General features: G+C 72.1%; 60 protein-coding genes, 1 tRNA gene and 1 riboswitch (2 of these 62 cut by a window edge). Of the genes, 8 read left to right on the forward strand and 53 right to left on the reverse strand.

Annotation, left to right across the window (positions count from 1 at the left end; genetic code table 11):
* The 4 genes from LVO85_RS12750 to LVO85_RS12765 all read right to left on the reverse strand — a co-directional run.
* Nucleotides 1-804, reverse strand: the 5' portion of a protein-coding gene (locus LVO85_RS12750) for an AI-2E family transporter (protein ID WP_232747866.1). The gene continues 690 nt to the left of window position 1, outside the view; 804 of the gene's 1,494 nt are visible here — the first part of the coding sequence; it begins with the start codon at nt 802-804; its stop codon lies beyond the left edge, outside the window.
* Nucleotides 805-824: 20 nt separating this feature from the next.
* Complete coding sequence (locus LVO85_RS12755) at nt 825-1,670, reverse strand: D-hexose-6-phosphate mutarotase (RefSeq protein ID WP_232747867.1); 846 nt, start codon at nt 1,668-1,670, stop codon at nt 825-827.
* Nucleotides 1,663-2,004: a single-stranded DNA-binding protein gene (locus tag LVO85_RS12760; RefSeq protein WP_232747868.1), complete on the reverse strand. Its 342-nt coding sequence runs from the start codon at nt 2,002-2,004 to the stop codon at nt 1,663-1,665. Before LVO85_RS12760 ends, LVO85_RS12755 begins: the two co-directional genes overlap by 8 nt.
* 186 nt (nt 2,005-2,190) lie before the next feature.
* Entirely contained in the window at nt 2,191-2,991 is an 801-nt protein-coding gene (locus tag LVO85_RS12765; protein ID WP_232747869.1) for an alpha/beta fold hydrolase, read from the reverse strand.
* 114 nt (nt 2,992-3,105) lie between these two features.
* On the opposite strand from LVO85_RS12765, the gene LVO85_RS12770 reads away from it, so the two are divergent.
* Together LVO85_RS12770 and LVO85_RS12775 are read left to right on the forward strand one after the other, a co-directional pair.
* Nucleotides 3,106-3,945 (forward strand): aldo/keto reductase, encoded by an 840-nt coding sequence (locus LVO85_RS12770; RefSeq protein ID WP_232747870.1) that lies wholly within the window; start codon nt 3,106-3,108, stop codon nt 3,943-3,945.
* 90 nt (nt 3,946-4,035) lie between these two features.
* A complete protein-coding gene (locus tag LVO85_RS12775) occupies nt 4,036-4,683 on the forward strand; it encodes a hypothetical protein (protein WP_232747871.1) in 648 nt (215 codons plus the stop codon).
* A gap of 66 nt (nt 4,684-4,749) precedes the next feature.
* Here the strand turns inward: LVO85_RS12775 and glsA are convergent, their stop codons facing one another.
* Nucleotides 4,750-5,706 (reverse strand): glutaminase A, encoded by a 957-nt coding sequence (gene glsA / locus LVO85_RS12780; protein WP_232747872.1) that lies wholly within the window; start codon nt 5,704-5,706, stop codon nt 4,750-4,752.
* An 87-nt stretch (nt 5,707-5,793) separates the two neighbouring features.
* Complete coding sequence (locus tag LVO85_RS12785; protein WP_232747873.1) at nt 5,794-7,149, reverse strand: MBL fold metallo-hydrolase; 1,356 nt, start codon at nt 7,147-7,149, stop codon at nt 5,794-5,796.
* Between the two features lie 191 nt (nt 7,150-7,340).
* Between LVO85_RS12785 and LVO85_RS12790 the strand changes: the two genes are divergently transcribed.
* Nucleotides 7,341-7,604, forward strand: coding sequence for a metal-sensitive transcriptional regulator (locus LVO85_RS12790; RefSeq protein WP_232747874.1), 264 nt, complete (start codon nt 7,341-7,343; stop codon nt 7,602-7,604).
* Between the two features lie 21 nt (nt 7,605-7,625).
* Here LVO85_RS12790 and LVO85_RS12795 read toward each other — a convergent pair whose 3' ends face one another.
* The 16 genes from LVO85_RS12795 to LVO85_RS12870 form a co-directional block, all read right to left on the reverse strand.
* On the reverse strand, nt 7,626-8,246 hold the full coding sequence (locus LVO85_RS12795) for an L-threonylcarbamoyladenylate synthase (protein WP_232747875.1): 621 nt from the start codon (nt 8,244-8,246) through the stop codon (nt 7,626-7,628).
* Nucleotides 8,247-8,305: 59 nt separating this feature from the next.
* The gene (locus LVO85_RS12800) at nt 8,306-8,872 is read right to left on the reverse strand and encodes a type 1 glutamine amidotransferase domain-containing protein (protein WP_232747876.1); all 567 of its coding nucleotides are present in this window, start codon (nt 8,870-8,872) and stop codon (nt 8,306-8,308) included.
* Between the two features lie 46 nt (nt 8,873-8,918).
* On the reverse strand, nt 8,919-9,878 hold the full coding sequence (locus LVO85_RS12805; RefSeq protein WP_232747877.1) for a GNAT family N-acetyltransferase: 960 nt from the start codon (nt 9,876-9,878) through the stop codon (nt 8,919-8,921).
* A gap of 42 nt (nt 9,879-9,920) precedes the next feature.
* Nucleotides 9,921-11,156 (reverse strand): APC family permease, encoded by a 1,236-nt coding sequence (locus LVO85_RS12810; protein WP_332875436.1) that lies wholly within the window; start codon nt 11,154-11,156, stop codon nt 9,921-9,923.
* 4 nt (nt 11,157-11,160) lie between these two features.
* Entirely contained in the window at nt 11,161-11,583 is a 423-nt protein-coding gene (locus tag LVO85_RS12815; protein WP_232747878.1) for an OsmC family protein, read from the reverse strand.
* A 59-nt stretch (nt 11,584-11,642) separates the two neighbouring features.
* Nucleotides 11,643-13,163: a glutamate--cysteine ligase gene (locus LVO85_RS12820; protein ID WP_232747879.1), complete on the reverse strand. Its 1,521-nt coding sequence runs from the start codon at nt 13,161-13,163 to the stop codon at nt 11,643-11,645.
* A gap of 63 nt (nt 13,164-13,226) precedes the next feature.
* Complete coding sequence (gene gcvP / locus LVO85_RS12825) at nt 13,227-16,154, reverse strand: aminomethyl-transferring glycine dehydrogenase (protein WP_232747880.1); 2,928 nt, start codon at nt 16,152-16,154, stop codon at nt 13,227-13,229.
* 86 nt (nt 16,155-16,240) lie between these two features.
* A riboswitch (glycine riboswitch) is annotated at nt 16,241-16,337 on the reverse strand.
* Nucleotides 16,338-16,392: 55 nt separating this feature from the next.
* Nucleotides 16,393-16,911, reverse strand: a complete 519-nt coding sequence (locus LVO85_RS12830; protein ID WP_232747881.1) for a MerR family transcriptional regulator — start codon at nt 16,909-16,911, stop codon at nt 16,393-16,395.
* Between the two features lie 195 nt (nt 16,912-17,106).
* Nucleotides 17,107-17,622, reverse strand: coding sequence for a bifunctional nuclease family protein (locus LVO85_RS12835; RefSeq protein WP_232747882.1), 516 nt, complete (start codon nt 17,620-17,622; stop codon nt 17,107-17,109).
* A gap of 48 nt (nt 17,623-17,670) precedes the next feature.
* Nucleotides 17,671-18,444 carry a transcriptional regulator FtsR gene (gene ftsR / locus LVO85_RS12840; RefSeq protein WP_232747883.1) on the reverse strand — a complete coding sequence of 258 codons (774 nt, stop codon included), beginning with the start codon at nt 18,442-18,444 and terminating at the stop codon, nt 17,671-17,673.
* Nucleotides 18,441-18,896 (reverse strand): FHA domain-containing protein, encoded by a 456-nt coding sequence (locus LVO85_RS12845; RefSeq protein ID WP_408637694.1) that lies wholly within the window; start codon nt 18,894-18,896, stop codon nt 18,441-18,443. Before LVO85_RS12845 ends, ftsR begins: the two co-directional genes overlap by 4 nt.
* 101 nt (nt 18,897-18,997) lie before the next feature.
* The gene (gene gcvH, locus LVO85_RS12850) at nt 18,998-19,387 is read right to left on the reverse strand and encodes a glycine cleavage system protein GcvH (RefSeq protein ID WP_232747884.1); all 390 of its coding nucleotides are present in this window, start codon (nt 19,385-19,387) and stop codon (nt 18,998-19,000) included.
* Nucleotides 19,388-19,448: 61 nt separating this feature from the next.
* The gene (locus LVO85_RS17090) at nt 19,449-20,168 is read right to left on the reverse strand and encodes a DUF881 domain-containing protein (protein WP_232747885.1); all 720 of its coding nucleotides are present in this window, start codon (nt 20,166-20,168) and stop codon (nt 19,449-19,451) included.
* A 114-nt stretch (nt 20,169-20,282) separates the two neighbouring features.
* Entirely contained in the window at nt 20,283-20,615 is a 333-nt protein-coding gene (locus LVO85_RS12860) for a small basic family protein (RefSeq protein WP_232747886.1), read from the reverse strand.
* Nucleotides 20,612-21,484 carry a DUF881 domain-containing protein gene (locus LVO85_RS12865; protein WP_232747887.1) on the reverse strand — a complete coding sequence of 291 codons (873 nt, stop codon included), beginning with the start codon at nt 21,482-21,484 and terminating at the stop codon, nt 20,612-20,614. The genes LVO85_RS12860 and LVO85_RS12865 overlap by 4 nt, the downstream gene beginning before the upstream one ends.
* Entirely contained in the window at nt 21,481-22,128 is a 648-nt protein-coding gene (locus tag LVO85_RS12870) for a CDP-alcohol phosphatidyltransferase family protein (RefSeq protein ID WP_332875437.1), read from the reverse strand. Before LVO85_RS12870 ends, LVO85_RS12865 begins: the two co-directional genes overlap by 4 nt.
* A gap of 147 nt (nt 22,129-22,275) precedes the next feature.
* Between LVO85_RS12870 and LVO85_RS12875 the strand changes: the two genes are divergently transcribed.
* Nucleotides 22,276-22,740: a methylglyoxal synthase gene (locus LVO85_RS12875; protein WP_232747888.1), complete on the forward strand. Its 465-nt coding sequence runs from the start codon at nt 22,276-22,278 to the stop codon at nt 22,738-22,740.
* Nucleotides 22,741-22,760: 20 nt separating this feature from the next.
* Here LVO85_RS12875 and LVO85_RS12880 read toward each other — a convergent pair whose 3' ends face one another.
* The 19 genes from LVO85_RS12880 to xerD all read right to left on the reverse strand — a co-directional run bounded on the left by LVO85_RS12880 (nt 22,761) and on the right by xerD (nt 39,720).
* Nucleotides 22,761-23,165, reverse strand: a complete 405-nt coding sequence (locus tag LVO85_RS12880; RefSeq protein ID WP_232747889.1) for a hypothetical protein — start codon at nt 23,163-23,165, stop codon at nt 22,761-22,763.
* A 110-nt stretch (nt 23,166-23,275) separates the two neighbouring features.
* Nucleotides 23,276-24,685 (reverse strand): NADH-quinone oxidoreductase subunit N, encoded by a 1,410-nt coding sequence (locus tag LVO85_RS12885; protein ID WP_232747890.1) that lies wholly within the window; start codon nt 24,683-24,685, stop codon nt 23,276-23,278.
* 15 nt (nt 24,686-24,700) lie between these two features.
* Nucleotides 24,701-26,191 (reverse strand): complex I subunit 4 family protein, encoded by a 1,491-nt coding sequence (locus tag LVO85_RS12890; RefSeq protein ID WP_232747891.1) that lies wholly within the window; start codon nt 26,189-26,191, stop codon nt 24,701-24,703.
* A gap of 2 nt (nt 26,192-26,193) precedes the next feature.
* Nucleotides 26,194-28,119: a proton-conducting transporter transmembrane domain-containing protein gene (locus LVO85_RS12895; protein WP_232747892.1), complete on the reverse strand. Its 1,926-nt coding sequence runs from the start codon at nt 28,117-28,119 to the stop codon at nt 26,194-26,196.
* A 5-nt stretch (nt 28,120-28,124) separates the two neighbouring features.
* A complete protein-coding gene (locus LVO85_RS12900) occupies nt 28,125-28,427 on the reverse strand; it encodes an NADH-quinone oxidoreductase subunit NuoK (protein ID WP_232747893.1) in 303 nt (100 codons plus the stop codon).
* Nucleotides 28,424-28,987 carry an NADH-quinone oxidoreductase subunit J gene (locus LVO85_RS12905; protein ID WP_232747894.1) on the reverse strand — a complete coding sequence of 188 codons (564 nt, stop codon included), beginning with the start codon at nt 28,985-28,987 and terminating at the stop codon, nt 28,424-28,426. The genes LVO85_RS12900 and LVO85_RS12905 overlap by 4 nt, the downstream gene beginning before the upstream one ends.
* A 2-nt stretch (nt 28,988-28,989) precedes the next feature.
* Entirely contained in the window at nt 28,990-29,961 is a 972-nt protein-coding gene (locus LVO85_RS12910; RefSeq protein ID WP_232747895.1) for a complex I subunit 1 family protein, read from the reverse strand.
* Complete coding sequence (locus LVO85_RS12915) at nt 29,954-31,135, reverse strand: hypothetical protein (RefSeq protein WP_232747896.1); 1,182 nt, start codon at nt 31,133-31,135, stop codon at nt 29,954-29,956. Before LVO85_RS12915 ends, LVO85_RS12910 begins: the two co-directional genes overlap by 8 nt.
* The gene (locus LVO85_RS12920; protein ID WP_232747897.1) at nt 31,126-31,470 is read right to left on the reverse strand and encodes an NADH-quinone oxidoreductase subunit A; all 345 of its coding nucleotides are present in this window, start codon (nt 31,468-31,470) and stop codon (nt 31,126-31,128) included. The genes LVO85_RS12915 and LVO85_RS12920 overlap by 10 nt, the downstream gene beginning before the upstream one ends.
* A 195-nt stretch (nt 31,471-31,665) precedes the next feature.
* Nucleotides 31,666-31,739, reverse strand: a tRNA-Pro gene (locus tag LVO85_RS12925).
* 77 nt (nt 31,740-31,816) lie between these two features.
* Nucleotides 31,817-33,289: a ribosome biogenesis GTPase Der gene (gene der, locus LVO85_RS12930; RefSeq protein ID WP_232747898.1), complete on the reverse strand. Its 1,473-nt coding sequence runs from the start codon at nt 33,287-33,289 to the stop codon at nt 31,817-31,819.
* Complete coding sequence (locus LVO85_RS12935) at nt 33,286-33,771, reverse strand: SufE family protein (RefSeq protein WP_232747899.1); 486 nt, start codon at nt 33,769-33,771, stop codon at nt 33,286-33,288. Before LVO85_RS12935 ends, der begins: the two co-directional genes overlap by 4 nt.
* Complete coding sequence (locus LVO85_RS12940; RefSeq protein WP_232747900.1) at nt 33,771-34,640, reverse strand: sulfurtransferase; 870 nt, start codon at nt 34,638-34,640, stop codon at nt 33,771-33,773. Before LVO85_RS12940 ends, LVO85_RS12935 begins: the two co-directional genes overlap by 1 nt.
* On the reverse strand, nt 34,637-35,365 hold the full coding sequence (cmk, locus tag LVO85_RS12945; RefSeq protein ID WP_232747901.1) for a (d)CMP kinase: 729 nt from the start codon (nt 35,363-35,365) through the stop codon (nt 34,637-34,639). The genes LVO85_RS12940 and cmk overlap by 4 nt, the downstream gene beginning before the upstream one ends.
* A 29-nt stretch (nt 35,366-35,394) precedes the next feature.
* Entirely contained in the window at nt 35,395-36,279 is an 885-nt protein-coding gene (locus LVO85_RS12950) for a pseudouridine synthase (protein ID WP_232747902.1), read from the reverse strand.
* Nucleotides 36,276-36,884, reverse strand: coding sequence for an SMC-Scp complex subunit ScpB (gene scpB / locus LVO85_RS12955; protein WP_232747903.1), 609 nt, complete (start codon nt 36,882-36,884; stop codon nt 36,276-36,278). The genes LVO85_RS12950 and scpB overlap by 4 nt, the downstream gene beginning before the upstream one ends.
* The gene (locus LVO85_RS12960; protein WP_408637695.1) at nt 36,881-37,699 is read right to left on the reverse strand and encodes a segregation and condensation protein A; all 819 of its coding nucleotides are present in this window, start codon (nt 37,697-37,699) and stop codon (nt 36,881-36,883) included. Before LVO85_RS12960 ends, scpB begins: the two co-directional genes overlap by 4 nt.
* A gap of 44 nt (nt 37,700-37,743) precedes the next feature.
* Entirely contained in the window at nt 37,744-38,670 is a 927-nt protein-coding gene (locus LVO85_RS12965) for a ParA family protein (RefSeq protein WP_232747905.1), read from the reverse strand.
* A 78-nt stretch (nt 38,671-38,748) separates the two neighbouring features.
* On the reverse strand, nt 38,749-39,720 hold the full coding sequence (gene xerD / locus LVO85_RS12970) for a site-specific tyrosine recombinase XerD (RefSeq protein ID WP_232747906.1): 972 nt from the start codon (nt 39,718-39,720) through the stop codon (nt 38,749-38,751).
* Between the two features lie 9 nt (nt 39,721-39,729).
* Here xerD and LVO85_RS12975 point away from each other — a divergent pair, with 9 nt between their 5' ends.
* Entirely contained in the window at nt 39,730-40,347 is a 618-nt protein-coding gene (locus LVO85_RS12975; protein ID WP_232747907.1) for a hypothetical protein, read from the forward strand.
* A 16-nt stretch (nt 40,348-40,363) separates the two neighbouring features.
* Here the strand turns inward: LVO85_RS12975 and hisIE are convergent, their stop codons facing one another.
* The 11 genes from hisIE to LVO85_RS13030 all read right to left on the reverse strand — a co-directional run bounded on the left by hisIE (nt 40,364) and on the right by LVO85_RS13030 (nt 50,128).
* Nucleotides 40,364-40,999: a bifunctional phosphoribosyl-AMP cyclohydrolase/phosphoribosyl-ATP diphosphatase HisIE gene (gene hisIE, locus LVO85_RS12980; protein WP_232747908.1), complete on the reverse strand. Its 636-nt coding sequence runs from the start codon at nt 40,997-40,999 to the stop codon at nt 40,364-40,366.
* On the reverse strand, nt 40,996-41,787 hold the full coding sequence (gene hisF / locus LVO85_RS12985; protein ID WP_232747909.1) for an imidazole glycerol phosphate synthase subunit HisF: 792 nt from the start codon (nt 41,785-41,787) through the stop codon (nt 40,996-40,998). Before hisF ends, hisIE begins: the two co-directional genes overlap by 4 nt.
* Nucleotides 41,784-42,530 carry a 1-(5-phosphoribosyl)-5-[(5-phosphoribosylamino)methylideneamino]imidazole-4-carboxamide isomerase gene (gene hisA, locus LVO85_RS12990; RefSeq protein WP_232747910.1) on the reverse strand — a complete coding sequence of 249 codons (747 nt, stop codon included), beginning with the start codon at nt 42,528-42,530 and terminating at the stop codon, nt 41,784-41,786. Before hisA ends, hisF begins: the two co-directional genes overlap by 4 nt.
* Nucleotides 42,523-43,137 carry an imidazole glycerol phosphate synthase subunit HisH gene (gene hisH, locus LVO85_RS12995; RefSeq protein WP_232747911.1) on the reverse strand — a complete coding sequence of 205 codons (615 nt, stop codon included), beginning with the start codon at nt 43,135-43,137 and terminating at the stop codon, nt 42,523-42,525. The genes hisA and hisH overlap by 8 nt, the downstream gene beginning before the upstream one ends.
* A complete protein-coding gene (hisB, locus tag LVO85_RS13000; protein WP_232747912.1) occupies nt 43,134-44,228 on the reverse strand; it encodes a bifunctional histidinol-phosphatase/imidazoleglycerol-phosphate dehydratase HisB in 1,095 nt (364 codons plus the stop codon). Before hisB ends, hisH begins: the two co-directional genes overlap by 4 nt.
* A gap of 7 nt (nt 44,229-44,235) precedes the next feature.
* Nucleotides 44,236-45,354, reverse strand: coding sequence for a histidinol-phosphate transaminase (hisC, locus tag LVO85_RS13005; protein WP_232747913.1), 1,119 nt, complete (start codon nt 45,352-45,354; stop codon nt 44,236-44,238).
* Nucleotides 45,351-46,655, reverse strand: coding sequence for a histidinol dehydrogenase (hisD, locus tag LVO85_RS13010; protein ID WP_232747914.1), 1,305 nt, complete (start codon nt 46,653-46,655; stop codon nt 45,351-45,353). The genes hisC and hisD overlap by 4 nt, the downstream gene beginning before the upstream one ends.
* A complete protein-coding gene (gene hisG / locus LVO85_RS13015) occupies nt 46,652-47,560 on the reverse strand; it encodes an ATP phosphoribosyltransferase (RefSeq protein ID WP_232747915.1) in 909 nt (302 codons plus the stop codon). The genes hisD and hisG overlap by 4 nt, the downstream gene beginning before the upstream one ends.
* Before the next feature lie 48 nt (nt 47,561-47,608).
* The gene (locus LVO85_RS13020) at nt 47,609-47,908 is read right to left on the reverse strand and encodes a YerC/YecD family TrpR-related protein (protein WP_232747916.1); all 300 of its coding nucleotides are present in this window, start codon (nt 47,906-47,908) and stop codon (nt 47,609-47,611) included.
* Between the two features lie 93 nt (nt 47,909-48,001).
* Complete coding sequence (gene hisS / locus LVO85_RS13025) at nt 48,002-49,399, reverse strand: histidine--tRNA ligase (protein WP_232747917.1); 1,398 nt, start codon at nt 49,397-49,399, stop codon at nt 48,002-48,004.
* 9 nt (nt 49,400-49,408) lie between these two features.
* Complete coding sequence (locus tag LVO85_RS13030) at nt 49,409-50,128, reverse strand: MBL fold metallo-hydrolase (protein WP_232747918.1); 720 nt, start codon at nt 50,126-50,128, stop codon at nt 49,409-49,411.
* A 122-nt stretch (nt 50,129-50,250) separates the two neighbouring features.
* Here LVO85_RS13030 and LVO85_RS13035 point away from each other — a divergent pair, with 122 nt between their 5' ends.
* From LVO85_RS13035 to LVO85_RS13045, 3 genes are read left to right on the forward strand one after another with little or no spacing between them, the layout of a single operon-like run.
* The gene (locus tag LVO85_RS13035) at nt 50,251-50,982 is read left to right on the forward strand and encodes a peptidylprolyl isomerase (protein WP_232747919.1); all 732 of its coding nucleotides are present in this window, start codon (nt 50,251-50,253) and stop codon (nt 50,980-50,982) included.
* A 26-nt stretch (nt 50,983-51,008) separates the two neighbouring features.
* Nucleotides 51,009-52,349 (forward strand): DUF349 domain-containing protein, encoded by a 1,341-nt coding sequence (locus LVO85_RS13040; RefSeq protein WP_232747920.1) that lies wholly within the window; start codon nt 51,009-51,011, stop codon nt 52,347-52,349.
* Between the two features lie 5 nt (nt 52,350-52,354).
* The gene (locus LVO85_RS13045; protein WP_232747921.1) at nt 52,355-53,668 is read left to right on the forward strand and encodes a M18 family aminopeptidase; all 1,314 of its coding nucleotides are present in this window, start codon (nt 52,355-52,357) and stop codon (nt 53,666-53,668) included.
* A gap of 36 nt (nt 53,669-53,704) precedes the next feature.
* Here LVO85_RS13045 and LVO85_RS13050 read toward each other — a convergent pair whose 3' ends face one another.
* Nucleotides 53,705-55,778 carry the 3' portion of a RelA/SpoT family protein gene (locus tag LVO85_RS13050; RefSeq protein WP_232747922.1) on the reverse strand. Its footprint extends 242 nt past the window's final position, so only the last 2,074 of its 2,316 coding nucleotides appear in the window; the start codon falls outside the window, past its right edge; the stop codon is at nt 53,705-53,707.

Genomic DNA, 55,778 nt, shown 5'->3' on the forward strand with positions numbered 1-55,778 from the left:
GATGAAGACGGCGTCGAAGGCGCTGACCATCGCCTGCGCGCGGATGAACCCGCCCAGGGTGCGCCACATCCGGGTGAGGAGCTCCGTGAGGTGTCGGCCCGCCCGGCGTCCGGACACCGCACGCAGCCAGGGCAGGAACCGCGGGCCGTCCTTGATGAAGAAGAAGGTCAGCACCAGCACCAGGCCCAGGGTGATCAGGCCGGACCCCAGCACACCGACCCCGGCGAAGACGGTGGAGGCGATGTCCCCGCTGCGCTCGGTCAGCCACGACGTCGCCGTGTCCAGACCCTCGTCCAGCTGGTCGTTGTCGATGTTGAACGGCGGCCCCGACAGCCAGCCCACGACCTCGTCCAGCCCTTCGGCGGCTGCTGTGCCGATCTCGCGGGTCTGGTTGACGATGGACGGGGCGATGGAGGCCAGGACGCCCACGACCAGCGTCACCGAGCCCAGGAGGGTCACGGCTGCGGCGAGGGCGACCGGGACACCCCGCCGGGACATCGCGTTGACGACGGGCCACAGGACCGTCGCGACGATGAGCGCCAGCAGGATCGGCAGCACCCCGACCCAGACCTGACCGAGCAGCCAGAGCAGGATCGCCAGGGCGGCGACGATGATGATGAAACGCAGCGACCAGTCCGCGCAGACCCGGACCGTCAGCGCGATCACCTGACCGCGGTCGGGCTGGCTGGCCTGGTTGTGCTCCGTGACATGCCCCTGGTGCCGGCCGGAGCCGACGGGTCGGCCGGTGTCCGGGTTGACCGCCGTGGCGCCGTCGGCGGTGCCGTCCGCGGACTCGTCGGTCACGCCCGACTCCTCACGCCCGTTCACGAGCGCGTGTCCAGGGCGATGCGCTGGGTGACCGTGTGGCTGGCTCCCGGTGCGAGCTCGATGCCGGCGTCACCGAGGGCAGCGGCCTCGACGCAGACCATCCGGCTCCACTCGTCGTCGCCGAGGTCGGGTAGCTTCGCGGCCTGGGCGGCCCACGGGTTCCAGACGACGGTGCTGTCGGCGCCCTCGGAGCGGAGGTCCAGGTCGCGCTCCAGGACCGGGTCGTGCAGCACCACCGGCCCGGGGGAGTGGTAGATGCGGTCGGTCTCGCCGGTGAGCCGGAGGTCGCCCTGCTGTGTCTGCTCGGCCGCGACCACCTTGTCGTAGTACCCCACGCCGCCCAGGCCGCTCAGGCGGACCGCCTGGACGTCCCCGACGTGCAGGTACGTGTGCAGCGCGACCTCGAAGGTGAAGGGGGAGTCCCCGGGGTTCAGCGTCGTGCAGGACACCTCCAGGACCTCCGAGCCCCCCTCGCGCAGGACCTCGACCTCGTGCACCAGCTCGAAACGGTGCGGGAAGCGCTTGGTGCCCGGCAGCCCGTGCGTGTCGCCGTCGGTCAGCCGCCACCGCAGACCCGTGTCCGTCTCCTCGGCCAGGTGCCACCCGGCGGTCCGTGCGAAGCCGTGCGAAGGCTGCGTGCGACCGTCGCGACCGGCGGCGAACCAGGGCCAGCAGACCGGGATGCCGCCACGGATGGTCTCGCCCGTCTCGTACCGGGCCCGCCGGCTCACCCACACGACCGGCACCCCGTGCCGGGACCACTGAGCCAGGTGTGCACCGTGGTCGTATGCCGTGAGCTCGCTGGGGCCGATGGTGAGCGCGCGAGGCGTGAAGTCAGCCATGGTGCGACTCTAGGCCACCGGGTCGGTGTGCGTCCGCAGCGACGAGCGACCGCGGGCCGCGCTGGAACCGGCGGCGCAGCGCCCCGGTCACCTCGACGACATCACCTTCGGACACCCGTTCGGCCGCAGCACGGGTGCGCGGCGTCCAGCACGCGAGCTCGATGGCGTCGACCCGCCGGCGTGAGGGGTCGTCGCCGCGCCGTGGGGGCGGCCGGTCGACGGTCAGCCGCAGCGTGACCACGACGTCACCGCTGGGCAGGACCCGAGCCACCGGGGCGCCGGTGACCCGACCGACCAGCCGGACCTCGTTGACATGGGGGGTGTCAGCAGCCATGCCCGGCAGCATCGCCCGCCGGCGAGGGCGTGCACGGTGGCCGGACGACAGGCTGTGGACGAGAGGAGCGGCGGTCCGCACCTGAGGACGGAACGCCGATAAGCAACATTATGTAAAGTATTCTCAGGAGCGCAGACACGGCCCCCCTGACCGTCCGAGGAGCTCTCCCCCCTTGCTGCTTGCCCCTCAGGCCCCGAGGAAGATCCTCAGTGCCGAGACGAAGGCCTCGGGCTGCTCCGAGTGCACCCAGTGGCCGGCGTCCTTGATGGTGACCTGCGTGGTGCGCGGGAACAACGCGCGCATCCGCTCTGCGTGCTCGGGCTGGACGTAGGGCGAGTCTGCGCCGGCCACCCACAGCACGCGACCGTCGAACGGGTCCCCGGTGTGCTCCAGGAACCCGCCGAGGGCCGGCAGCTCCTGCCGCAGCAGGTCCAGGTTCGCCTGCCAGTGCCACCCCTCCTCGGGGTGCTCGCGCAGGTTCTGCAGGAGGAAGCCCCTGACCTGGCGGCTCCGGACGAGCTCGGCGAGACGCTCGTCGGCCTCCCCCCGTCGGGTCAGGTCGTCCAGGTCGAGCGTGGCCAGGGCACCCAACAGGTGTTCGAACTCGCTCATGTCGCCGCTGTCGACCGGCGAGATGTCCACCACGACCAGCCGGTCCACCAGGTCCGGGTGCCGCAGTGCCAGGGCCATCGCGACCTTGCCGCCCATCGAGTGCCCCACGACGTCCACCGGTCCGTCGGCGGCGAAACCGCCCCGCAGCTCCTCGGCGACCATGTCCGCCGTGTCCGCGTAGTCGAACTCCTCGGTCCAGGCCGAGCGGCCGTGGTTGGGCAGGTCCACCAGGAGCGAGGCGAACTGCGGCTGGAGAGCCTTGGCGACCTGGGTGAAGTTCCGGCCCTGCCCGAACAGACCGTGCAGGAAGACCACGCGGGTGCCGGACTCCCCCACGGGCGTCGTGTGGAGACCCTGGGCTTGTTCCGCTGTCACAGCGGTCAGCCTACGCGGCGTCGCGTCACCGGCCGCGGGCGCCAGTCCGGCGCCGGGCCACCCCGGGGGCCCCGTCGCGGGACGTCTGTCGGCCCTCGTGCCTACGGTGGGGGCATGACCCAGCTTCCGACGTACCAGCTCTGCGACGGCACGAGCCTGCCCGCCATCGGTTTCGGCACCTATCCGCTGAAGGGCGAGGACGGGGTGACGGCCATCGTCGGCGCCCTGACGGCCGGCTACCGGCTGCTCGACTCGGCCGTCAACTACGACAACGAGACCGAGGTCGGTGAGGCGCTGCGCCGGTCCGGCGTGCCCCCCGAGGACGTCGTCCTGACCACGAAGGTCCCGGGGCGCTTCCACGCCCACGACCTGGCCCTGCAGTCCGTCCGCGACTCCGCGGGCCGACTCGGCGTGGAGCAGGTCGACCTGGTGCTCATCCACTGGCCCAACCCCTCCCGCGGGCTCTACCGCGAGGCGTGGCGTGCGCTGGTCGCGGCTCGGCGCGAGGGACTCGTGCGGAGCATCGGGGTCAGCAACTTCACCGAGCAGCACCTGCGCGAGATCGTGGACGACACCGGCGTCACCCCCGCGGTCAACCAGGTCGAGCTGCACCCGCGGTTCCCGCAGGAGCACCTGCGGGCCGTGCACGACGAGCTCGGCATCCGCACCGAGGCGTGGAGCCCCCTCGGCAAGGCCCAGGCTCCGTACGACGAGGAGCCGGTCGCGCGCGCGGCCGCTGCGCACGGGGTCACACCGGCCCAGGTCGTGCTGCGCTGGCACGTCCAGCTCGGCTCCCTCCCGCTGCCCAAGTCGGCCACGCCCGAGCGGCAGCGGACCAACCTGGACGTCTTCGGCTTCGCCCTCACCGACCAGGAGATGTCGGCCATCACCGGTCTCGGCCGCGCGGACGGGCGCCTCTTCGGAGGTGACCCCGACACCCACGAGGAGATGTAGGTCCGCCCGTCCGCCATCCGGGTGGGCCCTCGGCTCCGAACACCTCGCACCAGACGCCCACCAGGCCGTCGGACAGACAGAGGAGCCATCATGAGGACCAGGACCACCATCGCCACCGCCGCAGTCGCCGCCATCGCCTCGCTGGGCGTGGCGGGCACCGCGACGGCGGGCCACGACGAGAACCCTTCGGCCGCGGTCGGCACCTATGCCTACCCCCTCGCCCCGGTGCAGGCGGGCACCGTCGACAACAGCCAGGGTCAGGGGTCGACGCGGGTCACGGCGCTGCCCAACGGCAAGGTCCAGGTGCAGGTGCGCGCCTCGGGTCTGGCGCCGCACCTTCCCCACGCGATGCACCTGCACGGCGTCGACGGTGCGAGGGACCAGGGGTGCCCCGGGCCTGCTGCCGGCGGTGGCGACGGCATCGTGACCGTCCTGGAGGGCGCCCCCTTCTACGGCGGCATCCTCGCCTCCCTCACCACGACCGGTGACACCACGGCGGCCAGCGCCCTCGACCTCGACCGCTACCCGGTGGCCGACGCCGGTGGCCGCCTGAGCTACACCAGGACGTTCACCAACGACCTGGCATGGGCCAACGCCGACAGCGTGCAGGTCGTCGTGCACGGCATCGACATCAACGGCAGCGGCAGCTACGACTTCGGGGCAGGGCCGTCGTCGCTCACGCCGGCGGTGCCGCTCGAGGCCACCATCCCGGCCCTGTGCGGCGGCATCGCCAACTGAGCGCTCCCACCCGCCTCCGAGCCGGCACGGCCTGCATGCCGGCGTCTTGGCGGACGGGTCCGGCGGCTACCGCCGGACCCGTCGGCCGTGCGGCCTCGGCGCGGCATGACCCAGCAGGTGCAGGTCCCACCCCTGAGACAGCCGGGTGCAGGCCTTCACCCCACGCACCGAGTGCCCGTGCTCGTCCAGCCGCGGGGAGTACGCCGCCAGGGCCATCACGCCCGGCACCACGGCGAGCAGCCCCCCGGAGACACCGCTCTTGGCGGGCAGCCCCACCTCGGCCACCCACTCCCCCGACGCGTCGTACATGCCGCAGGTGAACATCACGCTCAGCGTCTGACGGACCACGTCCTTGCGCAGCACCTCCTGACCGGTGAGCGGGTGCACCCCGCCGTTGGCCAGCGTGGCGCCCATCATCGCCAGGTCCTCGGTGGTCACGGCCACGGAGCACTGCAGGCTGTAGCCGCGCACGATCTCGTGCGGGGTGTCCGGCAGGATGTCGTTGGACGCGAGCAGGTGCGCGATCGACAGGTTGCGGTCGGAGAGCTCCATCTCCGCCTCGTAGACCGGCATGTCGACCGACAGCTCACGACCCGCCAGGGCCGAGAGGCCGTCACGGATCACGGTGATGCGGTCGTCCTCGTCCTCACCCGGGATCAGGCCGTGCACCATGATGGCCCCGGCGTTGATGAGCGGGTTGAACGGCCGCCCACCCGCCTGCAGGGACATCTCGTTGAACGCCTCGCCGGAAGGCTCGACGCCGACCCGCGCCAGCACGGCCTCCAGACCCAGCTCCTGCAGCGCGAAGGCGTAGACGAAGGCCTTGGAGATGGACTGCAGCGCGAACTCGGTGGTGCTCTCCCCCGCTGCCTCCGTCTCGCCGGCGGCGCTGCAGGCTGCCAGTGCAGAACTGTCGACATCGACCCCTTCCAGCCTCGCCAGGTAGGCGGAGGGCTCACCGGAGCGGTCACCGGCGACGGCGGCCAGGACCTCCTGGACGTCGTCAGCGGCTTCAGCGTTCACCGGCCCAGCCTGGCACATCACAGCACCGGCCGGGCCGGCAACGGGGGCCGGCCCGGCCGGTGCCGCTCCAGGGAGCGTGCGGCTCGCTCAGGCCGGGCTGACCAGCGGAAGGCCGACCTTGCCGGCGCTCTCGTCGAACGAGTCGTCGATGGCCACGACCGTGCGCCCGTGAGCCGCGAGCACCGAGGCCGCGACGGAGGCACGGTAGCCGGCCGCACAGTGCACCCAGACCTCACCCTCGGGTGCCTCGTCGATGCGCTGCACCAGCTGGCCGAGCGGGATGTGGCTCGCGCCCTCCACGTGGGCTGCGGAGAACTCCTTCGGGTTGCGCACGTCGAGGACCTGGACGCGGCGGTGGTGCCGCACCTGGGCGAGGTCGGCGAAGGTGGCCTGCTCGAAGTGCTCCAGGGGGCGGTCGCTCCACTGCTCCGGGCCGCCGGTCGCCTGCGCCTGGGTCTGGTCGACCCCGATGCGGACCAGCTCCCGCTGCGCCTCGGCGACCTGCTCCTCGGTCTCACCGAGCAGGGTCACCGGGGTGCCCCACGGGATCATCCAGCCCAACCAGGTGGAGAACTGGCCGTCGATGCCGATGTTGAAGGTGCCCGGGACGTGCCCGGCCGCGAAGGCGGTGCGGGTGCGCAGGTCGACGACCCACTCCCCCGCCTCGATGCGGCGACGCAGCTCGTCGGCGTCGGCACGCTCGGGCAGTGTCAGGTCGGGTGCGTCCGGTCCGGCGGCGTTGGCGGGGCCCATGTGGGCGTAGTAGGCCGGGAAGAGGTCCAGACCGTCCAGGATGGAGGTCACGTACTCCTCCTCGTCCTGGGTCAGGACAGGGTTGGCGGTCCGCTCCCGGCCCAGCGTGGAGGCGTCGGCGTCGGACTGGGTCGCCGAGCAGAACGAGCCGAAGCCGTGGGTCGGCATGACCTTGCTCTCCTCGGGCAGCTCGGTGACGAGCCGGCGGGCGGAGGCGTGCTGCAGGCGCGCCAGCTCCTCCGCGTGGTCCTGGCCGAGCAGGTCGGGGCGACCGGTGGACCCGAACAGCAGGCTGCCGCCGGTGAAGACGACCGGGTCGTCCCCCTCGAGGGCGTAGGAGAGGTGGGTGAAGGTGTGGCCGGGCGTGTGCACGGCGCGCACGCGCAGGGTGGGCGAGACCTCCACCACCTCCCCGTCACGAATGGGGGTGCGCTCGAAGGACACGGGGTCGTCGGCGTTCACGTGGTATGCGGCACCGGTCTGGCGGGCCAGCGCGAGGCCCCCGGTGACGTAGTCGTTGTGGATGTGGGTCTCGAAGACGTGGGTGATCTGCACGCCGGCGTCGGCAGCCATGGCGAGCACACGGTCGGTGTCCCGCTGCGGGTCGACCACGAACGCGACGCTGCCGTCGTGCACGAGATAGCTGCGGTCGCCCAACGAGGTGGTCTCGATGGTCAGCACGGTGGCCATGCGGATGCTCCTTCTCAGAACGGGGGGTTGCGGTGCAGGCCGGGTCGGCCGCCCGCTTCTCCCCTAACCGTACTACATACCCCCTAGGGTATGCTAGGCGAATCCCCCGGAGGGCCCGGCGTATCCTGAGGTCCGAGCCCGCCCCACCAGGACCGACTCGCGTCGGTGCCCCCACACATCGAGGATGTCGCGTGGAACTTTCCGCAGAAGAGGTCCGTCCCTCCATCACCCGTCTCAAGCGCGCGCACGGCCAGCTGGCCGCGGTCATCCGGATGCTCGAGGAAGGGCGCGACTGCGAGGACGTCGTGACGCAGCTCGCCGCCGTCAGCAAGGCGCTCGACCGCGCCGGGTACACCATCATCGCCACCGGCCTCAAGCAGTGCCTCACGGCCGAGGGCGGCGCGAACGAGCTGGACACCGAGAAGATGGAGAAGCTCTTCCTGTCCCTGGCCTGAGGCATCGGGCGTCCTCCTCCCTCACCGGAAGGGAGCCGGGTCGCCCGACCCGACCCGCACGACCTCGGGGTAGCCCTGGGAGAAGTCGACGACGGTGGTGGGGTCGCAGCCGGTCATGTCCCCGTCCAGCACCCCCTCGACGAGATGGTCCAGGCGCTCCTTGATCTCCCACCCCTGGACCAGCGGCTCGTCGTCGTCGGGCAGCAGCAGCGTGCTGGAGAGCATGGGCTCCCCCAGCTCCGTGAGCAGCGCCTGCGTGATGCGGTGGTCGGGGATGCGCACACCCACGGTCTTCTTCTTGGGGTGCAGCAGCTTGCGGGGCACCTCCGGGGTGGCCGCCAGGATGAACGTGTACGGCCCCGGGGTGGCGGCCTTGACGGCTCGGAAGACAGCGTTGTCCAGCTGTACCAGCTGCCCGAGCTGGGCGAAGTCGTGGCACAGCAGGGTGAAGTGGTGTTTGTCGTCCAGACCCCGGATGTCGATGATGCGTTGCTTGGCCTCGGCGTTGCCGAGCTGGGCACCGAGCGCGTAGCAGGCATCGGTCGGCGTGGCGATGAGGCCTCCCGAGCGCAGCACGTCCACGACCTGCGAGACGAGGCGCGGCTGGGGGTCGACGGGATGGATGTCGTAGAACCTGGCCATGCCTCACACTATCCGCGCCAAGGAATCCGGCGCCACGGCCACAGCCGGCGGGTGCTGCCTCAGCCGGTGACCGAGCGTGCAGAGTCCGCCCCGTGCTGCAGGGCCTCGAGCAGGGCGGAGGTGAACGCCGGGATGTCACCGGGGTTCCGGCTCGTGATGAGGTTGCCGTCGACGACGACCTGCTCGTCGACCCACTCCCCGCCGGCGTTGCGGATGTCGGTCTGCAGGCTGGGCCAGGACGTGAGGCGACGTCCGCTGAGCACGCCCGCCTCGACCAGGGTCCAGGGCGCGTGGCAGATCGCTGCGACCGGCTTGCCGGAGGCCAGGAACTCGCCGATGAGGCGCACAGCGGCTTCGTCCATGCGCAGCGCGTCGGGGTTGGCCACGCCGCCCGGAAGCACGAGGGCGTCGTAGTCGTCGACGCTGACCTCGCCCACGGTGCGGTCGACGGCGACCTGCTCGGCCTTGTCCAGGTGGTCGAAGGTCTGGACCGTGCCGCCCTCCGGGCTGACGACGTGCGCGGTGAACCCCGCGTCGGTGACGGCGTCACGGGGGTCGGTCAGCTCGACACGCTCGATCCCCTCGGCGGCGACCAGGAAGGCAACGGACTTCGATGTGGTGGTCATGGCTCCACCCTGCGATCCGAGCCGCCGGGACGCAACCGCAGACCGCTCACGCGTCGCGCTGGTAGGAGGCGAAGGTCTTGTCCACATGGAAGCCCACGGTCTCGTAGAGCCGCGTCGCCCCCGTCGGGCTGGCCGAGTCGACGTGCAGGTCCACCTTGTCGTAGGCACCGGACGTCGCAGCCAGGCTGATCGTGCGGGCCAGGCAGGCCCGGGCCAGGCCCCCGCCACGGGCGGACGGGACCGTGCCGACGAGGTTCACGTAGAGCTCCCGCGGGACCCACTCGCCGCACAGCACGTAGGCCAGCGGGGTCCCGTGCTCGTCCAGGGCGACGCTGGAGACAGCGGGCCGTGAGCTGCGTGCGGCCCAGTGGTCGTGCCACGTCTGCGCCGTCTGCTCCGTGGAGCCCCAGTGGTCACGGAAGGCGAGGTTGTGGGCCAGCCGGAGCGCCTCCTCGAGGTCGTCGCCGGGCGAGACCAGCCGGTGTGCCGTCGGCGCCGGCAACGCGGGGCCGGGCAGGGCTCGCGTCATCTGGTTGAAGTAGCGTGCGACGGCGTAGCCCCGGTGCTCGAGCAGGCGACGCACCGACGCCCCTTGGAGGCCGCCGTCGGCGCGCCAGAACACCGGCCGCCCGGGCTGACGGGCGCGGGCGATCTCCAGCCCGCGGCGCTCCTGCTCCGCGAGCAGCCGTCGACCGATGCCCCGGCCGCGGTGCTCGGGGTGCACACCACCGCCGAGCCAGACCCGGGTGCGGCCGTCCTGGTCCGGGTGGAACGCGACGCGCACCTGGCCGGCGGCGACCAGCTGGTCCCCGTGCCACACCGCCCAGGAGTCACGGGCGGGGTCCACCCCGTGCTCGTCGAGCTCCTCGGCGAGGTCCTCGGGCTGGTAGAGCTCGTCGGTGCCGTCCGCCGTCGCCAGGGTCGTGGTCAGCGCACACCAGGCCGCGACGTCCTCGTGGCGCAGGTGATGCCAGCGGTATGCGGTGTCGGCTGCTGCGGTGCTCATGAGGGCATCCTGCCGTGACCGGCCGAGGAGGTCGAGAGCTTTTCAGGCTCGCGACCGGCGCCCGGTCCGGGTGAGGGCGTACCACCCCAGGCCCGCACCGACCACGGCCAGACCGCCGGCCACGGAGGCCGCAGGGAGGGTCACCACGAGCACGAGACACCCCAGCAGCCCCACGACCGGCACCGTCCGCGCGAGCCGCCAGTCGCCCCGCAGCGTCCAGGCCGCCGCGTTGGCGACCGCGTAGTAGAGCAGCACCCCGAAGCTGGAGAAGCCGATGGCGCCGCGCAGGTCGGCCACCAGCACCACCGCGAGCACGACGGCGCCGACGACCACCTCGGCCACCCAGGGGACCCCACGGCGCTGGTCCACCCGGCGCAGCGCACGCGGCAGGTGGCCACCGCGGGCCATCGCCAGGCTGGTCCGGGAGATCCCGAGGAGCAGGTTCAGCAGCGCTCCCAGGGCTGCCGCCGTCGCCGCCGCCCGCAGCACCCAGCCCGCCTGGCCGCCCCACACGCGCTCCGCGACCTCGGCCAACGGAGCGGTCGAGGTCGCGGTGCCGGCCACCCCGAGGACGTCGAGCACCAGCAGGCCGACCGCCGCGTAGACCAGCGCCACGCAGGACAGGGCGAGCACCACCGCGCGGGGTATGGTCCGGGCCGGGTCGCGCACCTCCTCCCCGAGGGTCGCGATGCGCGCGTAGCCGGCGAAGGCGAAGAACAGCAGCCCGGCCGCCTGCAGCACCCCGGTCGGCCCGACCTCCACCATCCCGGTCCCCCCACCGTCGGAGGCGCCGGCGACCAGCCGGGCCACGACCAGGCCGGCGAGGACCGCGAGCACGATCGTCACGACGACCTCGGAGGCACGCGCGGAGCGCTGCACCCCCGCCAGGTTCAGCGTGGTCACCAGGACCACGGCCGTCACGGCAGCGACCCGCTCGTGCCCAGGGACGGCATACGCCCCGACAGTGAGCGCCATCGCGGCGCACGAGGCCGTCTTGCCGACGACGAAGCACCATCCCGCCAGGAAGCCGGGGAGCTCACCGAGCCGCTCGCGGCCGTACACGTAGGTGCCCCCGGCCGACGGGTACCGCGCCGCCAGCGCCGCGGACGACAGTGCGTTGCACAGCGCCACGACACCGGCCAGGAGCAGGCTCAGCAGCACCCACCGTCCCGCGGCGGCGGTCGCCGGCGCCCAGACCGCGAAGAGGCCCGCACCGATCATCGACCCCAGCCCGATCGCGACGGCGTCGCGCAGACCGAGAGTGCGCCGCAGGGCCACCCCCTCAGTCCAGGTGGAAGACCACGGGCACCGGCAGCGCCACGGTGCGCGACACGGTGCAGAGCCGGTCCCTGGACATGGCGACGGCACTGGGCAGCCGCTCCCCCGCGCGGTCACCGTCCTCACCGGCCGGGAAGCGCACCGTGAAGTGCACCTCCACCGACTCCAGGTGGTTGCCCCCCTCGTCGCGGACCTTGCGACCGGAGGCGCTCAGCTCGAAGGCGTCCGGCTCGGCCAGCCGTGAGGTGAGCAGGTCGACGTCCACGGCGGAGCACCCGGCCACGGCCGCCAGGAGCAGCTCCACCGGGGTGAACTCCGCCGTGCTGCCGTCCCCCATCGGCAGCTCACCCCCGCGGGGGTTCGTGGCCAGGTAGCGTGACGGGGCGGTGCGAAGCAGGGACACGGAGCGCAGGCTGTCGGACGACATGGCCGACAGTGTGCCAGGCCGCGGGAGACGGTGGTCGTCCTGTCCCGCAACGGCCTCGCTCAGGTGGCGGACCGGGTCTCGGTGATCGCCTCGACCTCCGGCACCGGCCACGTGTGCACCGGCTGGTTGAGCTCCATGTGCTCGACGTAGTGCGCGAACATCTCGTGCAGCGCCGCCTGACGGTCGTGGCCGGCCTCCTCGTAGGCCTCCGTGACCGCGACCTGCCAGCTCGCCCCGTTGGTGCGGCTCTGGCAGCGGCCCTCGATGACGTTGAGGTAGTAGTTGCGCACCTCACGGCGCAGACCCAGCGAGGCGAGGCCCTCGTCCGCGACCTTGAGCAGATGCTCCGAGACGAGCTCGGTGGCGTCGATCTTGCCCTGGCCCGGCCAGTACAGCTGGGCGTCGATGCCGTGCCGGGACGCCTCCTCGAAGTTGGCCTCGGCGTGGGCGAAGGGCATCTTGGTCCAGATCGGGCGGCCACTGCTGGTGAGGCTCTCGACGAGCCCGTAGTAGAAGCACGCGTTGGCCACCATGTCGATGACGCTGGGGCCGGCCGGCAGCACGCGGTTCTCCACGCGCAGGTGCGGCACACCCTTGGGGGCGTCGTAGATGGGCCGGTTCCAGCGCCAGACCGTGCCGTTGTGCAGCCGCAGCTCGGCCAGCTCGGGCACGCCGCCGTCCTGCAGGACCCGCATCGGGTCCTCGTCCGAGGCCTCGGGCAGCAGGGCGGGGAAGCAGCGCACGTTCTCCTCGAACAGGTCGAAGATCGAGGTGATCCAGCTGCGGCCGAAGTAGGAGCGCGGGCGGACCCCCTGGTACTTCTGCTCCACCGACCGGGTGTCGGTCATCTGGCTGAACAGCGGGATGCGGGTCTCGGCCCACAGGCGCCGGCCGAAGAGGTAGGGCGAGTTGGCGCCCATGGCGATCTGCACACCGGTGATCGCGGAGGCCGCGTTCCAGTAGGTCGGGAAGTCCTGGGGCGTGACCTGCTGGTGCAGCTGGATCGAGGTGCACCCGGACAGTGGGCCGATGTTCTCGAAGTAGTTGAGGACCCGCTCGCCGGTGGATCCCTCGATGTCCAGCTCCAGCCCCTCGCCGCGCTCGCGCAGGATCGAGTCGTTGAGAGCGGTGTAGCGCACCCCGAGGCTGAGCCACTCGCCGTCGAAGATCTCCGGCTGCAGGGTGGGCAGGATGCCGATCGCCGCCAGCCGGCCGCCGTGCGTGCGGGAGGCGTCACCGGCGGCACGCAGCGACTTGGACAGCCAGCGCTCGAGCCGCACCGCCTGGTCCCCGGCCATCGGCCGCGGCGGCACGTTCATCTCGATGTTGTAGCGACCCACCTCGGTCTGGAAGTCGCCGTCGCTGATGTCCTCCAGCACCGGTGCGTTGATCAGGGTCGGGTCCAGCGTCTCCTCGTCGACCAGGTTCAGCTCGATCTCCAGGCCCATCTGCGGGCGGGTGAAGTCGAAGCGGCTCTCCTCGAGCATCCGCTCGAAGACGTCGAGGTCGAGCAGCACCTTCTCCCGGAACGCCAGTCGCTGCTCCCGAGTGAAATCGGCGGAACTGACCTCTGCACCCATGGCCAAACCCAACCACACGCACCGGGTTTGGGCCAGTAGGTGGGACGCGCCGGGGAGGCGGTCCTACTCGGCGAGGTCCTCGATCGGCGGGCAGCTGCAGACCAGGTGCCGGTCCCCGTAGGCCCCGTCCAGCCGTCCGACCGGCGGCCAGTACTTGCGCGAGGGGTCCACCGAGCCGGGGTAGGCCGCGCTCATCCGGTCGTAGCCGCGCTCCCACTCCCCCGCCAGGGACAGCGCGGTATGGGGTGCGCCGCGCAGGACGCTGCCCTCGACGCCGTGCTCGGCCGCGGAGTCCATCTCGCCGCGGATCGCGATCATGGCGTCGCAGAACCGGTCGAGCTCGGCGAGGTCCTCGCTCTCGGTCGGCTCCACCATGAGGGTGCCTGCGACGGGGAAGGACATGGTCGGCGCATGGAAGCCGTAGTCGATCAGCCGCTTGGCGACGTCGTCGACGGTCGCACCGGTCTCCTTGGTCAGCCGCCGCAGGTCGAGGATGCACTCGTGCGCGACCAGGCCGTTCTCACCGGCGTAGAGCACCGGGAAGTGCTCGCGCAGCCGAGCGGCCACGTAGTTGGCGGAGAGCACGGCGACCTGGGCCGAGCGGGTCAGGCCTGCGCCTCCCACGAGCCGGACGTAGGCCCAGGAGATCGGCAGGATCCCGGCCGACCCGAACGGAGCCGCCGAGACGGCGCCGACACCGGAGCCGGGGCCTGCCTGGTCGTCCAGCGGGTGGTTGGGCAGGTAGGGGGCGAGGTGCTCGCGCACGGCGACCGGGCCCACCCCCGGCCCGCCGCCGCCGTGCGGGATGCAGAACGTCTTGTGCAGGTTGAGGTGGGAGACGTCGCCGCCGAAGGCACCCGGCTTGGCCAGGCCCATCATGGCGTTCAGGTTGGCACCGTCGACGTACACCTGGCCTCCGGCCTCGTGCACGAGGTCGCACAGCTCGGAGATGGTGTCCTCGAAGACCCCGTGGGTGGAGGGGTAGGTGACCATGATCGCGGCGAGCTCGTCGCGGTGCGTCTCGATCTTGGCGCGCAGGTCGTCCAGGTCGACGTTGCCGTGGTCGCCGGTCCCGACGACGACCACCCTCATGCCGGCCATGACGGCGCTGGCCGCGTTGGTGCCGTGGGCGCTGGCCGGGATGAGGCAGACGCGGCGCTGCTCCTCGCCGCGTGCACGGTGGTAGCCGCGGATGGCCAGCAGGCCGGAGAGCTCGCCCTGGGAGCCGGCGTTGGGCTGCAGGCTGACGCTGTCGTAGCCGGTGATGTCGCAGAGCCACTCGCTGAGCTGCCCGATGAGCTCGCGGTATCCCGCGCTCTGCTCGGGTGGGCAGAACGGGTGCAGGGAGGCGAACTCCGGCCAGGTGATGGCCTCCATCTCGGTGGTGGCGTTGAGCTTCATGGTGCACGAGCCCAGCGGGATCATGCCGCGGTCGAGCGCGAAGTCCTTGTCCGCCAGCGAGCGGAGGTAGCGCAGCATCGACGTCTCGCTGCGGTGCCGGTGGAAGACCGGGTGCTGGAGGTAGTCGCTGGTGCGCAGGTGCACCCGCGCCCAGTCGGGCGCGCTGAGGGGCCCGGGAGCGGCCGGTGCCGCCACCCCGAAGGCCTCGGCCACGGCGGCGAGGTGGTCGGTCGTGGTGGTCTCGTCGGTGCTCAGCAGCACCGTGTCCGCATCGGCCCGCCAGAGGTTGACCCCCAGCTCCCGGGCGGCTGCGACGACGTCGTCGGCCCGGCCCGGGACGGTGACCTGGAGGGTGTCGAACCAGTCGCCGTCGGCGACCTGGACGCCACCCTCACGCAGGACCGAGGCCAGGGCAGCGGCCTTGGCGTGGGCGCCCAGGGCGATCCTGCGCAGCCCGTCAGGCCCGTGCCAGACGGCGTACATCGCGGCGATCACCGCCAGCAGCACCTGGGCGGTGCAGATGTTGGAGGTGGCCTTCTCGCGGCGGATGTGCTGCTCGCGGGTCTGCAGCGCGAGGCGGTATGCCGGGGCACCGGCGGAGTCCTTGCTGACCCCGACCAGGCGGCCGGGCAGCGTGCGCTCCAGGCCCCCGCGCACGCTCATGAACGCGGCATGCGGGCCGCCGAAGCCCATCGGCACGCCGAACCGCTGGGTGGAGCCCACGGCGATGTCTGCCCCCCACTCCCCCGGCGGGGTGAGCAGCGTGAGCGCCAGCAGGTCGCACGCGGCCGTCACGAGGGCGCCGGCGCCGTGCGCCGCCTCGGTCAGGGCCCGGAAGTCGCGGACCAGGCCGTCGGCGCCGGGGTACTGCACGATCACGCCGAAGACGGGGCGCCCGCCGGCCGCGTCGGACAGGGTCTCGGTGTCCCGCACGTCCGACAGGTCTGCCGTGACGACGTCGATGCCCAGCGGCGTCGAGCGGGTGGCCAGCACGGCATGCGTCTGCGGGAGGACGTGCCGGTCCACCACCAGCACGGCGTCCTGGGCCACCTTGCTGGAGCGCCGCATCACGGTCATGGCCTCGGCGGCCGCGGTGGCCTCGTCGAGGAGGGAGGCCCCTGAGGTGTCCAGCGCCGTCAGGTCGGAGCACATCGTCTGGAAGTTGAGCAGGGCCTCGAGCCGGCCCTGGGAGATCTCGGGCTGGTAGGGCGTGTAGGCGGTGTACCAGGCCGGGTTCTCCAGCACGTTGCGACGCACGACCGGGGGGATGTGGGTGCCGTAGTAGCCCAGTCCGATCATGGAGGTCAGCACCTGGTTGCGGGAGGCCAGCGCCTGCAGCTCGTCGATCACCGACTGCTCCGAGGGCGCTGCCGCCAGCGACAGCGGGCTCTCGGTGCGGATGCCGGCCGGCAGCGCCGCGGCGACGAGGGACTCGAGGGAGTCCTGTCCCACCGCGGCGAGCATGACCTCCAGCTCCTCGTCGCGCGGACCGATGTGCCGGCCGACGAAGTCGGCGAGCTCGGTCAGCGGGAGGTCGACCTCGTCGTCGGTGACGACGCGGTCGGCGGGGCGGGACTCCGTGGTGGTCATGAGGCTCCTTCGCGGTCCAGGCGACTGCCTCCCCCTCTGTCCGTCCCACCGTCGGTTGGTCCGGCGGTGCGACGTTCCAGAGCTGCCTCGTCCGTGCGGTCCTGGCGCCTGAGAGCTTGTCGGGGAGTTTGCCCCTTCGGCGCCTCGACCCTGGCGGGTGGAGGACTCTCCCACACGGCGTCGCTGGCGTCACCAATCTAGCAGCCGGCCCGCAGGGTGTGCCTCCTGTGGGCCCGTCTCAGCTGGTCTTGCGCGCGCGTCGCCGGGCCGACAGCTCGTCGTCGATGCCCGAGACGGCCTCCTCGGCACGCTCGCTGGGGAGCTGGGCGAGCTGGCCCTCCACCTCACGCCAGACGCTGCCCACGGCGATCCCGAACACTCCCTGGCCGCCACGCACCAGGTCGATGACCTCGTCGTCGGAGGTGCAGGCGTAGACGCTGGCCCCGTCGCTCATCAGCGTGATGTTCGCGAGGTCCTCCACACCGCTCTCCCGCAGCTGGGTGACCGCCACCCGGATCTGCTGCAGGGAGACCCCGGTGTCGAGGAGCCGCTTGATGATCTTGAGGACCAGGATGTCGCGGAAGCTGTAGAGCCGCTGGGTGCCGGAGCCACTGGGGTTGCGCACGCTCGGCTCCACCAGACCGGTGCGCGCCCAGTAGTCGAGCTGACGGTAGGTCACACCGGCTGCGCCGCAGGCCGTGGGGCCGCGGTAGCCGACGCCGTCCTCCAGGGCCGGCACGTCCTGGGTGAAGAGCATCCCCTGGGAAGGGGTGCGTTGGGGCTCGGACTGACCGGGCAACTGCGCTCCCGCACCCACGGCACCCTCCTGGTCGTTGTCATGTCGACGATGCTGTCGACCTCGCCGTTCACGGGCGCCGCCGGGGCACACCGTCTCAGTTGACGGTAAGGCGCCGGATGCCGGGGGTCAATGACCGACGCGCCGCGATGACCCTCAGGACTCCGGCGGTGGGGTGTCCCCCGACGGCTCCTCGCCCTCCGGTCCGCCCTCGAAGTCCTCCGCCGAGACCTGGTCGAGGAACTCACGGAACCGCTCCACCTCGTCCTCGTCCTCGATGGCCATGGTGATGCCGGCGAGGTCCAGCAGGGCCTCGTCGGCCAGGATCGGTGTGGCCGAGCGCAGCGCCAGGGCGATGGCGTCGGAGGGTCGGGACTCGACGACCCGCCTGCCCCCGTCGAAGACCAGGCTCGCGTAGAAGATGCCGTCCTCCATGCCGGTGATCCGCACCTGCTCCAGCTGGTGGCCCAGCTGGCCGATGACGTTGACCATCAGGTCGTGCGTGAGCGGCCGGGGTGGCTCGACCCCCTGCTGTGCGTAGGCGATGGCCGTCGCCTCCGGGGCACCGATCCAGATCGGCAGGTAGCGCTGGCCGTGCCGCTCGCGGAGCAGCACGATGGGGCTGTTGGTCGGCATCTCGACCCGGACACCGAGGACGTCGAGTTCCTTCACGTTCTCACCGTACCCCCGCATGCGCCGGGACGCTGGGGCAGGGGCGGGCTACTGGGGCTGCGCCAGACCCGCGCGCACGAGGGCGATGTGCAGGCCCAGGCTCCGGGAGAGGATCTCGGCCTGGACCTCCTCCGGGTCCGGCCCCGCGGCCCCGCGTGCCCGCCGTCGCCGCAGCGGCTCCAGCACCTGCTCGGCCAGCCCGATCTCACGGTCGGCCGCGACGCGGAAGAGCCTGAGGTGCCGGGCCTCGATGCCGTATGCCGCGAGCGCGGCCGCCTCGCGGGCCACGTCGATGTCCTCCGCGCTGTGCCGGCCCGTCGAGTCCAGACGCAGGAGCCCGAACTGCAGCAGGGCACCGTAGGTGGGCATGTCCAGGCCGGTGGTCTCGCGCAGCTCGGCCGGCTTCATGCGCACGATGCGCCGTCGCCGCAGCGAGCCGGGCGTGACCGCGGCTGCAGGCGCCTCTGCGGCGGGCACCGTGGCAGCGCTCGGCGCGGTGGTCTGCTCCGGAGCGACGGCCCCTTCCTCCAGCTCGGGCACGGGCAGGCCCCGGTCCAGCCTGTCCAGGACGTCCTTGATGACCTTCAGAGGCCAGAACCGGTCCCGCTGGGCGGTGAGGACGAACCGGAGCCGGTCGACGTCCTCCTCGGTGAAGGTGCGGTAGCCGCTCTCCCGACGGCGCGGCCGCAGCAGCCCCTCGGACTCCAGGAAGCGGATCTTGGAGACGGTCAGGTCGGGGAAGTCGGGCTGCAGCATCTGCAGGACACGGCCGATGGACGCACCTCCGGGGGAGACCGCGGCGGCTGCTGCGGGCTGGCTCACTGCCGCCCGCGGTAGAAGACGAGCCGGAACTTGCCGATCTGGACCTCGTCGCCCGCCTCCAGGGCGACCTCGTCGATCCGCTTGCGGTTGACGTAGGTCCCGTTGAGCGAGCCCACGTCACGCACGGCGAACGTGTCGTCCCGCTTGACGAACACCGCGTGCCGTCGCGAGACCGTCACGTCGTCGAGGAAGATGTCGCTCTGCGGGTGCCGGCCCGAGCTCACCTCGTCACTGTCCAGCAGGAAGCGGGCACCGGTGTTGGGGCCACGGAGCACGATGAGCAGAGCCGTCCCGGGACGCAGCGCGTCGACCGTGCGCTGGTCGTCCGGTGAGAGCCGAGGCGCCTCCTCGTCGAAGGAGTACTCGGTCGCGGGGACGTCGACGCCGTGAGGGATCCGGGCCGTCGTCGGGTCGGTGCCGTACCCGTGGTGCTCGCGTTCCCGCTCGCTCACTGACACACCTTCTTCCTACGTCGGACGGCGTCGTCGTCGACGCCGCGGAGGCTTCGTCCTTCGGGGTCCGCCCCACTGTAGTGCAGCGGGACGGCTGTGGGTCAGGACACGTGCTCCCGGTAGCCCTCCACGTCGAGGAGGTCGTCCAGGGCGGACTCGTCCGCCACCCGCATCTCGAACATCCACCCTTCACCGTAGCTGTCGCTGTTCACCAGCTCCGGCGTGGAGTCGAGCTGGTCGTTGACGGCCGTCACCTCTCCCTCGAGCGGTGCGTACAGGTCGCTCACGGACTTGGTGGACTCCACCTCGCCGCAGGCGTCACCCGAGCTCACGGTGTCCCCGACAGCCGGGAGGCTGACGTAGACCACGTCGCCCAGCGCGTCCTGGGCGTAGGACGTGATGCCGACGCGCACGACCCCGTCGCCCTGCACGCGCACCCACTCGTGGTCACTCGTGTAGCGCAGGTCCGCGGGGTACTCCAGCTCGCTCATCGTGCTCCTCCAGGAAAGGTGGGTCGCCTGGGCGGCCCACAACGGTGTAGGTAGGTCGAGACTAGCGCCCCTCGCTCGGCGGCACCGGTCGGGCGTGCTCCAGCGTCGGGGGCTCGTGGACCGCGTCGATCACCAGCTCCTCCCCCTCGGTCACCTGGACCTCTCCGCCGACCCGCCGGACACTGTCGTTGAACCCTCCAGGGATGGCCAGGGCACCGGCCAGGGTGTGTCCGTCGCCGATGGCGACGACGCTGTAAGGGGCTGCCACCGGTTGTCCGTCGACGGTCAGGCGACCCTCGTCGACCCCGATCCACGTCGTCGCCACCACCCGTGCCGGACCGATCTGGATGGCCTCGGCCCCGGCGTCGCGCAGCTCCTGCACGAGGTCGATCATCATGGTCGTCGTCACCTCACCCTCGGGGTCCGAGACCCGCACGGAGACCCCCGGCCCGGACACGGGCACCGTGCCGGCCAGGATCTGGTAGCTCTCCAGACGGCTCTGTGCGGCCTGGGCCGCCGCGGCGTCCCCACCGCCGCTCTCCAGGCGGCTCCTGTCCTGCTCGAGGGAGCGCACCTCGTCCTCGAGACGGTCGGCCCGGTCGGTGACGTCGTCCAGCAGCGCGATGAGGTCGGTCTCCCGCAGGTTCTCCAGATCGGCCGTCTGGGTGCTGCGGACCTGCGCCACCAGGGCCAGGCCCAGCACCAGGGTGAGCAGTGCGGCGAGCAGCGTGCCCCGGCTCAGGCGCGCCCTGCTGATGGTGCTCAGGCGGCGCCATGCCACGCGTCGGGGCACCTTCGGGCGGGCGGCGGAGGGGGCCCCGGGTGCGGACACCGCGTGGCTGGAGGCCGGGGCACCCGGGTCCTCGTCCGGCTCGTGCTGCGCGGGGGACACCGACTAGGCCCCCAGCAGGTGGCGGCGGATGGCTGCGACGTTGGAGAAGATGCGCAGCCCCAGGACCACGACGACGCCCGTCGAGAGCTGGGCGCCGACGCCCAGCTGGTTGCCGAGGAAGACGATCAGCCCGGCGACCAGCACGTTGGACAGGATCGAGATCACGAAGACCCGGTCGTTGAAGATGCCCTCCAGCGACGCGCGCACCCCGCCGAAGACGGCGTCGAGCGCGGCGATGACGGCGATGGGCAGGTAGGGCTCGAGCCAGCCGGGCACCTCGGGCTGCAACATCAGCCCGAGCACCACCCCCACCACCAGGCCCAGGACGGGTATCACGGGTTCTCCTCGGTGCTGCTGTCCTCCGGCGCCGGGACGGCCACCCTGGTCGTGAGCCGTTCGGCCGCCGGCACCGTGATCTCGTCGGTCACGGTCGTGTCCACGATGATGCCGTACTCCCGGCTCAGCTCGGCGAGGTACTCGCCGGTGACCCCCTCCGAGACCTCGCGTCCCAGGCTCTCCGGCTCCCCGATCGCCCGCACCGTGTAGGGGCGGGTCAGGCCGCGGAAGTCGACGATGATCGCCTCCCCGGCGAACCGGATCGAGGACGTGGACGTCAGGCGCCGGTCGTTGACGTCCACCGCCTCGGCGCCGGCGGACCACAGGCCGTTGACGACGGCCTGCAGGTCACGAGCCAGGACCCGCTCACCTGCTCCGCTCTGTCCCGTCTCGCTCGGGGCGTCGTCGAGCACGACGACCACTCCCGGACCGGTGACCGCGGTGGCGCCGACGAGCGTGCCGGCGTCCCGGATCTCCTCGGAGCGGTCGTCGGGTGTCCCCTGCAGGGCCAGCTCCTCGAGGTCGGCGATCTCGGCGCGCAGCACCTCGACGCGCTCGGCGTAGCTGTCGCCGAGCGCGTTGGTCGCCTCGATGCGCTCGACGAGCTCGGCGCGGGCCTCTGCGTTCTGCGGGTCGGGGGTCCGCAGGGTGACTGCCGCGACACTCAGGACGAAGCCCACCACCAGAGCCGTGGCGAGCATGAGCAGGCTGCGCTGACCGGTCGAGGAGGGCAGACCCTCCGCACGCCGCCGCGTCGCCGCCGACTGGTAGCCCGGGTCGAGGGGCCGGTCGAGCACCTCCTGCAGCAGGCGCATCGACGCAGCCGGGTCGGCGTCCCGCTCACGGGTGACGGCCGACGGCCACCTCACGGCGTCACCGCACGCCACTGTCGGCGGCGCTGGCGCACCATGTCGCTCACCTGCATCGCGTAGAGCACCGCCCCCAGGAGGTACAGCGCGGTGCCCCACCAGACGAAGGCCCAGCCGACCGGCTGCGCGACCTGCCCGACCAGGGAGTCCTGGGCCCCCAGCAGGACGAGAGGGAAGGCGTAGAGCAGGTTGAAGGTGGCCGCTTTGCCGACGAAGTGCACGGGCGGCACCGGAAGACGGTACGCCCGAGCCACGGGGTACATTCCCGCGATGAAGGCGTCCCGGGCGACCAGCAGGAGGACCAGCCACCAGGGGATGATGTCGCGCCAGGCCAGGCCGAGCAGCGTGGTGGCGATGTAGAGACGGTCGGCGATCGGGTCGAGGTACTGCCCCACCTTGGAGACCAGCCCGTAGTGCCGGGCGATCTTGCCGTCGAGGTAGTCGCTGACCCCCGAGAGCGCCAGGACGAGGATCGCCCAGCCGTCCTGCTCGGTGAGGAGCAGCCAGAGGAACAGGGGCACGCCCACCAGGCGGAGACCGGAGAGCAGGTTGGGAACGGTCAGCCACTCGTGCCTGCGGGGCATGACCTGGGGGGTGCGCGCAGCGCCCTCACCGGTGCCCCCGGTCCCCTGCTGGTCGTCCACGCTCACAGCCTATGCGGCACCTGCTCCCTCCGTGGTGATCTCGGACACGGCTGTGTGCCGGGCCGGCCACGAGGCCTCATGCTGGAGGAGCCATGCGTCTGCAGTGCGGCATACGCGCACACCCTTTGCCGTCCCCGACGGAGCACCATGACGAGGACCATCCCGCCGGCGCCCAGGCACATCGCCCTGGTCGCCCACGACACCATGAAGGTGGAGCTGCTGCGATGGGCGGCCCACAACCGCGAGACGCTGTCGCAGCACGTCCTGTACGCCACCGGCACCACAGGCACCATGCTGGAGTACGAGCTCGGCCTCCCGGTCCACCGGTTCATGTCCGGACCGGTCGGCGGTGACCAGCAGATCGGGGCACGGATCGCCGAGGGCGGCATCACGGTGCTCGTGTTCTTCTGGGACCCGCTGGAGGCGCAACCCCACGACCCTGACGTGAAGGCACTGCTGCGCATCGGGACGGTCTGGAACGTGCCGATGGCCTGCAACGTCGCCTCGGCGGACATGATGATCGCCTCGCGGCTGCTCCTCGGCGGCTACGAGAACCGCCGCCCCGACCTCACCCCCCGGGAGTGGGACGAGACGGGCGAGCGACCGGTCTGAGGTCCGGCAGCCGCGTCCCCTCAGTCGTCGCGGGGCCGTCCTGTCCCGTCGTCGTGGCCCGGAGCCGTCCCACGGTCCCGATCGTGCTGCAGGTCGGGGTCGAGCTCGTGGGCTCGCTGCTCCAGGCGATCGGCCTCCTCGCGTTCCTGCTGGGCGTGCTCGGCTCGCTGGTGCGCCTCGGCCTCCTCGTGGGCAGCCCGATCCTCGACCTCGGCACGCTCACGACGGGCGCGAGCCTCCTGCTCGTCGGCGACCGCGGTCTCCTGCTCGGCCTGGGTGGCATGTCGCTGCGACTCCTGGACGTGGTCACGGGCCTGCGCCCGGTTGCGCTCCGCGCCGGCGCTGCGCATCCGTGGCACCGCCAGCGCGAGGGCGAGCAGGACCAGCACGACGACGACGATCAGGACGATCTGCCAGGTTTCCACGGGTCTCCTCCAGTGTGGGTTCCGGCCAGTCTGACCTCACCCTCCGGGAGCGGCAACCTGACACTGTCACGTGGCGCGCTGTCCCGACCTTCTGCCGCGACCGGCCAGGTTCACACCGAGACGAGGCTCCACAGCACCCCCGCCCCGACGCCGAGCACGACGCTGAGAGCGGCGGTCACGACTGCCGTCGACGCTGACCAGGCGGCCGGCGTGACGGCACGGGGTGTCGTGAGCACACCCGGCGGCTCGCCTCCTGCGTAGACGGGCGCGATCCAGCGCAGGTAGTAGAAGAGGCTGGCGACGGTGTTGACGAGGACCAGCACGGCCAGCCAGACATAGCCGGCGTCCCAGGCGGCGGCGGTGGTGGTGAGCTTGCCGACGAAGACCACGGTCGGCGGGGTGCCGACGAGGCCGAGCAGTGCCACCACCAACGCTGCGCCCAGCCACGGGTGGGCGCGACCCATCCCACGGTAGGAGTGCAGGTCTCGTCTGTCGGGGAAGGCGGTGGTCACCGCGAACGCCGCGAGGTTGGTGACCGTGTAGCCCGCGAGGTAGACCAGCAGCGAGGGAAGCGCCAGGTCGCTCTGCCCGGCAACCGCGACCGGCACGAGCAGGTAGCCGACCTGGCTCACGGTGGACCAGCCGAGCAGCCGGCGGGGGTCGGTCTGCCAGTAGGCAGCGAGGTTGCCCAGGGTCATGCTCACCACGGCCAGCAGCGCGACCAGCAACGGCCAGGCCACGGTGTCCGGAAGCATCGAGACGAGCCGGTAGGCAGCGATCACTGCCCCGATCTTGGGCACGGTGGTGAGGAAGGCCGCGACGGCCCCTCCCGAGGCCTGTGCCGCGTCGGGGACCCAGAAGTGCCCCGGAGCGCCACCGGCCTTGAACATCAACCCGCCCAGCACCGCCATGACGCCCGTGCCCACCACGGCCGCCGGGGCGTCGGCGAGCCGGTCGGTGAGCTCGACGTACGACGTGGTCGCGGACACGCCGTAGAGCAGGGTGACCCCGGCCAGCAGGAGGATGCCGAAGAGGGCACCCAGCAGGTAGGTCTTCATCGTCGCCTCGGCGCTGAGGGGTGTCCGCGCGATCCCGATGAGGCCGTAGAGCGGGATGCTCGCGAGCAGGAACCCGACCGTCACGACGAGCAGGTCGTCGGCGCCGGCAAGAACGAGCGTCCCGGTGCTCGAGAAGAGCAGCAGCGCGTAGGTCTCGCTCTCCCGCGGGGTGCCGCTGATCTCGTCCGAGGCCATCGCCAGCACGACGAGGGTGCCGAGCGCGACGACGATCCGTGCCACTCCCGTCGTGGTGTCGACGGTGAAGGTGCCCTCCATCGCCATCTCTGCCGGACCCGGCAGGGCGAGCGCGGCCAGGACGGTCGCCGTCACCAGTGCGGTCGCTGCCACGACGCGGGTGGCCCACTGGCGGGTGCGCGGCAGGAAGGACCCGCTCATGAGCACCACGAGCCCGCCGAGGAAGAGCACGATCTCCGGCAGGAGCAGGGCAGGACGCATGGCCATGGACTCCACCGCGGGCTACCTCCCGACGAGCTCGACGACGACCTCGGCCGCGGGCTCGATCACGTCGAGCAGTGGCCGGGGCAGGACCCCGATGAGCAGCGACAGCACGAGCAGCGTGCCGACCGACCACAGCTCGGCGGGACGCAGGTCTGCGAAGCCGACGGAGGCGCCTCTCGTGGGGCCGGTGAAGATGCGCTGCAGGGCCCGCAGGAACAGCGCCGCGGTGATGAGGATGCCCACCAGCGCGAGCGCGGTGACGGGTGCGGCGGCGATGCTGCCGGTGAAGATCTGGAACTCCGCGATGAACCCTGAGAGCCCGGGCAGGCCGAGGGAGGCGAACGCGCCGACGGCGAAGAGCGTCGCGAGACGGGGGGCAGGACCTGCCAGCCCCCCGTACGACCCCATGTCGTAGGTGCCCGCACGTTCCCACAGGACCCCTGCGAGGAGGAACAGGGCACCGGTGACCAGGCCGTGGCTCACCATCTGGGTGACGGCACCGGTGACCGCGATGGCGCGCGCCTGCGCCGTGTCGTCGGCGACCATCCCGGCGGCGCCGACGGCCAGGACGACGTAACCCATGTGGTTGACCGAGGTGTAGGCGACCATGCGCTTGAGGTCCGTCTGGGCCAGGGCCACCAGTGCGCCGTAGACGACCGAGACGATGCCCACGACGACGATCACCCAGGCCCAGGCTCGCCAGGCCTCGGGGAGCATCGGCATCGCGATGCGGACGAGACCGTAGGTGCCCATCTTCAGCAGGACCCCGGCCAGGACGGCCGAGCCGATCGCAGGTGCGTCGGTGTGGGCGGGCGGGAGCCAGGTGTGGAAGGGCACCGTCGGCGTCTTGACCGCCAGCCCGACCAGGATCGCGGCCAGCACCAGGCCACCGCCGAGGGAGGAGCCGGCCAGCGGGGTCTGCTCGGCGAGCTCGACCATGTCGAACGTGTGCGGTTCGGCCGCGATGTAGAGCCCGATGAAACCGGCGAGCAGGGCCAGGGAGCCCAGGAACGTGTAGAGGAAGAACTTCATCGCCGACCGGCCGGCGTCGTTGTGGCCCCATCCGGCGATCACGAAGTACATGCCCACGATGGACAGGTCGAAGAAGAGGAAGAAGAGGATCAGGTCGGCCGCCACGAAGAGACCCAGGCTCACGCTCTGCAGGAAGAGGAACAGCGCGGCCTGGGGTCGAGGCCGGTCGGTCTCGCGGAGCGCGAACACCGCGCAGGCGAGGAAGATGACCGCCGTCATCGCGACCAGGGGGAGGGACAGTCCGTCCACGCCGATGTGGTAGCTGCTGTTCACACCGGGGATCCATGGGGCCCGCTCCTCGAACGCCAGCCGACCCGTCCCCGGGTCCTCGTAGCGCAGCCACACGGCGGCGACGAGGGCGAGGTCGACGGCCGCCACGACGACCCAGACCCATCGGGAGACCGCGTCGCCGAGCCGTGGCACGGCGACGAGGGCCAGGGCCGCGGCCAGAGGGAGGAAGACGATCAGGCTGAGCACGGTCACCTCACCATGACGAGAAGCAGGACGCCGACCGCGAGCACCGCGATCGCCTGGACGTAGTACTGGTGCAGCTGGCCGGTCTGGGGGCGACGTGCCAGCCGCCCGAGCCTGCGCGTCGCTGTCGCGACCCCCTCGACCGCGCCGTCGAGCCATCGACCGTCGACCCGGCCTGCGCGTTCCGCAGCACGCACGGACATCCCGGCGGTCGTCTCGACCACACCGTCGAGCACCCGGTCGTCGAAGGTCGCCGCTCGACGCGCCATACCGAGCACGGCTTCGGCGGACCCGGTGACGACGCGGTCCAGGACACGGTCGTCGAAGCGCGCCAGCGACTCCGCCAGGGCGACGGTCGGACGCACCACCAGGGTGTGTGCCGCGACCTCGAGGCCGAGCCAGCCTCGGAGCCACGCCGGCTCCGGTGCGGGGCGCCACCACACCAGGGCGAGGACCACCAGCGCGACCACCGCCGACAGCGCCATCTCCAGCGGGGCGGGGTGAACGGGCTCCTCGCCGAGGGCGCGCGCGACCGTGTCGCCGACGGGCGGCAGCGCGAGCAGACCCAGCAGGGCCGCACCGAAGGCCAGCACGACCAGCGGGGCCTGCTCCGGCAGGCCGACCCGGCGGGTGCCCTGCTCCTCCTCGTCGTGGTGTCCCTCGGCCACCGCGCGTTCCGGCTCGGGGGCACGCCGCCACAGGAGGACCAGGACCTTGCCGGCATAGGCCGCTGCCAACGCGGCCGCGGCGACCCCCACCGCGTAGAGCCACGGTGACGTCTCGAGCGCCGCGGCGAGGACCGCGTCCTTGGTCGCCCACAGCGCGAGCGGGGCGACACCGGCCAGTGAGAGCAGTCCCAGCGTGCTGGTCCAGCCGACCAGCGGCCACCGGCGGGCCACGCCGAGGAGGCCGGTCAGGCGTCTGGTGCCGAGCGCGGTGAGCCAGGCCCCGGCGGCGAGGAAGAGCAGCGCCTTGGTGGAGGCGTGTGCCACCAGGTGTGCCGCTCCCCCGCTCACCGACGCCAGCCCGGCTCCCATCACCACGAAGCCGAGCTGGGCAGAGGTGGAGGCGGCCAGCAGCTGCTTGAGGTCCCTCTGCGCCAGGGCGACGGCGCCGAGCAGCAGGGCGGTCAGCGCGCCGACCCACGCCGTGGCAGGCGCTGCCCAGCCCGTCGAGGCCAGCAGCGGCTCCGCGCGCAGCAGCAGGTAGCCGCCCATGGCGACCATCGCCGCCGAGTGCAGCAGCGCGCTGACCGAGCTCGGACCCTCCATCGCTCGCGACAGCCAGAACGAGAACGGCAGCTGGGCCGCCTTGCCGAGGGCCGCGACGAGCACACCCGCAGCCGCGACATGCCGCCATCCCTCGCTGCCGTCGGGCAGGTCGGCCAGGGCCAGGCCCGCTCCACCGGCCAGCGCCGCCCCGGCAGCGAGATAGATGCCGACGTCAGCGGCACGGGTCGTCACGAACGCGGTCACGCCGGCGGAGACCCGGTGTTCCTCACGCCACCAGAAGCCGACCAACGCGAACGAGGTCGCGCCCATGACCTCCCAGGCGAACAGCAGCGGGGGCAGCGTCTGAGCCGTCGCCGTCATGAGCGCACCGGAGGCGAACAGCAGCATGAGCCCGTGGAAGCGTGCCTGGGACTCCCCGATCTCCCCGGTGGAGAAGACGAGCGCCAGCAGGGTCACGAAGGCCACCGTCGGCACCACCAGCGCGGACAATGCGTCCACACCCAGGGCCAGGTCACTGCCGGCCATGAAGGGCATCGCCACCTGGGGCCGTGCCAGGGCCACCACCACGGCGAGAGCTGCGGTGAGGGCCGCCGTGGCCAGCGACACGGCCGCAGCCGCGCGGTCGGACCGTGAGAGAGCAAGTGCGCCACCCACGACGGCGGGCAGCAGCACGAGCAGCCAGAGTGCGGTCTGGGCCATGACCGTCATCCCGCCAGGTCCGCGGCCGAGTCGGTCATGTCCGTCTCGCGCTCCCGGTGCAGCAGCGTGGCGACCGCGAAGCCCATCGCCATCTCCAGGGTCATCGCGGCGATGACCACCATGAGCAGCACCTGTCCTGAGGGGTCGGGAGCGAGGAACCACCAGAACCCCGCAGCGGCGAGGATGACGGCGTTGATCATCAGCTCCAGGCCCATCATGACCATGACCACGACCTGCTGGGAGATCGCGCCGTAGAGGCCGACGCTGAAGATCGCGGCAGCGATGAGCAAGGTCGCCTCCAGCGTCATCGGCCCACACCTCCCGGCTGGGGGTCGTCCGCCGGACGCCGGCTGAGGTCGTCGCCGAAGCGGTCGTAGCGGGTGCGGCGCGCGGCGAGCACGACGCCGGCGACGATGGTGGCGACCATGACCGGGCTGACCACAGCCATCACGAGCATCTTCGGGCCCATCAACGACTCGCCGAGGGCCATCGTCACGTCCGCTGGGGGGCTGCCGCGGCGGGCGGGCCAGTCGACCATCAGGATGCCCGCGGCCAGCACCAGGAAGGTCGTGACGGCGACGACGACGGCGGTCCTGTTGCCGTGCACCATGCTCATCGGCATCAGGGCGGGGTTCATCCCCATGAACATGACCATGTACACGGCCATGACCGCCATCTCCATCACCATCATCAGGATCGTGACCACCCCGACGTAGTTCTGCTGCAGGAAGAGCACCTGCAGGCCCACCGCGACGAACGACAGCGCCAGCGCGTATGTCGCCCGGGCCATCGAGTCGACGTAGAAGACCGCAGCGCCGCTGAGCACCGCGACGAGCCCCAGCGCCCAGAAGGCGATGTCGATGACCACGGTCAGGACCTCCAGACGGCGATGACGGCGACGAGCAGGTCCTGCACCAGCACAGCCGGGAGCAGCACCATCCACCCCACCTCCATGAACGTGTCCGGCCGGAAGGCCGGCAACCTCCGTCGCAGCCAGACCAGGACGGTCAGCACGGCCAGCGTCTTGACCAGCACCCACGCCCAGCCGGGCAGCAGCGGACCGGCGCCTCCGCCCAGGAACATCGGGACGGCGAACGCCGCCCCGGCCGCCAGCAGCGCGTAGCGCCCCGTCTCGAACAGCAGCCGGTCCACCCCCGAGAGCTCCGCGCGCACGCCACCCGCGACGTCGCTGCCCAGCGCCGGCGCGAACGGCCCCCACACCGAGAAGGCCGCGACCCCGAGCAGGTAGACGAGGAAGGCCACCGGCATCCACACCACGAACCAGAGCCCCTCCTGCGCCGCCGCGACCCTGCCGACGTTCAGGCTCTCCGCAGCGATGGCCGGAGCGACCAGAGCGAACATGAGCGGCAGCTCGTAGCCCAGCCCGTGTGCCAGGAAGCGGTAGCCCCCGACCAGCGCGTGCGCCGAGTTCGCGCCCCACCCTGCCAGCCAGACCAGCGCCCAGACCATGACGTCCATGGCGTTGAACCACATCACGCCCACGTCCAGGTCGAAGACCGTCCAGTCCCCCAGTGGCACGACCGTGACCATCAGCGCGGCCGTGACCAGCAGACCCGCGCCGCCGATGCGCCAGAGCACGGTGTCGGCCTGGACCGTCGTGCGTCGGCGCTGCCGCATCAGACGAGCGGCCTCGCCGAACGGCCTGGCCAGCCCACTCATGGTCCTGCCCGGCCCGCCGCTCGCACGCGAGGCGAGGATGCCGTCCAGCAGGGCTGCGACCACGACGAGCGCACCGAGGAGTGCCACCGCGGCGACCGCCCAGGCGGGGGCGACCTCCATGGTCGGCGACCCCGGTCCGGGCATGGCCATGGGGTCAGCCATGTGCGACCTCGTGCTCGACCTGACCGGCCCTCAGGTCGTGGACGTCGAGGCCCGCGACGACCAGACGCGCCGTCGCGAGGTCGAGCCCCGTGACCAGATGCGCCAGGTGGTCGGTCGAGATGGCGGGGCCGCTCTCGTGTCCGGGCGGGTCCCCGGCGACGACCGCACGGTCCAGCATGCGGGTCAGGCGGTCGTAGCTGTCACCGACCGCCGAGACAGGGAGCCCGTGGTGGTCGATGTCGTCCTCGTCCAGCGGACGGAGGCCTCGCAGCGACCGGCGCAGCACCCACGAGCGACACACCTTGCGGCGAAGCCGCGCGAGCATCGCGTCCGTGGGCTCCGGGCCGCCGTCCAGGATGGCGTCACGGACCCTGCGTGCCTCGCCTGCAGCGTCGTCCCATCCGGCCAGTGCCAGCACCGAGGCGACCCGGTCGAGCCGCCGGGCAGGTCCGTCGGCCGCGTTCTGAAGGTCACCGGTCGCGTCCAGCAGCTCGGCCCGGGCCGAGCCGACGACGTCACCCTGGAGCGAGCAGTGCAGCACGAGACCCGCCGGCCAGTGTGGGAGCACCGGACCGAGGCGGACCGTCAGGACGTCCATCTCCAGCCCGTCGCGGTCGGGCCCACCCTCCGCGAGAGGGATCCCACCCGGAGCCATCTCCATGTCGCCGTGGTCACCGTGACCTCCATGGTCAGCGTGACCATGGTCTTCGTGATCCTCGTGGTCAGCGTGACCATAATCTTCGTGATCCTCGTGGTCACCATGACCATGGTCGTCGTGATCCTCGTGCTCCTCGCCGTCGCCGTCGACCCGGGCAAGCAGCTCCTCCGCGTCAGGCCGTCGGAGGGCATCGTCGCGGTGCCGGGCGGTGTCGAGCAGGCGTGCGTGCGCCTCGTCGAGCCGGACGGCCGCCTCTTCAGGTCCTTGCACCTCGACGCGTACCCGTGGGCCCGGCATCTGGTGCCATACGAGCTCGACGGCATCGCGGAGACCCCGCCCCGGCACGCCGCACACGACGAGCACGTCGGCGTCCGCGGGCGACGGGGCCAGCTGCCAGCCCCGTGCCAGCACTGCATGCTCGACCTCCACCCGGGTCCGCCACCACCCCGGCACCTCGACCACGAGGGCGTGCGCGTGCCGGGCGGCGGCTCGCGCGAGCACGCCGCTCAGACCCACCGCAGTGCCCCCTCACGCCAGGCCCAGAGCACGGCGACGAACAGCGCGGCGAGGAAGAGGAACATCTCGACGACCGCGGCGGTGCCGATCTCTGCGACGACGACCGCCCAGGGGTACATGAACAGCATCTCGACGTCGAACGCGAGGAAGAGCAGCGTCGCCAGGTACCACCGCACGTGGTAGCGGGACAGTGCGTGCTGCTCAGGCATCCAGCCCGAGTCGAACGGCAGCACCCCCAGCGGTTGCGCAGAGACCGACGTGGTCCGGTGCAGCGCGTACAACGCCAGGATGAGGACCACGGTCACGACCCCCGTCACGACCACACCTGTGTACATGACGCTCCTCTCGGCCCCGTGGTGATGCGAGTCCGGCCGGCCCGGTCCGGTCCGCATACTCCAGCACGACTCGCGACCCGTGTCACGTCGTCGCGAGGAGCCGAGTGTCCTCCATCGCCACCTCGACGTGGAGCACGCCCTCGGGACAGGCCAGAGGCGGCCCCGGATGCCTCCGGAACCGCCTCTGTCACTCGGTCGGGCTGACAGGATTTGAACCTGCGACCCCTTGACCCCCAGTCAAGTGCGCTACCAAGCTGCGCCACAGCCCGAGGCTCCCTGAGGAGCGATGAGAACCATATCCCATCGTCAACTGCCGACCGAATCCGGTCGGAGGGCCCGGACGGGGTCAGCGTCGACGCTTCTCGCGCACGCGCACGGAGATCTCGATGGGGGTCCCGACGAACCCGAACTCCTCGCGCAGGCGGCGCTCCAGGAAGCGCCGGTAGCCAGCCTCGATGAAGCCACTGGCGAAGATCACGAACTTGGGAGGCCGGGTGTCCGCCTGGGTGGCGAACAGGATGCGCGGCTGCTTGCCCGAGCGCACCGGGTGCGGGTGGCCGGCCACGACCTCCCCGAGGAAGGCGTTGAGCTTCGCGGTCGGGATCCGCGAGTCCCAGGACTCCAGGGCCTGCTCGAGAGCCGGCACCAGCTTGGCGACGTGCCGGCCCGTCGTGGCGGAGATGTTGACCCGCGGCGCCCAGGTGATCTGCACCAGCTCCCGCTCGATCTCCCGCTCGAGGTAGTGGTGACGCTCCTCGTCCATGGTGTCCCACTTGTTGTAGGCCACGACCAGGGCGCGTCCGGAGTCGACGACCTGCTGGATGACCCGGATGTCCTGCTCGGCGATCGGCTCCGACACGTCGACCAGCACGACGGCCACCTCCGCCTTCTCCAGGGCCGTCTGCGTCCGCAGCGAGGCGTAGAAGTCCGCCCCCCGGGTCAGGTGCACGCGACGGCGGATGCCCGCCGTGTCGACGAACCGCCAGACCTTGCCACCGAGCTCGATCATCTCGTCGACGGGGTCGCGGGTCGTGCCGGCCACGGGGTCGACGACCACCCGCTCGGTGCCGGCGAGCCGGTTGAGCAGGCTCGACTTGCCGACGTTGGGGCGTCCCACGAGGGCCACCCGCCGAGGGCCGCCGCGGGGGTAGGCCTCGGCCACCGCCGACTCGCTGGGGAGCACCTCGAGCAGGGCGTCGAGCACGTCACCGCTGCCCCGTCCGTGCAGTGCCGACACCGGGTAGGGCTGACCCAGACCCAGCGACCACAGCATCGCCGCGTCAGCCTCGACACGCTGGTCGTCGACCTTGTTGGCCACCAGCACGACCGGCTTGCCGGAGCGGCGCAGCAGCCGCACGACGGCCTCGTCGGTGTCGGTGGCTCCCACCGTGGCGTCCACCACGAACATGACGGCGTCGGCCAGCTCGACAGCGACCTCCGCCTGCTCGGCGACCCGCAGGTGGATCCCCTTGGCGTCGACCTCCCACCCGCCGGTGTCGACGACGGTGAACTCACGCCCCGACCACTCGGCGTCGTAGGAGACCCGGTCACGGGTGACGCCGGGCACGTCCTCCACGACCGCCTCGCGACGACCGAGCATCCGGTTGACCAGGGTGGACTTGCCGACGTTGGGACGGCCGACCACGGCGACCACGGGTCGCGCGACCTCCTCCCCGGCACGCTGCAGGGCCTCCGCGTCACCCTCGACGAGCGCCAGGTCCTCCTCGGTCAGCTCGAAGTCGGTCAGCCCCGCGCGCAGGGCGGTCTCGATGTGCTCCTCACCGGGGTCGCCGTCCGGGGTGCTGCTCTGGTCGGTCATCGGTGCTCCTGTCCGGCTGCTCCCGCAGCGGGGGTGTCGGTGCGCAGGCGCACCTGGCGCTTGATCCGGCTGAGCATGCCGATCATGCCCCGCATCCGCAGCGGCGACACGGCCTCGGCCAGCCCGAACCGGTAGGGCGCGTCGTCGGGCACGCCCAGCACCGCGGCGGCGGGCAGGCCGTCCAGGGACACGTGGAGGATGCCGGCGAAGCCCTTGGTGGTCGGTGCCTCGGCCGGGGCGTCGAAGAACAGGTGCACGGTCCGGTCCGCGTCGTCGTCGACCTCGACGACCAGGAAGACCGGCGACTGGCACTCGTCGACCCGCTCCAGCTTGTCCAGCTGCCCGGCATACCTCGGTGGCAGCGCAGGGAGCTCCTGGCTGAGCTCCAGGAGCAGCTGGAGCCGCTCACGCTGGCTCACGGCGTGGAAGTCCTGAGCCAGCTCGGACATCGCCGTGGGCAGCGCGGTGGGTGTGTCGGTCATCAGCGCTCCACGGGCACGCGGACCGCGTTGCCCCACTCGGTCCACGAGCCGTCGTAGTTGCGCACCGCGTCGAAGCCCAGGAGGTGGGTCAGGACGAACCAGGTGTGCGAGCTGCGCTCCCCGATGCGGCAGTAGGCGACCACCTCGTCCTCGGGCGACAGGCCCTGCTCCTGCTGGTAGATGGCCTCGAGCTCCTCCCGGGTGCGGAAGGTGCCGTCGTCGTTGGCCGCCCGAGCCCACGGGACCGACTTCGCGCCCGGGATGTGCCCGCCGCGCATCGCGCCCTCCTGCGGGTAGTCCGGCATGTGCAGCAGCTCGCCGGAGAACTCACCGGGAGAGCGCACGTCGACCAGCGGCTTGCCCAGGTGGGCCAGCACGTCCTCCTTGAACGCCCGCACCCCGGTGTCGTCCCGCTCGACCACCGGGTAGGTCGTCGACGTCACCTCCGGCACCTCCAGCGTCATCTCGCGGCCCTGCGCGACCCACGCCGCCCGGCCACCGTCGAGCAGGCGCACGTCGGGGTGGCCGAAGAGCGTCATCACCCACAGTGCGTAGGCGGCCCACCAGTTGTTCTTGTCGCCGTAGATGACGACCGTCGTGTCCCGGGAGATGCCTCGCTCTCCCATGACCTCGGCGAACCTGGCGCCGTCGACGTAGTCCCGGGCCACGGGGTCGTTGAGGTCGGTGTGCCAGTCGAGCTTGAGGGAGCCGGGGATGTGGCCCGTGTCGTACAGCAGCACGTCCTCGTCGGACTCCAGCACGACCAGGCCCTCCGACCCGAGGTGCTCGGCCAGCCATGCGGTCGAGACGAGGCGCTCCGGGTGGGCGTAGGCGGCGAACTTCTCTGCGGTGTCCTGGGGCAGGCTCATGACAGTCCTTCGGTGATCGGTTCCGGATGGTCCTGGGTGAGCGGTGCTCCTCGCACGAGGGACAGCACCGCTGCCACCGACTGGTCGAACGTCAGGTGGGAGGTGTCGATTCCGACGACGCCCTCGGCCGGCTCGAAGAAGGCCGACACGGTCGCGTCGTCACGGTCCCGGCGCAGCACCTGGTCGCGGGTGTCGTCGGCGGACTGGCGCACGGCGTTGTCCTGCAGCTCCTTGGCGCGCCGGGACAGGCGAGCCTCCTCCGAGGCGCTGAGCAGCACCCGGTGCTCGGCGTCCGGGGCGACGACCGTGGTGATGTCCCTGCCCTCGACGACGATGCCACCGCTGTGCCCGCGTGCTGCGGCGATGATCCGGCGCTGCCGGTCGCGCATGTCGGCCCGGACCGCGAGGTTGGTGGCGATCGTGGAGACGTGGGCACTGATGTGCGGCTCCCGGACGGCCTGCACGATGTCGGTGCCGTCCACCGCGATGCGGGGATGGTCGGGGTCGGTGCCGATCTCCAGCGGCAGCCTGGTGCTCGCCGAGGCGACAGTCTGCGGGTCGGTCAGGTCGAACCCTCGGTCGAGGCACCACCAGGTGAGGGCGCGGTACATCGCCCCGGTGTCGAGGTACTCGAGCCCCAGCTCCCGGGCCACGGCCCGCGAGACACTGGACTTGCCCGAGCCGCTGGGGCCGTCGATCGCGATGGTCACCGGAGAGCTGCGCACCGCCCCAGCCTAACGGGGCAGCGGCACCCTCAGAGCCCGGCGGCGCGGTGCAGGCCGCCGACCTCCTCGCGGGTGAGGGCCCGGGTGCGGCCGGGCCGCAGCTCCCCCAGGCGCACCGGGCCGACCTGCGTCCGGGCCAGCGCCACGACGGGGTGGCCCACGGCCTCGAGCATGCGCCGCACCACGTGCTTGCGGCCCTCGTGCAGGACGATCTCCACGATCGCCTTCCCGGGCAGCGAGTCGACCAGCCGGAAGCTGTCGGCCTTCACCACCCCGTCCTCCAGCTGGACGCCCTCACGCAGGCGGCGCCCCACGTCGTGCGCGACCGACCCGTGCGCCTCGACCTGGGCGACATAGGTCTTCGCCACGCCGTACGCGGGGTGCTGCAGCCGGTGGGCCAGGTCGCCGTCGTTGGTGAGCAGCAGCAGGCCCTCGGTGTCGGCGTCCAGCCGGCCCACGTGGAAGAGCCGCTCGTTGCGCTGCCCGACGTAGTCGGCGAGCGAGGGTCGGCCGAGGTCGTCGCTCATCGTGGACACCACGCCCATCGGCTTGTTGAACGCGAGGTACACCTTGGTGTCGTCCAGCACCACCCGGGTGCCGTCGACGTGGATGACCTGACGGACGGGGTCGACCCGCACCCCGAGCTCGGTGACGACGGTGCCGTCGACCGCCACGCGCCCGGCCTCGATGAGGCGCTCGCAGGCCCGGCGGCTCCCGTAGCCGGCACCGGCCAGCAGCTTCTGCAGCCGGACACCCTGAGGGTCGTGCACGTCGACGGGGGGCTTGGGCGCCTGCCCTCCCCCGTCCTTGCGTCTGCCGCCGGAGCGGGTGGGTCCGCCCGCTGCGGTGCGCCTGCTGCCTCCCCGGGCGGGCCCACGGCCCTGGCCGGGGCGCCGGTCTCCTCGCTGGGTCATGCCAGTCCTTCCGCTGCAAGTTCGTCGAGCATCTCCGCCGAGGGCAGGTAGGGCGCCAGGGCGGGCAGGTCGTCCAGGCTCTCCAGGCCCATCCGCTGCAGGAAGTAGTCGGTGGTGGCGTAGAGCACCGCTCCGCTGTCGCCGCCGCCCTCGCGTCCCACCTCCTGCACGAGACCACGGGCGACGAGGGTGCGCACCACCCCGTCCACGTTCACACCCCGCACCGCGCTGATGCGGGCCCGGGACACGGGCTGCCGGTAGGCGATGACGGCCAGGGTCTCCAGCGAGGCCTGGGTCAGCCGGGACTGCTGGCCGGCGAGCAGGAACCGCTCGATGACCGGGGCGTACTCCGGTCGGGTGTAGACGCGCCAGCCGCCGGCGAAGCGCCGGAGCATGAAGCCCCGCTCGGCGGCGTCGTAGTCGGCCGAGAGCTCGACCAGGACGGTCTGCACGTCCTCGACCGGCAGCTCCAGGGCGGAGGCGAGGGTGGCCTCGGTGACCGGCTCGTCGACCACCATCAGGACCGACTCGACCGCCGAGCGCGCCCCTCCCGGGAAGTCGTTGATGTCGAAGGCCACCTGCTCCTCGTGCGGGGCGTCCGTCATACCTCGTCCTCCTCGTCGAACTCCTGGCCCAGCTCACCCGACGGCGTCTCCTCGTCGGGACCGACCCACCGCACGGTGAGCTCGGACAGCGCCTCGTCCTGGTCGACCGAGACCAGCGCCTCCCGGAAGAGCTCGAGCACCGCCAGGAAGCGCGCCACGATGACCATCGTGGTGTCCGCGTCGGCCACCAGCTCCCGGAAGGTGCACCCCCCGGCCCTGCGCAGCCGGCCCACCACGACCTGTGCCTGCTCACGGACCGACACCGTGGGGGCGTGCAGGTGCGTGACACCCACGGTCGGCGGCGGCTTGGGGGTCATCGCGCCGGCGGCGACCATCGCGAGCTGCTCGGGCGTGATGGTCAGGACGAGCTCGGGCAGGAGACGCGCGAAGCGGTCCTCGACCCCGACCTCGCGCGCCCAGACGCGTCCGGTCGTCTCCATCCGCGCCTCGAAGGCGGCCGCGACCTCCTTGAAGGCGCGGTACTGCAGCAGCCGGGCGAAGAGCAGGTCGCGGGCCTCGATGAGGGCCAGGTCCTCCTCGTCGTCCTCCCGGGCGTGCGGCAGGAGCCGGGACGCCTTGAGGTCGAGCAGGGTCGCGGCGACGAGCACGAACTCCGAGGCCTGGGACAGGTCCCAGCCCTCCGGTGTCTCGTGGGCCTGTCGGAGGTAGGCGACGAACTCGTCGGTGACGGTGGCCAGCGCGATCTCGGTGACGTCCAGCCGGTGCTTGGCGATGAGGCCCAGCAGGAGCTCGAACGGCCCGGAGAAGACGTCGAGGTGCACCTCGAACGGTGCCGACGTGCGGCGGGTGAGCACCCCGCCGGGCACGTCCGGGGCGGACGTGGGCTCCTCCGACGTGGTCAGGGCGCGCCGCCACGGGCGATGAGCTCACGGGCCAGCTGCCGGTAGGCCTCCGCCCCGCTGTGCGTGCTGGCGTACGACGTGATCGGCTCGGCGGCCAGGGTCGCGTCGGGGAACTTCACGGTGCGGCTGATCACGGTGTGGAAGACGTTGTCCTGGAAGTGGTCGACGACGCTGCGCACGACCTCGCGCGAGTGCAGCGTGCGGCCGTCGTACATCGTGGGGAGGATGCCGTCCATCTGCAGCCGGGGGTTGAGCCGGTCGGTGATCTTGTCGATCGTCTCGACCAGCAGGGCCACGCCGCGCATGGCGAAGAACTCGCACTCCAGCGGGATGACCACACCGTGGGCGGCGGTGAGCGCGTTGACGGTGAGCAGGCCCAAGGACGGCTGACAGTCGATGAGGACCACGTCGTAGTCGTCCAGGACCGGTCGCAGGACCCGCGCGAGCACCTGCTCGCGGGCCACCTCACCGACCAGCTGCACCTCCGCGGCGGACAGGTCGATGTTGGCGGGGATGAGGTCCAGGTCCTCCACCCGGGTGGGCTGGATGATGTCCCGGATGTCGTGGCCGCGCTCCACGAGGAGGTTGTAGATCGTCACGTCGAGCTCGTGCGTGCGGATGCCCAGGCCCACCGACAGGGCGCCCTGCGGGTCGAAGTCGACGAGGAGCACCCGGCGGCCGTACTCCGCCAGCGCCGCGCCCAGGTTGATCGTGGTCGTCGTCTTGCCGACGCCGCCCTTCTGGTTGCACATCGCGATGACCCGGGCGGGCCCGTGTGCGTCGAGCGGGGCGGGGACGCCGAAGTCCGGCAGCGGGCGACCGGTCGGGCCGACCTGGCCGGGCCCGACGGTCTCGGTGCCGGGCAGGCGGTCGTGCCCTGCCCGCGTGCTGCCCGCCTGCTGGGTCGTTGCCTCGGATGTCACGTCTGTCTCAGCCCTCGCTCTGCGTGGTGTCGGCCTCCCGCCGATCGGTCCGACCCTAGCCGCACAGTCTGGCACGGGCTACCTCGCCCGCGGGTGGGCCTGCGCGTAGACCTCACGCATCCGCTCGGTCGAGACGTGCGTGTAGATCTGGGTGGTGGTCACCGACGAGTGCCCGAGCAGCTCCTGCACCACCCGGATGTCCGCGCCCCCGTCGAGCAGGTGGGTCGCGAACGAGTGCCGCAGCGTGTGCGGGCTGACGGAGTCGGCCAGGTCGGCCCGGCGCGCGGCGGCCTTGATCGCGTTCCACGCGCTCTGCCGGCTGAGCCGGCCACCACGACGGTTGACGAACACCGCCGCGGTGCCGCGGCCCGCGCCGGCCAGCACGGGACGGCCTCTCACCAGCCACGCCCCGAGCGCGTCCGCGGCGTAGCTGCCCAGCGGGACGATGCGCTCCTTGCCGCCCTTGCCGAGGAGTCGGACCACGGGGTCCTCCCCGGTTGAGGGCAGGTCGTCCAGGTCGAGCGCGGTCGCCTCGCTGACCCGGGCCCCGCTGCCGTAGAGCAGCTCCAGCAGGGCACGGTCACGCAGCGCTGCCGGCGTGTCCCCCACGGAGGCCGCGGAGAGCAGCCGCTCGACCTCGTCGACGCGCAAGGCCTTCGGCAGCCGCCGTGGTGGGGCCGGCGGGGTGACCGCACGGGCCGGGTCGGAGGGGGTCTCACCCTCCAGCGCCAGGAACCGGTGCAGCCCGCGCACCGCGACCACCGCGCGTGCTGCCGAGGTCGCCGCCAGCGGCGGAGCATCCGGGCCGCCGGCACGCAGAGCCGCCAGGAAGTCGGTGACGTGCGCCTCCTGCACCTGCTCGGGACGCCGGACGCCCCGCTCGGCGAGGAAGGCCAGGTAGCGACCGGTGTCCCGGCGGTAGGCGGCGAGGGTGTGCGCCGACACGCCGCGCTCCACCCGTAGGTGGTCCAGCCACTCGTCGGTCGACCTGCGCAGGGGGTGGCGACCGGACGGCGCGGAGGTCTCGGGCACCCCTGCATTGTCGGTCATGATGGGCCCATGCTCTGGTATGCCGAAACGCGCCGTCGCCGGACCCGCCAGGTCGTGGGCGACCTGCTGGCGCTGGTCTGGGTGGTGCTGTGGGTGCTCCTGGCCCGTGCGGTGCACGGCGCGGTCAGCGCGCTGTCGGCCCCGGCCGGTCCCCTCCGGGACGCGGGGAGCGGGCTGGAGCAACGCATGGACGCGGTCGCCGGCACGGTGGTCGACGTGCCGGTCGTGGGGGAACGGCTGAGCGCGCCCTTCTCGGGCGCAGCAGGGGTCGGGGTCGACCTCGTCGCCGCGGGCGACAGCCTCGAGTCGTCCGTGGACCGGCTGGCCATGCTGATGGGCGTCGGCACCGTCGGCCTGCCGATCCTGCTCGTCCTCGCGTACCTCCTCCTGCGGGTCCGGTACGCACGCCGGGCGGGCCTGCTGGCCCGGGAGCGGGGGCGCCCGGAGCTCCAGGAGCTGCTGGCCCTCCGGGCGCTGGTCGGGCAGCCCACCGCCAGGGTGAGCGCCCTCGCGCCGGACCCCCTGGGAGCCTGGCGCTCCGGCGACCCGGAGGTCGTCGGGCGGCTGGTCGCTCTCGAGCTGCGCGGCATGGGCCTGCGCCCTGGACCGGCGCTGGCCACCGACTGAGCGGAGGCTCCCCCGGTCAGGAGTGGCGCTCGCGCAGCACGGTCTCCACGTCGGCCAGGCCGAGGTCACGGCTGCGCAGCAGCACGAGCAGGTGGTAGACGAGGTCGGCCGCCTCGCCGAGCAGCGCGGCGTCGTCCTCGACCACGGCGGCCAGGGCCGTCTCGACACCCTCCTCCCCCACCTTCTGGGCGACCCGGCGGACACCGGCCTCGAACAGCGAGGTGGTGTAGGAGCCGGTGGGCAGCTCGGCCCGCCGCTGCGCCACGACCTCGTCGAGCGTGGTGACGAAGGACGCCGCCGGTGGCTGCTGCTGCGAGAAGCAGCTCACGGCACCGGTGTGGCAGGTCGGTCCGGCCGGGGTGCAGTGCAGCAGGAGCGTGTCCCGGTCGCAGTCGACCTCGATGCGCTCCACCGTCAGCGTGTTGCCGCTGGTCTCGCCCTTGGTCCAGGTCGTCCCGCGGGAGCGGCTGTGGAACGTCGCCAGGCCCGTCTCCAGGGTGGCCCGGAGGGCAGCACGGTCGAGGTAGCCCACCATCAGCACCTGGCCCGTCCGCAGGTCCTGGACGACCCCCGGCACCAGGCCGCCCTGCTTGTCGAACGCGAGGTCCTCGACCGTCAGGCCGTCGGGCAGCACCGGCCCGTGAGGGCTCACCGCCGGACCCCTGCCGTGCGGCGGACCACGAGCCCGGCGTCGTGCAGCTGCTCCTTGAGCGCCGGGATCGGCACCGCTCCCGAGTGGAAGACACTGGCGGCGAGCGCGCCGTCGACGTCGGCCGTGGCGAAGACCGCCGCGAAGTGCTCGGCCGCCCCCGCACCCCCGGAGGCGATGAGCGGCACGTGGCACACCTGCCGCACCGCGGACAGCTGCTCGATGTCGTAGCCGGCGCGCACCCCGTCGCTGCCCATGCAGTTGAGCACGATCTCCCCCGCGCCCAGCTCCTGCACACGGCGCACCCACTCCAGGGTGGTGGTGCTGAGGGCACGGGTGGCCTCGGGGCTGCCGGTGAGCTGGCGGATGCGCCACTGCCCGTCGTCGTCGCGCAGGCTGTCCACACCGACGACGACGCACTGCACCCCGAACGCGGAGGCCAGCTCGGAGACCAGTGCGGGCCGCTGGGTGGCGGGGGTGTTCACCGAGATCTTGTCTGCCCCCGCGTGCAGGACGGCTCGGGCGTCCTCCACCGAGCGGATGCCGCCGGCCACGCAGAAGGGGATGTCGATCTCGCGGGCCACCCGGGTGACCCAGCCGACGTCCACGCGCCGGCCCTCGGGGCTGGCGGTGATGTCGTAGAAGACGAGCTCGTCGGCACCTTCGTCGCGGTAGCGACCGGCCAGCTCGACGATGTCGCCCATGTCCACGTGGTCACGGAAGCGGGTGCCCTTGACGACCCGGCCCTCCCGCACGTCGAGGCAGGGGATGATGCGGCGCGCCAGCGTCATACCCACTCCTCCTGCACGGCCTCGCCCACGGTCAGGCGCCCCTCCAGGAGGGCCTTGCCCAGCACGATCCCGGCACAGCCCACCTTGCGCGCGCTGCGGACGTCGGCGACGTCCCGCGCCCCGCCGGAGGCCTGGAACCGGAGACCGGGGGTGGACCGGGTGAGGAAGGTGTAGAGGTTGAGGTTGGGCCCGCCCAGCGTGCCGTCGCGCCCGATGTCGGTGCACAGCACATGCTGCAGCCCGGAGTCGGCGTAGTCGTGCAGCGTCGTCGGCAGGTCGTGCTCGGCCACGGAGGTCCACCCCGACACCGGCAGCACCCAGACCCCGTCGTCGTCGGTGCGGGTGTCCAGCGCCACCGTGATCCGCTCCGGCCCGAAACGTTCCAGCCAGCCCTGCACGGTCCGCGGCTCCTGCACCGCGACCGAGCCGACGACGACGCGGGTGGCTCCCCAGTCGAGCAGCCGCTGCACGTCGTCGGCCGTGCGCACCCCTCCCCCGGTCTGGATCATCAGCCCGGTCGAGTCGGCGACCTCCTTCAGCACCGGACCCAGGGTGTACCCGCCGGCCCGCGCGGCGTCGAGGTCGACCAGGTGCAGCCACCGCGTGCCGGCCCGCGCGTAGCTCTGGGCCACGGCGACCGGGTTGTCGGCGTAGCGGGTCTCCTTCTCGTAGTTCCCCTTGTGCAGTCGCACCACACGGCCGTCGAGCACGTCGATCGCCGGGTAGACGGTGAAGTCAGTCATCGGACACCTCCGTCATGAAGTTTCGCAGCAGCCGGGCACCGACGTCCGCGGAGCGCTCCGGGTGGAACTGTGCGCCCCACCGGTTGCCGCTGCGGACCACGGCGCTCCAGTCGCCTCCGTGGCGGGTCGAGGCCAGGGTCGTGGAGCCGACCGGGGCCGCGTAGCTGTGCACGAAGTAGGCCCGTTCACCCGAGGCGACACCGTGCAGCAGGGGGTCGGGGCGCAGCACCTCCAGGGCGTTCCAGCCCATGTGGGGCACCCGGACCCCGGGACCGACCGGGATGCGCACCACGGCGCCCGGGATCAGGCCCAGACACGCGACACCCCCGTCCTCGGCGCTGGACTCGAAGAGCAGCTGCATGCCCAGGCACACCCCCAGCAGCGGCTGCTCGAGCTCGTGCAGCACCTCGACCAGGCCGCCGGCCCGCAGACGCTCCATGCCGGCCGCTGCGGCTCCGACACCGGGCAGGACCACCCGGTCGGCGGCCCGGATCGTGGCCGGGTCGCTGGTCAGCGCGGCCCGTGCCCCGAGTCGCTCGAGGGCGTAGCTCACCGAGCCGATGTTGGTGCCCCCGGAGTCGACCAGCGCGACGGTCCTGGCGCTCACAGCATCCCCTTCGTGCTGGGCAGCTCGGTGCCCTCACGCGGCAGGGCCTGGCGCAGGGCGCGGGCGACGGCCTTGAAGCCCACCTCGATCTGGTGGTGGGCGTTGCCCTCGCTGATCCGCAGGTGCAGGGTGCAGCGCATCGCGTCGGCGAAGGAGCGCCAGAAGTGCTCCACCATCTCGGTGGGCAGGTCTCCGACCCGCTCGCGGCCGAAGTCCGCCTCGAACGCGAAGTAGGGCCTGCCGGACAGGTCGATGACGGCGGAGGCCTCGGCCTCGTCCATGGGTGCGGTGAAGCCGTAGCGGGCGATCCCGCGCTTGTCCCCCAGTGCCTCCCGGATCGCCTCGCCCACGGCGATCGCGACGTCCTCCACGCTGTGGTGCTCGTCGATGTGCAGGTCGCCGTCGCACTCGACGACCAGCGAGAACCCCCCGTGCTTGGCCAGCTGGTCGAGCATGTGGTCGAGGAAGCCGACACCGGTGGCCATGCGGCTGCGTCCGGCCTCGTCCAGGTCCACCCACACGCGGATCGCGGTCTCGGAGGTGGCCCGCTCGACACGGGCCGTGCGCGGGCGGTCGGCCAGCTCGTGGGCGATCTGCGCCCAGTCCACGCCGTCCGGCCCCGCCTCGTCGGTCCTGCTCGAGAGCAGGTATGCCGGGATGCCCAGGTTCTCGGCGAACTGGCGGTCGGTCTCCCGGTCACCCACCATCGCGCTGCGCTGCCAGTCGATGGTGCGGTCCTTCAGCAGCGCGGTCATCAGGGCCGTCCCCGGCTTGCGGGTCGCCGCCTTCTCCGCCGGCAGCGTCGTGTCGATGACGACGTCCCGGAAGGTGATGCCCTGGCTGGCCAGGATCTGCAGCAGCAGGCGGTGCGGCCCCTCGAAGGACTCCCGGGGGAAGGACTCGCTGCCCAGCCCGTCCTGGTTGGTCACCATCACGAACTGCCATCCGGCCGCACGCAGCCGCAGCATGGCCGGGATGACGCCGGGCACCAGGCGCAGCTTGTCGTAGCTGTCGACCTGGAAGTCCTCCGGCTCCTCGATCAGGGTGCCGTCACGGTCGACGAACAGCACGGGCAGAGGGACAGCACTCATCGTTTCCTCATCGTTCGGTGGTGGTGAAGGCGGGACCGGCGGCCAGCGCGCCGGCCACCTCGTCGAGCTCGGAGGGCGTGCCGACCGTGACGCGGAGGGCGTCCTCCAGGCCGGGCAGGTGCCGCATGTCGCGCACCACGATGCCACGACCGGACAGGTCGGTGAGCACGTCGTCCACAGTGCCGGCGTCCTGGCACCGTGCCAGGACGAAGTTGGCCCGGCTGTCGTAGACCGCACGCACGCCGGGGTGCTCGGCGAGCAGCCCGGCGAGCCGTGCACGCTCGCGCACGGTCGTCGCGACCCGGTGCCGCGTCTCCTCCTGCGCCACGGGCTCGAGGGCGGCCAGCGCGAGCGAGACCACCGGCTCCGGCATCGGGTACGGAGCCTGGACCCTCCGCAGCACTGCGGCGAGCTCGGGGTGGGTGAGCACGGTGCCGACCCTGGCACCGGCCAGGCCGTGCGCCTTGGACAGCGTCCGGAGCACGGCGAGGGTGGGGTGGGCCGCGACACGGCCGACCAGCGATCCCCCGACCCCGAACTCCTGGTAGGCCTCGTCGACGACGACGACAGCCTGGTCGGCGAGCGTGTCGGTCAGGGCCAGGAGCGTGGCCGGCTCCACCGTCGCCCCGGTGGGGTTGCCCGGCGAGGCCAGGAAGACGATGCGCGAGCCGGTCCGCCGCACCTCCTCGACGATGCGCTCGGGGTCGAGGCGCCAGGTCCGCCCCAGGTCCGACTGGGGCACGTCGTGCACAGGCACCCCGTGCAGCCGTGCGCTCACGGCATACATCCCGAAGGTCGGCGAGGTGACGACGACCCCGTCCCCGCCGGGCCGGCACAGGGTGCGCACGAGCAGGTCGATGGCCTCGTCGCTGCCGCGCCCGACGACGAGCCCGGCCGGGTCGGCACCGTAGAGCGCGGCCAGGGCGCGCACCAGTGCCGCCGGCTGCGGGCTGGGGTAGCGACGGTTGCGGCCCTGCGGGTCGGCACGGTTGGGCGCCGCGGCCTCGTTGGCGTTCAGCCAGATGCGCGCCGGTGCCCCGGAGTGGCTGGTGCGCGCCGAGGAGTAGCCCGCGAAGTCACGCAGGTCCTCGCGGACCAGTCCGAGCGGGAAGGAGGGCGAGGTCACGGTGCGGCCAGCCGTGCCAGCCGGCGCGTGACGGCCCGCTGGTGCGCGTGCAGCCGCTCGGCCTCGGAGAGCTCGACCGCGCACGGCCCCACCTCGGCCAGACCCTCCTCGGTGACGTGCTGCACGGTCATCGCGATCTGGAAGCTGGCCACGCTGACCCCCCCGGTCCAGCGGGCTGCGCCGGCGGTGGGCAGGACGTGGTTGGTGCCGCTGCAGTAGTCGCCGAGGGTCTCCGGCGCCCAGTCCCCCAGGAACACCGAGCCGGCGGTCTGCACCCGGTCCAGCCACTCCCGGGGCTCGCGCAGCGCCAGGATGAGGTGCTCAGGGCCGTAGTCGTTGCTGATCTCGAAGGCCTGCTCCAGGTCGGAGGTCAGGACCACCCGGCTGCCGGCCAGCGCCTTGCGGGCGATGTCGGCGCGAGGGAGCTCCTCCACCTGTGCCGCCACCTGCTCCACGACGGCGGCCGCCAGGTCGGCGTCGTCGGTGAGGAGCAGCACCTGGGAGTCCGGGCCGTGCTCGGCCTGCGAGAGCAGGTCGGCCGCGACGAACTCGGGGTCGGCACCGGTGTCCGCGATCACCACCACCTCCGAGGGGCCGGCCGGCAGGTCGATCCCCGGACCGCCCTCGGCACCGCTGACCTGGCGCTTGGCCTCCGTCACCCAGGCGTTGCCGGGGCCGAAGATCTTGTCGCAGCGCGGCACGCTCTCGGTGCCGTAGGCCAACGCGGCCACGGCCTGGGCGCCCCCGGCGAGGTGGATGCGGGTGATGCCGCACTCGGCAGCAGCGGCCAGCACCGCGTCGTCGGCCCGACCGTCCGGGCCGGGCGGGGTGATGAGCACGACCTCGGGGCAGCCGGCCAGGCGTGCGGGCACGCCGAGCATCAGCGCGGTCGAGGGCAGCGGGGCGGAGCCGGCCGGCACGTAGAGCCCCACCGTGCGGATCGGACGCACCACCCGCTCGCAGACGACCCCTGGAGCCGTCTGCACGGCATACTCCTGGGTCATCCCGGCCTCGTGGAAGGCACGGATGCGCCCGGCGGCCTCGCTGATGGCGGCGCGCAGCGGTGGGTCCAGCCGCGCCACGGCGGCTGCCACCTCGGCCGGCGACACGGTGAGGTCGGCGACCGCCACCCCGTCGAAGCGCTCGGTCAGCGCGCGGACGGCGGTGTCACCCCCGGTGCGCACCTGCTCGAGGATCGTGGCCACGGACACGGTTACCTCGGGTCCGGCGGCCGCGGTGCCGCGGCGCACGGCCTCGGCCCGGTCGACGTCGTCGAGCTCGTCCCAGGTCAGGATGTTCATGCCAGCATTCCTTCCACGGGCAGCACCATGAGCTGGCGTGCCCCTGCGCGTTTGAGGTCTTCCAGCCGCTGCCAGGTGACGGCGGCGTGGCACAGCATCTGCACGCTCACCTCGTCGTGCCCCTCGACCTGCAGGATCGTCGGCTCGTGTCCCTCGGGCAGCTTCGTCAGCACCTGGGGCAGCTCGGCGCGCGGTGCCCGCAGCATGAGCAGCCGGGTCTCCTTGAGCCGCAGCGCCCCGTCCATGCGACGCAGCAGCAGGTCGGCCAGCTCACCGCGGGCGTCCTCCAGTGGCTGCGCCGGACCGGCCACGACGGCCTCCGAGTGCAGCAGGGTCTCCACGGGCCTCAGCTGGTTGGCCGCCAGTGTGCCGCCGGAGGACACCAGGTCGCAGACCACGTCGGCCTGGCCGAGGCGGGGAGCGATCTCCACGGACCCCGACAGGGTCACGACGCTGGCGTCGACCCCCTGCTCGCCCAGCCACCGGCCCAGGGTGCGGGGGTAGGAGGTGGCGATGCGCAGGCCCGCGAGCTGCTCGGGCCCGGTCCACGGCTGGTCCTCGCCGATCGCGATGTCGAGCCGGCAGCTGCCCCAGCCCAGCTCCCGGATCTCGGTGAGGGCCGGTGCATGTCCGTTGCCCTGCCGCTCGAGCTCGTGCTCGACCATGACGTTGCGTCCCACGATGCCCAGGTCGCACACCCCGTCGGCGATCAGCCCGGGGATGTCGTCGTCGCGGACCAGGAGCAGGTCGACCGGCAGCGACTCGCCGTAGCAGAACAGCTTGTCCCGGCTCTCCCGCCAGGTCAGGCCGCAGGAGGCGAGCAGGTCGCGGGCGGGGTCGGAGAGCCGTCCGGACTTCTGGATGGCCACGCGCAGGCGCTCGCGGGGCAGGGCAGGCGGGGTCATGGCGACCTTCCGTGGGTGCGTGGTGACAGGGGCTGGCGTCCGGCAGGGTCAGGCCGGTGCCGTATGCCGCTCCAGGGCGGCCCGGTAGCCACCGGTGCCGTGCTCGAGGCAGCGGGCGACCCGGCCGGTCGTCGTGACACTCACCCCCGTGCGCTCGTGGATGGCCCGGTAGGAGACGCCCTCGGCCAGCAGCGGCACGACGGCCCAGCGGTCGGCCAGGGCCTCCAGCTCGGCGGGCGTGCACAGGTCGACCAGGAACGCCTCGATGTCCGCGGCGTCGTCCAGGCGCGAGAGCACCTCGGCCAGAGCCGCGACCGTGCCGACCTGGGTCGTGTCCCTGCGCTTCATCCGTCCTCGTCTCCGCCGTCTGCGACTGTGCCAATGCGCTAGCACGCTAACACGCGGGGGTGGGTGGACCGAATCGCGCCGGTCGGTCCCCCGTCAGTCCCCCGTCGGCACCTGCGGCTGGGCCAGCTCCACGCGCAGCGCGCGCACGATGTCCGAGCGGGGCACCGAGAACTGGTCCTGGCGCCGCAGGTCCTTGACGGTCACGGTGTCGGAGTCCACCTCCTGGGGTCCCAGCAGCGCCACGAAACGGATGCCGGCCCGGTCGGCATACCGCAGCTGTCGGCCCAGCCGGCCCCCGTCGAGGACCGCCTCGGTGTTGATGCCACCGGCGCGCAGGGTCGTGGCCAGGGCCATGGCCTGGGGCAGCAGCTCGGTGTCGACCTGCGGCACGAGGACCTGCACGGTGCTCTCGGCGACGTCGACCAGCCCTGCCTCACGCAGCTGCCAGAACAGCCGGGACAGGCCGATCGAGATGCCGACCCCCGGCAGGCGTGACTTCGTGTAGTGCCCGGCGAGGTCGTCGTAGCGGCCACCGGAGCAGATGGAGCCGATGCCCGGGTGGTCGTCCAGAGTCGTCTCGTAGACGGTGCCGGTGTAGTAGTCCAGCCCGCGCGCGATCGAGAAGTTGAGCCGGTAGTCGCTCTCCGGCACCCCCATGGCCCGCACCAGGGCCAGCACCTCGCGTAGCTCGTCGACGCCCGTGGCCAGCGACGCGCTGCCCGCGCTCTGCGCCGTGACCCGGTCGAGCAAGGTCATCGCGTCGTCGTGGCCCGTGGATCGCAGCGCGACGAAGCCGAGCACCTGGGCGGCCGCCTCCTGCGACAGTCCGAGACGGCCGGTGAGGGACTGCCGCACGTGCTCCACGCCGCGCTTGTCGAGCTTGTCGACCTCCCGGAGCACCAGCGCCTGCTGCTCCGGGTCGGCCACGCCGAGGTCCTCGAAGAAGCCTCGCATGAGCCTGCGGTTGTTGATCTGGATGGTGAAGTCGCCGATCGCCAGGTCGCTGAAGATCGCGTGGATGACCGCCGGGCACTCCGCGTCGTGCCGCACGCTGAGCTCGTCCTTGCCGACGATGTCGACGTCGCACTGGTAGAACTCGCGGAACCGCCCCCGCTGGGGGCGCTCGCCCCGGTAGACGCGCTGCATCTGGTAGCGCCGGAACGGGAAGGTCAGCCGGTGCTCGTGCTCGGCGACATAGCGCGCCAGCGGCACGGTGAGGTCGAAGCGCAGGGCCAGCTCCGGCGTGCCCGGCTCGTCCTGCCCGGCGGCCTTCTCAAGGGCTCCGGTCGACTGCACGAAGTAGACCTGCCGCTCGGTCTCTCCTCCGGTCTTGGTCAGGAGCACGTCGCTGACCTCGAACACCGGGGTCTCGACCGGCAGGAAGCCGAACCGCTCGTAGCCCGCACGGATCACGTCGAGCATCCGTTGGAAGGCGATCTGCTCCGGAGGCAGCAGCTCCAGGACTCCTGAGGGGGTGCGCGGCGTGATCACCCGGGGAGTCTATCCACGCAGCGGGGCGTCGCCGTCGGGCCCCAGACCGGCCAGGAACGGGTTCCCGACCCGCTCGCGACCCATCGTCGTCGCCGGTCCGTGCCCCGGCAGGACCAGGCTCGAGTCCGCCAGCGGGAGCACGACCTCACGCAGGCTGCGCAGCATCTGGGCGTGGTCCCCGCCCGGCAGGTCGGTGCGGCCGATCGACCCGGCGAAGAGCACGTCCCCGCTGAGGACCGTGCGGTCCAGACCCTCGGGCACGCCCACCGGCACGTCCGCCACCTCGAACAGCACCGACCCTTCGGTGTGCCCGGGCGCGTGCGTGACCCGCAGCCGCAGGCCGGCCAGCTCGAGCGCGGTCGTGGTGTCGAGCTCCTGCACGTCCTCCGGCTCCCGCCAGGTCGACCGGGCACCGAACTGCTGCTCCACCATCGCCACCAGGCCGGGGTCCAGCTGGGCGACCGGGTCCTCCAGCCGGTACCGGTCGGCCGGGTGGATCCAGGCGGCCACGCCCGGTGCACACAGGGGCGTCACCGCATACACGTGGTCCAGGTGACCGTGGGTGAGCAGCACCCCGGCCGGCCGGAGCCGGTGCTCACGCAGGATCTCGGCCACCGCGCCCTCCACGCCGATGCCGGGGTCGACGATGAGGCAGTCCTCGTGCGCGGCGGGAGCCAGCACGTAGCAGTTGGTGCCGAAGGCGGCAGCGGTCACGCTCTGAAGGAACACGACGGTGAGCCTAGTCAGATCGTGTCCAAACCGTCACCGCCTCGTGACCCCTGCGCACCGGAGCGCTGCCTACACTCGCATCGCCGACCTGTCCGCACGCGCTCTTCCGAGGAGTCCCTTCCATGCTGCCCCGACGCCGCGCGCTGGCGCCCTGGTACGCCGCAGCACTCGTGGCGCTGGCTGCCTGCGGCTCGGAGGGCGAGGCCGTCGGCGACGGGGCCCCCGGCCCGGACGTCGCTGCCGGGTCCGCCGCCTCGCCCGGCCCCGTCGTGTGCAGCGAGGCACCTCCCCTGTCCTCCGGCGTGCCGACGTTCAGCTCCGGCGAGGCACCGCTGGGCGTCGACCCCGGTGGGCCGCTCAGCGCCCGGCTGGAGACGACCTGCGGCACCATCACCCTGGAGCTGGACGGGGATGCCGCACCGCAGACGGTCGCCTCCTTCCGCTTCCTCGCCACCGAGGGCTACTGGGAGAACAGCCCCTGCCACCGGGTGACGACCGGGGGGATCTTCGTGCTCCAGTGCGGCGACCCCACCGGCACGGGACGGGGCACGCCCGGCTACACCTTCGGCATCGAGAACGCCCCGGACGACGGGCTCTACCCGCGCGGCACGGTGGCCATGGCCAGAGCCGCCTCCCCCGACTCCAACGGTGGGCAGTTCTTCATCGTCCACCAGGACACCGCGCTCCCGGTCGAGGGTGGTGGCTACACGATCTTCGGTAGTGTCACGGACGGAATGGACATCATCGACCATGTCGCCCGTGCGGGCGTGGATGGCGGGGGCGCGGACGGCATACCGGCGCAGCCCATCAGCATCACCGAGGTCGAGGTCGAGGAAGAGGCGTCAACGTCGTGAGTGAAGAGTCCCCAGCAGGGCGGCCCGTGCCCGGTCCCCCCTCACCTGCCCAGCTGGCCGGCCGCAAGGCAGCCGTGCATCCCGTGGCGCCGCCCGTCCCCGACGGACCTTCCAGCGAGTCCCTCGCGTTCGGGCGTGTCGACGAGGACGGCACGGTCTACGTGCGCACCCAGGAGGGCGAGCGTGCCGTGGGTTCCTACCCCGGCTCCACCCCCGAGGAGGCGCTGGCCTACTTCGCCCGCAAGTACGACGAGCTGGCGGCCGCCGCCCAGCTGCTCCAGCAGCGGCTGGCACAGACCGACCTCGGGGCGCACGAGGCCCGTGAGTCGCTGGCACACCTGCGCGAGCACATCGGCGAGGCCAACGTCGTGGGTGACCTGGCCGCCCTGTCCGCGCTGGTCGACCAGGTCGAGGCGACCGTCGCCGCACGGCAGGAGCAGGAGAGCGCCGCTCGGGCCGAGGCCAAGGTGCGCGCCGCTCAGGAGCGCGAGGCGCTCGTGGCGGAGGCGGAGGGCATCGCGGCCACGGACCCCGCCCAGACCCAGTGGAAGGCCGCCAGCGCCCGGATGCGCGACCTCTTCGACACCTGGAAGGGGATGCAGCGCAGCGGGCCACGCCTGGACAAGGAGACCGAGCACGCCTTGTGGCAGCGCTTCAGCGCCGCCCGCACCGGGTTCGACCGGCAGCGCAAGACCTGGTTCTCCCACCTGGACGAGCAGCAGGCGGAAGCCCGCCGGGTCAAGGAGTCCCTCGTCGCCCAGGCCGAGGCCCTGGCCGGCAGCCGTGACTGGGGTGCCACCGCCGGTGAGTTCAAGCGGCTCATGCAGCAGTGGCGCCAGGCCGGCCGGGCACAGCGCTCCCAGGACGACGCCCTGTGGTCACGCTTCAAGCACGCCCAGGACACCTTCTTCGCCGCCAAGGACGAGGTCGCTGCGGCGGAGAACGCCGAGTTCGTCGCCAACCTGGAGGTCAAGGAGGCGCTGCTGGCCGAGGCGGAGGCCCTGCTGCCCATCACCGACCTGCAGGTGGCCAAGCGCGAGCTGCGCTCGGTCCAGGAGCGCTGGGACATCGCCGGCAAGGTGCCGCGCGCGGACATGCAGCGCATCGAGCAGCGGCTGCGCAAGGTCGAGCAGGCCGTGCGCGACCAGGAGGACCAGCGCTGGAAGCAGAGCAACCCCGAGGTGAGCGCGCGCGCCCAGTCGATGGTCGAGCAGCTCGAGCGTGCGGTCCAGGGGCTGGAGCAGGACCTCGCGGCCGCGGAGGCCGGCGGGGACGACCGTGCGGTCGCCGAGGCACGGCAGGCGCTGGAGGCGCGCCGGGCCTGGCTCGACTCCGCCCGCTCCGGGCTGGCCGAGTTCGGCGGCTGACCCCCGTGACCTGGGACCCTGCGGACCCGCGACCTCGCACGGACGAGGTGACAGAGGGCCTGGCCCGCTACCTCGACGCCTCCCCCTCCCCCTTCCACGCCGTGGAGCGGGCTGCCGCCCTCCTGGGAGAGCAGGGCTTCACGGAGGTGGCCGAGACCGCCCCCACCCCGCGGCAGCCGGGCCGCTACCTGGTGCGGCGGGGCGGCTCGCTGCTGGCCTGGTCGACGGAGCGGGCGGAGGGTGCTGCCACACCTTTCCGCGTCGTGGGGGCCCACACCGACTCCCCGAACCTGCGGGTCAAGCCGCATCCGGACGGGGTCCGGGCCGGCTGGCACACCCTGGGCGTGGAGGTCTACGGGGGCCCGCTGCTGACCTCCTGGCTGGACCGTGACCTGGGGCTGTCCGGGCGGGTCGCCGTGCGCACCCCCGAGGGCGTGGACACGAGGCTGTTCCACACCGACGAGCCGCTCCTGCGTGTCTCCCAGCTGGCCATCCACCTCGACCGGTCGCAGGTCACCGAGGGGGTGCGGCTCAACCCACAGCAGCACCTCGCGCCGCACTGGGCGCTCTCGGACGGGCTCGACTTCGCGGCCTGGCTGGCCGACCACGTCGGTGCCGACGTCGGCGACGTGCTCGGCTGGGACGCGATGACGCACGACCTCACCCCGGCCCGGCGCATCGGCCGTGACGCCGACCTGCTCGCGTCCGCCCGGCTGGACAACCTGGCCACCGCGTATGCGGGCGTGCGGGCGGTCGCACACGCGGTCGACTGCCCCGGTGGCTCACCCTGGGTGCCGGTGCTGGCCCTCTTCGACCACGAGGAGGTCGGCAGCACCTCCGAGCGGGGCGCCCAGTCGACCTTCCTGCCTGCCTGGCTGGAGCGCATCGTGCTGGCGGCCGACGGCACCCGCGAGGACTACCTGCGGGCCCTCGCCGGCAGTGTGGTCGCCTCCGGTGACATGGCGCACGCGACGCACCCGCACTACGCGGACCGTCATGAGCCGGACCACCGCATCCGCATGAACGGCGGTCCCGTGCTCAAGGTCAACGCCAACCTGCGGTATGCCACCGATGCCGTGGGCGCGGCGCACTTCCGCCTCGCCTGCGAGCAGGCGGGCGTGCCGCTGCAGACCTACGTCAACCGCACAGACCTGCCCTGCGGCTCGACCGTCGGGCCGATGACCTCCGCGCTGACGGGTGCGACCACGGTGGACTTCGGTGCGCCGACCCTGTCGATGCACTCCACCCGCGAGGTGTGCGGGGTGGCCGACCAGGCCATGTACGCAGCCACACTGGCCGCCTTCCTCGCACCCGCCTGAGGCGTGCTCGGGCGGTCGTGACGGGTGCCGGCACGCTCAGGCCGGACGCTCCCGGCGGTGGGGGTCGGTCCCGGAGGTGCCGGTGATGCGGTAGGCGTCGAGCACGGCAGGCACGCGCTTGACGGCGCGCAGCACGCTCTCCAGGTGGCTCGGGTCGGCCATCTCGAAGGTGAACTTCGACAGGGCGACCCGGTCGCGTGAGGTCTGCACCGTCGCGGAGAGGATGTTCACCCGCTGCTCCGACAGTGCCCGCGTGATGTCCGAGAGCAGGGCGGGGCGGTCGAGGGCCTCCACCTGCATGTTGACCATGAAGACACTGGACTCGGTCGGGGACCAGGCCACCTCGATCAGACGCTCCGGGTGCCGCTTGAGGGTCTCGACGTTGGTGCAGTCGGTGCGGTGCACCGACACGCCCTTGCCGTGGGTGACGAAGCCGAGGATCTCGTCACCGGGCACAGGAGTGCAGCAGCGAGCGATCTTGACCCAGACGTCGCCGGTGCCGACGACCGTCACCCCGGGGTCGGTGGCGCGCGGACGGCCCCGGCGCGGCAGGGTGGCCTCGGCGAGGTCCTCCGTCGCACCGTCCTCACCACCGAGGGTGGTCACCAGCTGCTTGACCACGTGGTCGGCCGAGACATGTCCCTCGCCGACCGCGGCGAAGAGCCCGTCGATGTTCGTGTAGCGCAGGGCTCCCGCGACGGCCGTGAGCGAGTCGTGCGACATGAGGCGCTGCAACGGCTGGTTCTGCTTGCGCAGCACCTTGGCGATCTGCTCCTTGCCGGAGTCGATCGCCTCCTCGCGGCGCTCCTTGGAGAACCACTGCCGGATCTTGGCCCGGGCGCGGCCGCTCTTGACGAACTTCAGCCAGTCGCGGCTGGGAGCGGCGTCCTCGGCCTTGGAGGTGATGATCTCCACGACGTCACCGCTGACCAGCTCGCTCTCGAGCGGCACCAGCTTGCCGTTGACCCGTCCCCCGACGCAGCGGTGGCCGACCTCGGTGTGCACGGCATAGGCGAAGTCGACCGGGGTGGCGCCGGCGGGCAGGGCGATGACATCGCCGCTGGGCGTGTAGACGTAGACCTCGGCGGCGTTGATCTCGAAGCGCAGGGACTCCAGGAACTCCCCCGGGTCGCTGGCCTCGCGCTGCCAGTCGAGCAGCTGGCGCAGCCACGCCATGTCGTTGGAGGGTGCGATCGCACCGTCCGACCCGGTCTTGGCGTCGCTGCCGGCGACCTCCTTGTACTTCCAGTGCGCCGCGACGCCGTACTCCGCACGGCGGTGCATCTGGTGGGTGCGGATCTGCACCTCGACGGGCTTGTTGTCCGGGCCCATCACCGTGGTGTGCAGCGACTGGTACATGTTGAACTTCGGGACGGCGATGTAGTCCTTGAAGCGTCCGGGGACAGGGTTCCAGCGAGCGTGCAGCGCCCCGAGCACGGCGTAGCAGTCCTGGATCGACTCGACCAGCACCCGCACCGCGACCAGGTCGTAGATCTGCTCGAAGTCGTGGCCGCGGACGATCATCTTCTGATAGACGGAGTAGTAGTGCTTGGGCCGACCGGTGACGGTGGCCTTGACCTTGGCGGACTTGAGGTCGGCGCTGATCTGGGTGCGGACGCGGGCGAGGTACTCCTCCCGCGCCGGTGCCCGCTCGGCCACCATGCGCACGATCTCCTCGTAGACCTTGGGGTAGAGCTGGGCGAAGGCGAGGTCCTCCAGCTCCCACTTGATCGTGTTCATCCCCAGCCGGTGGGCCAGGGGTGCGTAGATCTCGAGCGTCTCGGCAGCCTTGCGCTCAGCCGACTCGCGGGACACGTAGCGCCAGGTGCGCGCGTTGTGCAGCCGGTCGGCCAGCTTGATGACCAGCACCCGGATGTCACGCGCCATCGCGATGACCATCTTGCGGACGGTCTCGGCCTGGGCAGCCTCGCCGTAGGTGACCTTGTCCAGCTTGGTGACCCCGTCGACGAGCATGGCGATCTCGTCGCCGAAGTCGTGACGCAGCTCCTCCAGCGAGTAGGTGGTGTCCTCCACCGTGTCGTGCAGCAGGGCTGCGGCGATCGTGGACGGCGTCATGCCCAGCTCGGCCAGGATCGTGGCCACCGCGAGC

Origin of the sequence: Ornithinimicrobium sediminis, assembly GCF_021272345.1 — a bacterium.
Taxonomy (GTDB): domain Bacteria; phylum Actinomycetota; class Actinomycetes; order Actinomycetales; family Dermatophilaceae; genus Ornithinicoccus; species Ornithinicoccus sediminis_B.

Excerpts from the sequence above, each read along its gene's own strand:
- LVO85_RS12755 (WP_232747867.1), bottom strand. The coding sequence starts at position 1,670 with ATGGCTGACTTCACGCCTCGCGCGCTCACCATCGGCCCCAGCGAGCTC.
- LVO85_RS12760 (WP_232747868.1), bottom strand. The coding sequence starts at position 2,004 with ATGGCTGCTGACACCCCCCATGTCAACGAGGTCCGGCTGGTCGGTCGG.
- LVO85_RS12770 (WP_232747870.1), top strand. The coding sequence starts at position 3,106 with ATGACCCAGCTTCCGACGTACCAGCTCTGCGACGGCACGAGCCTGCCC.
- LVO85_RS12775 (WP_232747871.1), top strand. The coding sequence starts at position 4,036 with ATGAGGACCAGGACCACCATCGCCACCGCCGCAGTCGCCGCCATCGCC.
- LVO85_RS12785 (WP_232747873.1), bottom strand. The coding sequence starts at position 7,149 with ATGGCCACCGTGCTGACCATCGAGACCACCTCGTTGGGCGACCGCAGC.
- LVO85_RS12795 (WP_232747875.1), bottom strand. The coding sequence starts at position 8,246 with ATGGCCAGGTTCTACGACATCCATCCCGTCGACCCCCAGCCGCGCCTC.
- LVO85_RS12800 (WP_232747876.1), bottom strand. The coding sequence starts at position 8,872 with ATGACCACCACATCGAAGTCCGTTGCCTTCCTGGTCGCCGCCGAGGGG.
- LVO85_RS12805 (WP_232747877.1), bottom strand. The coding sequence starts at position 9,878 with ATGAGCACCGCAGCAGCCGACACCGCATACCGCTGGCATCACCTGCGC.
- LVO85_RS12815 (WP_232747878.1), bottom strand. The coding sequence starts at position 11,583 with ATGTCGTCCGACAGCCTGCGCTCCGTGTCCCTGCTTCGCACCGCCCCG.
- LVO85_RS12820 (WP_232747879.1), bottom strand. The coding sequence starts at position 13,163 with ATGGGTGCAGAGGTCAGTTCCGCCGATTTCACTCGGGAGCAGCGACTG.
- gcvP (WP_232747880.1), bottom strand. The coding sequence starts at position 16,154 with ATGACCACCACGGAGTCCCGCCCCGCCGACCGCGTCGTCACCGACGAC.
- LVO85_RS12830 (WP_232747881.1), bottom strand. The coding sequence starts at position 16,911 with ATGCTCTTCACCCAGGACGTGCCGGCCCTGGAGGACGGCGTCGGCTAC.
- gcvH (WP_232747884.1), bottom strand. The coding sequence starts at position 19,387 with ATGAGCGAGCTGGAGTACCCCGCGGACCTGCGCTACACGAGTGACCAC.
- LVO85_RS12875 (WP_232747888.1), top strand. The coding sequence starts at position 22,276 with ATGACGAGGACCATCCCGCCGGCGCCCAGGCACATCGCCCTGGTCGCC.
- LVO85_RS12885 (WP_232747890.1), bottom strand. The coding sequence starts at position 24,685 with ATGGCCATGCGTCCTGCCCTGCTCCTGCCGGAGATCGTGCTCTTCCTC.
- LVO85_RS12895 (WP_232747892.1), bottom strand. The coding sequence starts at position 28,119 with ATGGCCCAGACCGCACTCTGGCTGCTCGTGCTGCTGCCCGCCGTCGTG.
- LVO85_RS12900 (WP_232747893.1), bottom strand. The coding sequence starts at position 28,427 with ATGACGCTGGAGGCGACCTTGCTCATCGCTGCCGCGATCTTCAGCGTC.
- LVO85_RS12910 (WP_232747895.1), bottom strand. The coding sequence starts at position 29,961 with ATGGCTGACCCCATGGCCATGCCCGGACCGGGGTCGCCGACCATGGAG.
- LVO85_RS12920 (WP_232747897.1), bottom strand. The coding sequence starts at position 31,470 with ATGTACACAGGTGTGGTCGTGACGGGGGTCGTGACCGTGGTCCTCATC.
- der (WP_232747898.1), bottom strand. The coding sequence starts at position 33,289 with ATGACCGACCAGAGCAGCACCCCGGACGGCGACCCCGGTGAGGAGCAC.
- LVO85_RS12935 (WP_232747899.1), bottom strand. The coding sequence starts at position 33,771 with ATGACCGACACACCCACCGCGCTGCCCACGGCGATGTCCGAGCTGGCT.
- LVO85_RS12940 (WP_232747900.1), bottom strand. The coding sequence starts at position 34,640 with ATGAGCCTGCCCCAGGACACCGCAGAGAAGTTCGCCGCCTACGCCCAC.
- LVO85_RS12950 (WP_232747902.1), bottom strand. The coding sequence starts at position 36,279 with ATGACCCAGCGAGGAGACCGGCGCCCCGGCCAGGGCCGTGGGCCCGCC.
- scpB (WP_232747903.1), bottom strand. The coding sequence starts at position 36,884 with ATGACGGACGCCCCGCACGAGGAGCAGGTGGCCTTCGACATCAACGAC.
- xerD (WP_232747906.1), bottom strand. The coding sequence starts at position 39,720 with ATGACCGACAATGCAGGGGTGCCCGAGACCTCCGCGCCGTCCGGTCGC.
- LVO85_RS12975 (WP_232747907.1), top strand. The coding sequence starts at position 39,730 with ATGCTCTGGTATGCCGAAACGCGCCGTCGCCGGACCCGCCAGGTCGTG.
- hisF (WP_232747909.1), bottom strand. The coding sequence starts at position 41,787 with ATGACGCTGGCGCGCCGCATCATCCCCTGCCTCGACGTGCGGGAGGGC.
- hisA (WP_232747910.1), bottom strand. The coding sequence starts at position 42,530 with ATGACTGACTTCACCGTCTACCCGGCGATCGACGTGCTCGACGGCCGT.
- hisB (WP_232747912.1), bottom strand. The coding sequence starts at position 44,228 with ATGAGTGCTGTCCCTCTGCCCGTGCTGTTCGTCGACCGTGACGGCACC.
- hisD (WP_232747914.1), bottom strand. The coding sequence starts at position 46,655 with ATGAACATCCTGACCTGGGACGAGCTCGACGACGTCGACCGGGCCGAG.
- hisG (WP_232747915.1), bottom strand. The coding sequence starts at position 47,560 with ATGACCCCGCCTGCCCTGCCCCGCGAGCGCCTGCGCGTGGCCATCCAG.
- LVO85_RS13020 (WP_232747916.1), bottom strand. The coding sequence starts at position 47,908 with ATGAAGCGCAGGGACACGACCCAGGTCGGCACGGTCGCGGCTCTGGCC.
- LVO85_RS13035 (WP_232747919.1), top strand. The coding sequence starts at position 50,251 with ATGCTGCCCCGACGCCGCGCGCTGGCGCCCTGGTACGCCGCAGCACTC.